General features: G+C 71.2%; 53 protein-coding genes (2 of these 53 running past the window's edge). 25 read left to right on the top strand and 28 right to left on the bottom strand.

What is annotated here, in order from left to right:
- Window positions 1-489, bottom strand: partial view of a Crp/Fnr family transcriptional regulator gene (locus LOK46_RS28930; protein WP_273561730.1) — the 5' portion only. It extends 285 nt beyond the left edge of the window; 489 of the gene's 774 nt are visible here — the first part of the coding sequence; the start codon lies at window positions 487-489; the stop codon falls past the left edge of the window.
- Between the two features lie 133 nt (window positions 490-622).
- Window positions 623-1,507, bottom strand: coding sequence for a glycoside hydrolase family 25 protein (locus tag LOK46_RS28925; RefSeq protein ID WP_273561729.1), 885 nt, complete (start codon window positions 1,505-1,507; stop codon window positions 623-625).
- 202 nt (window positions 1,508-1,709) lie between these two features.
- Here LOK46_RS28925 and LOK46_RS28920 point away from each other — a divergent pair, with 202 nt between their 5' ends.
- A complete protein-coding gene (locus tag LOK46_RS28920; RefSeq protein ID WP_020092959.1) occupies window positions 1,710-2,153 on the top strand; it encodes a DUF488 domain-containing protein in 444 nt (147 codons plus the stop codon).
- 7 nt (window positions 2,154-2,160) lie between these two features.
- Here the strand turns inward: LOK46_RS28920 and LOK46_RS28915 are convergent, their stop codons facing one another.
- The 4 genes from LOK46_RS28915 to LOK46_RS28900 form a co-directional block, all read right to left on the bottom strand.
- A complete protein-coding gene (locus LOK46_RS28915) occupies window positions 2,161-2,538 on the bottom strand; it encodes a DUF6894 family protein (protein ID WP_273561728.1) in 378 nt (125 codons plus the stop codon).
- A gap of 47 nt (window positions 2,539-2,585) precedes the next feature.
- Window positions 2,586-2,819: a hypothetical protein gene (locus LOK46_RS28910; protein ID WP_273561727.1), complete on the bottom strand. Its 234-nt coding sequence runs from the start codon at window positions 2,817-2,819 to the stop codon at window positions 2,586-2,588.
- 146 nt (window positions 2,820-2,965) lie between these two features.
- Window positions 2,966-3,883 carry a response regulator transcription factor gene (locus LOK46_RS28905; protein WP_273561726.1) on the bottom strand — a complete coding sequence of 306 codons (918 nt, stop codon included), beginning with the start codon at window positions 3,881-3,883 and terminating at the stop codon, window positions 2,966-2,968.
- Window positions 3,876-7,250, bottom strand: coding sequence for an ATP-binding protein (locus tag LOK46_RS28900; RefSeq protein ID WP_273561725.1), 3,375 nt, complete (start codon window positions 7,248-7,250; stop codon window positions 3,876-3,878). Before LOK46_RS28900 ends, LOK46_RS28905 begins: the two co-directional genes overlap by 8 nt.
- A gap of 307 nt (window positions 7,251-7,557) precedes the next feature.
- Between LOK46_RS28900 and urtA the strand changes: the two genes are divergently transcribed.
- The 9 genes from urtA (at window position 7,558) to LOK46_RS28855 (ending at window position 16,363) form a co-directional block, all read left to right on the top strand.
- Window positions 7,558-8,826, top strand: coding sequence for an urea ABC transporter substrate-binding protein (gene urtA, locus LOK46_RS28895; RefSeq protein WP_273561724.1), 1,269 nt, complete (start codon window positions 7,558-7,560; stop codon window positions 8,824-8,826).
- 234 nt (window positions 8,827-9,060) lie between these two features.
- Window positions 9,061-9,987, top strand: a complete 927-nt coding sequence (gene urtB, locus LOK46_RS28890; RefSeq protein WP_273561723.1) for an urea ABC transporter permease subunit UrtB — start codon at window positions 9,061-9,063, stop codon at window positions 9,985-9,987.
- Window positions 9,988-10,000: 13 nt separating this feature from the next.
- On the top strand, window positions 10,001-11,173 hold the full coding sequence (gene urtC, locus LOK46_RS28885; protein WP_273561722.1) for an urea ABC transporter permease subunit UrtC: 1,173 nt from the start codon (window positions 10,001-10,003) through the stop codon (window positions 11,171-11,173).
- 7 nt (window positions 11,174-11,180) lie between these two features.
- Window positions 11,181-11,966, top strand: a complete 786-nt coding sequence (urtD, locus tag LOK46_RS28880; RefSeq protein WP_273561721.1) for an urea ABC transporter ATP-binding protein UrtD — start codon at window positions 11,181-11,183, stop codon at window positions 11,964-11,966.
- Between the two features lie 2 nt (window positions 11,967-11,968).
- Window positions 11,969-12,733: an urea ABC transporter ATP-binding subunit UrtE gene (gene urtE, locus LOK46_RS28875; protein WP_273561720.1), complete on the top strand. Its 765-nt coding sequence runs from the start codon at window positions 11,969-11,971 to the stop codon at window positions 12,731-12,733.
- A 161-nt stretch (window positions 12,734-12,894) separates the two neighbouring features.
- A complete protein-coding gene (gene fmdA, locus LOK46_RS28870) occupies window positions 12,895-14,124 on the top strand; it encodes a formamidase (RefSeq protein ID WP_103984884.1) in 1,230 nt (409 codons plus the stop codon).
- A gap of 192 nt (window positions 14,125-14,316) precedes the next feature.
- A complete protein-coding gene (locus tag LOK46_RS28865) occupies window positions 14,317-14,634 on the top strand; it encodes an FmdB family zinc ribbon protein (RefSeq protein WP_273561719.1) in 318 nt (105 codons plus the stop codon).
- A gap of 46 nt (window positions 14,635-14,680) precedes the next feature.
- Entirely contained in the window at window positions 14,681-15,736 is a 1,056-nt protein-coding gene (locus tag LOK46_RS28860; RefSeq protein WP_273561718.1) for an aliphatic amidase, read from the top strand.
- Window positions 15,737-15,793: 57 nt separating this feature from the next.
- Window positions 15,794-16,363: a ClpP family protease gene (locus LOK46_RS28855; protein WP_273561717.1), complete on the top strand. Its 570-nt coding sequence runs from the start codon at window positions 15,794-15,796 to the stop codon at window positions 16,361-16,363.
- Between the two features lie 102 nt (window positions 16,364-16,465).
- On the opposite strand, the gene LOK46_RS28850 is transcribed toward LOK46_RS28855, so the two are convergent.
- The 3 genes from LOK46_RS28850 to LOK46_RS28840 all read right to left on the bottom strand — a co-directional run bounded on the left by LOK46_RS28850 (window position 16,466) and on the right by LOK46_RS28840 (window position 20,190).
- On the bottom strand, window positions 16,466-17,314 hold the full coding sequence (locus tag LOK46_RS28850; RefSeq protein ID WP_273561716.1) for an oxidoreductase: 849 nt from the start codon (window positions 17,312-17,314) through the stop codon (window positions 16,466-16,468).
- Window positions 17,315-17,341: 27 nt separating this feature from the next.
- The gene (locus LOK46_RS28845) at window positions 17,342-19,303 is read right to left on the bottom strand and encodes a cytochrome C oxidase Cbb3 (protein ID WP_273561715.1); all 1,962 of its coding nucleotides are present in this window, start codon (window positions 19,301-19,303) and stop codon (window positions 17,342-17,344) included.
- A gap of 134 nt (window positions 19,304-19,437) precedes the next feature.
- Entirely contained in the window at window positions 19,438-20,190 is a 753-nt protein-coding gene (locus LOK46_RS28840; protein ID WP_273561714.1) for an SDR family NAD(P)-dependent oxidoreductase, read from the bottom strand.
- A gap of 111 nt (window positions 20,191-20,301) precedes the next feature.
- Here LOK46_RS28840 and LOK46_RS28835 point away from each other — a divergent pair, with 111 nt between their 5' ends.
- Window positions 20,302-21,195: a LysR substrate-binding domain-containing protein gene (locus tag LOK46_RS28835; RefSeq protein WP_273561713.1), complete on the top strand. Its 894-nt coding sequence runs from the start codon at window positions 20,302-20,304 to the stop codon at window positions 21,193-21,195.
- 10 nt (window positions 21,196-21,205) lie between these two features.
- On the opposite strand, the gene LOK46_RS28830 is transcribed toward LOK46_RS28835, so the two are convergent.
- The gene (locus tag LOK46_RS28830; RefSeq protein ID WP_273561712.1) at window positions 21,206-22,147 is read right to left on the bottom strand and encodes a 2-hydroxyacid dehydrogenase; all 942 of its coding nucleotides are present in this window, start codon (window positions 22,145-22,147) and stop codon (window positions 21,206-21,208) included.
- 104 nt (window positions 22,148-22,251) lie between these two features.
- A complete protein-coding gene (locus tag LOK46_RS28825; RefSeq protein ID WP_273561711.1) occupies window positions 22,252-22,539 on the bottom strand; it encodes a hypothetical protein in 288 nt (95 codons plus the stop codon).
- 159 nt (window positions 22,540-22,698) lie between these two features.
- On the opposite strand from LOK46_RS28825, the gene LOK46_RS28820 reads away from it, so the two are divergent.
- The gene (locus tag LOK46_RS28820) at window positions 22,699-24,171 is read left to right on the top strand and encodes an MFS transporter (RefSeq protein ID WP_273561710.1); all 1,473 of its coding nucleotides are present in this window, start codon (window positions 22,699-22,701) and stop codon (window positions 24,169-24,171) included.
- Window positions 24,172-24,259: 88 nt separating this feature from the next.
- Here the strand turns inward: LOK46_RS28820 and LOK46_RS28815 are convergent, their stop codons facing one another.
- From LOK46_RS28815 to otsB, 3 genes are all read right to left on the bottom strand, one after another.
- Window positions 24,260-25,261: a glucokinase gene (locus tag LOK46_RS28815; protein ID WP_273561709.1), complete on the bottom strand. Its 1,002-nt coding sequence runs from the start codon at window positions 25,259-25,261 to the stop codon at window positions 24,260-24,262.
- 117 nt (window positions 25,262-25,378) lie between these two features.
- Window positions 25,379-25,783 carry a DUF4260 domain-containing protein gene (locus LOK46_RS28810; RefSeq protein ID WP_273561708.1) on the bottom strand — a complete coding sequence of 135 codons (405 nt, stop codon included), beginning with the start codon at window positions 25,781-25,783 and terminating at the stop codon, window positions 25,379-25,381.
- Window positions 25,784-25,826: 43 nt separating this feature from the next.
- Window positions 25,827-26,570: a trehalose-phosphatase gene (gene otsB, locus LOK46_RS28805; RefSeq protein ID WP_273561707.1), complete on the bottom strand. Its 744-nt coding sequence runs from the start codon at window positions 26,568-26,570 to the stop codon at window positions 25,827-25,829.
- A 113-nt stretch (window positions 26,571-26,683) separates the two neighbouring features.
- On the opposite strand from otsB, the gene LOK46_RS28800 reads away from it, so the two are divergent.
- Together LOK46_RS28800 and LOK46_RS28795 are read left to right on the top strand one after the other, a co-directional pair.
- Window positions 26,684-27,193: a DUF427 domain-containing protein gene (locus LOK46_RS28800; protein ID WP_273561706.1), complete on the top strand. Its 510-nt coding sequence runs from the start codon at window positions 26,684-26,686 to the stop codon at window positions 27,191-27,193.
- 52 nt (window positions 27,194-27,245) lie between these two features.
- Window positions 27,246-28,469: a serine hydrolase domain-containing protein gene (locus tag LOK46_RS28795; RefSeq protein WP_273561705.1), complete on the top strand. Its 1,224-nt coding sequence runs from the start codon at window positions 27,246-27,248 to the stop codon at window positions 28,467-28,469.
- A 25-nt stretch (window positions 28,470-28,494) separates the two neighbouring features.
- Here the strand turns inward: LOK46_RS28795 and LOK46_RS28790 are convergent, their stop codons facing one another.
- The 5 genes from LOK46_RS28790 to LOK46_RS28770 form a co-directional block, all read right to left on the bottom strand.
- The gene (locus tag LOK46_RS28790) at window positions 28,495-29,109 is read right to left on the bottom strand and encodes a DUF2147 domain-containing protein (RefSeq protein WP_273561704.1); all 615 of its coding nucleotides are present in this window, start codon (window positions 29,107-29,109) and stop codon (window positions 28,495-28,497) included.
- 243 nt (window positions 29,110-29,352) lie between these two features.
- Window positions 29,353-29,883, bottom strand: coding sequence for a GNAT family N-acetyltransferase (locus LOK46_RS28785; RefSeq protein ID WP_273561703.1), 531 nt, complete (start codon window positions 29,881-29,883; stop codon window positions 29,353-29,355).
- A gap of 142 nt (window positions 29,884-30,025) precedes the next feature.
- Complete coding sequence (locus LOK46_RS28780) at window positions 30,026-30,235, bottom strand: hypothetical protein (RefSeq protein ID WP_012322376.1); 210 nt, start codon at window positions 30,233-30,235, stop codon at window positions 30,026-30,028.
- Window positions 30,236-30,664: 429 nt separating this feature from the next.
- Window positions 30,665-30,865: a hypothetical protein gene (locus LOK46_RS28775; RefSeq protein WP_273561702.1), complete on the bottom strand. Its 201-nt coding sequence runs from the start codon at window positions 30,863-30,865 to the stop codon at window positions 30,665-30,667.
- 95 nt (window positions 30,866-30,960) lie between these two features.
- Window positions 30,961-32,064: a helix-turn-helix transcriptional regulator gene (locus LOK46_RS28770; RefSeq protein ID WP_273561701.1), complete on the bottom strand. Its 1,104-nt coding sequence runs from the start codon at window positions 32,062-32,064 to the stop codon at window positions 30,961-30,963.
- Between the two features lie 457 nt (window positions 32,065-32,521).
- Here LOK46_RS28770 and LOK46_RS28765 point away from each other — a divergent pair, with 457 nt between their 5' ends.
- Genes LOK46_RS28765 through LOK46_RS28745 form a run of 5 tightly spaced genes read left to right on the top strand, consistent with a single transcriptional unit; the run spans window position 32,522 to window position 38,397 of the window.
- Window positions 32,522-33,676, top strand: a complete 1,155-nt coding sequence (locus tag LOK46_RS28765) for a polysaccharide biosynthesis/export family protein (protein ID WP_273561700.1) — start codon at window positions 32,522-32,524, stop codon at window positions 33,674-33,676.
- Window positions 33,673-35,205, top strand: a complete 1,533-nt coding sequence (locus tag LOK46_RS28760; protein ID WP_273561699.1) for a GumC family protein — start codon at window positions 33,673-33,675, stop codon at window positions 35,203-35,205. Before LOK46_RS28765 ends, LOK46_RS28760 begins: the two co-directional genes overlap by 4 nt.
- On the top strand, window positions 35,202-35,843 hold the full coding sequence (locus tag LOK46_RS28755) for a CpsD/CapB family tyrosine-protein kinase (RefSeq protein ID WP_273561698.1): 642 nt from the start codon (window positions 35,202-35,204) through the stop codon (window positions 35,841-35,843). Before LOK46_RS28760 ends, LOK46_RS28755 begins: the two co-directional genes overlap by 4 nt.
- A complete protein-coding gene (locus LOK46_RS28750; protein WP_273561697.1) occupies window positions 35,840-37,468 on the top strand; it encodes an O-antigen ligase family protein in 1,629 nt (542 codons plus the stop codon). Before LOK46_RS28755 ends, LOK46_RS28750 begins: the two co-directional genes overlap by 4 nt.
- Window positions 37,465-38,397 carry a glycosyltransferase family 2 protein gene (locus LOK46_RS28745; RefSeq protein ID WP_273561696.1) on the top strand — a complete coding sequence of 311 codons (933 nt, stop codon included), beginning with the start codon at window positions 37,465-37,467 and terminating at the stop codon, window positions 38,395-38,397. Before LOK46_RS28750 ends, LOK46_RS28745 begins: the two co-directional genes overlap by 4 nt.
- Window positions 38,398-38,409: 12 nt before the next feature.
- On the opposite strand, the gene LOK46_RS28740 is transcribed toward LOK46_RS28745, so the two are convergent.
- Window positions 38,410-39,147 carry a class I SAM-dependent methyltransferase gene (locus tag LOK46_RS28740; protein ID WP_273561695.1) on the bottom strand — a complete coding sequence of 246 codons (738 nt, stop codon included), beginning with the start codon at window positions 39,145-39,147 and terminating at the stop codon, window positions 38,410-38,412.
- Window positions 39,148-39,219: 72 nt separating this feature from the next.
- Here LOK46_RS28740 and LOK46_RS28735 point away from each other — a divergent pair, with 72 nt between their 5' ends.
- Window positions 39,220-40,362: a DUF1972 domain-containing protein gene (locus tag LOK46_RS28735; protein WP_273561694.1), complete on the top strand. Its 1,143-nt coding sequence runs from the start codon at window positions 39,220-39,222 to the stop codon at window positions 40,360-40,362.
- Window positions 40,363-40,390: 28 nt separating this feature from the next.
- On the opposite strand, the gene LOK46_RS28730 is transcribed toward LOK46_RS28735, so the two are convergent.
- Both LOK46_RS28730 and LOK46_RS28725 read right to left on the bottom strand, forming a co-directional pair.
- Window positions 40,391-40,981: a serine acetyltransferase gene (locus LOK46_RS28730; RefSeq protein WP_273561693.1), complete on the bottom strand. Its 591-nt coding sequence runs from the start codon at window positions 40,979-40,981 to the stop codon at window positions 40,391-40,393.
- Window positions 40,982-40,989: 8 nt separating this feature from the next.
- Complete coding sequence (locus tag LOK46_RS28725) at window positions 40,990-41,595, bottom strand: serine acetyltransferase (RefSeq protein WP_273561692.1); 606 nt, start codon at window positions 41,593-41,595, stop codon at window positions 40,990-40,992.
- A 148-nt stretch (window positions 41,596-41,743) separates the two neighbouring features.
- Here LOK46_RS28725 and LOK46_RS28720 point away from each other — a divergent pair, with 148 nt between their 5' ends.
- From LOK46_RS28720 to LOK46_RS28705, 4 genes are read left to right on the top strand one after another with little or no spacing between them, the layout of a single operon-like run.
- A complete protein-coding gene (locus LOK46_RS28720; protein WP_273561691.1) occupies window positions 41,744-43,201 on the top strand; it encodes a lipopolysaccharide biosynthesis protein in 1,458 nt (485 codons plus the stop codon).
- The gene (locus LOK46_RS28715) at window positions 43,198-44,139 is read left to right on the top strand and encodes a glycosyltransferase family 2 protein (protein WP_273561690.1); all 942 of its coding nucleotides are present in this window, start codon (window positions 43,198-43,200) and stop codon (window positions 44,137-44,139) included. Before LOK46_RS28720 ends, LOK46_RS28715 begins: the two co-directional genes overlap by 4 nt.
- Window positions 44,136-45,518, top strand: a complete 1,383-nt coding sequence (locus LOK46_RS28710) for a right-handed parallel beta-helix repeat-containing protein (RefSeq protein ID WP_273561689.1) — start codon at window positions 44,136-44,138, stop codon at window positions 45,516-45,518. The genes LOK46_RS28715 and LOK46_RS28710 overlap by 4 nt, the downstream gene beginning before the upstream one ends.
- 1 nt (window position 45,519) lies before the next feature.
- A complete protein-coding gene (locus LOK46_RS28705) occupies window positions 45,520-46,647 on the top strand; it encodes a glycosyltransferase family 4 protein (RefSeq protein WP_273561688.1) in 1,128 nt (375 codons plus the stop codon).
- Between the two features lie 24 nt (window positions 46,648-46,671).
- Here the strand turns inward: LOK46_RS28705 and LOK46_RS28700 are convergent, their stop codons facing one another.
- A complete protein-coding gene (locus LOK46_RS28700; protein ID WP_273561687.1) occupies window positions 46,672-47,985 on the bottom strand; it encodes an MFS transporter in 1,314 nt (437 codons plus the stop codon).
- 179 nt (window positions 47,986-48,164) lie between these two features.
- Between LOK46_RS28700 and LOK46_RS28695 the strand changes: the two genes are divergently transcribed.
- Complete coding sequence (locus LOK46_RS28695) at window positions 48,165-49,316, top strand: dimethylmenaquinone methyltransferase (RefSeq protein ID WP_273561686.1); 1,152 nt, start codon at window positions 48,165-48,167, stop codon at window positions 49,314-49,316.
- Between the two features lie 40 nt (window positions 49,317-49,356).
- On the opposite strand, the gene lptB is transcribed toward LOK46_RS28695, so the two are convergent.
- The 5 genes from lptB to LOK46_RS28670 form a co-directional block, all read right to left on the bottom strand.
- Window positions 49,357-50,208, bottom strand: coding sequence for an LPS export ABC transporter ATP-binding protein (gene lptB / locus LOK46_RS28690; protein ID WP_273561685.1), 852 nt, complete (start codon window positions 50,206-50,208; stop codon window positions 49,357-49,359).
- Between the two features lie 8 nt (window positions 50,209-50,216).
- The gene (locus LOK46_RS28685; RefSeq protein WP_273561684.1) at window positions 50,217-50,888 is read right to left on the bottom strand and encodes an LptA/OstA family protein; all 672 of its coding nucleotides are present in this window, start codon (window positions 50,886-50,888) and stop codon (window positions 50,217-50,219) included.
- Window positions 50,885-51,604 (bottom strand): LPS export ABC transporter periplasmic protein LptC, encoded by a 720-nt coding sequence (gene lptC / locus LOK46_RS28680; protein WP_273561683.1) that lies wholly within the window; start codon window positions 51,602-51,604, stop codon window positions 50,885-50,887. The genes LOK46_RS28685 and lptC overlap by 4 nt, the downstream gene beginning before the upstream one ends.
- A gap of 229 nt (window positions 51,605-51,833) precedes the next feature.
- Window positions 51,834-53,666: a molecular chaperone HtpG gene (htpG, locus tag LOK46_RS28675; RefSeq protein ID WP_273561682.1), complete on the bottom strand. Its 1,833-nt coding sequence runs from the start codon at window positions 53,664-53,666 to the stop codon at window positions 51,834-51,836.
- A 132-nt stretch (window positions 53,667-53,798) separates the two neighbouring features.
- Window positions 53,799-55,625: the 3' portion of a potassium transporter Kup gene (locus LOK46_RS28670; protein ID WP_273564712.1), read on the bottom strand. 57 nt of this gene lie beyond the right edge of the window; 1,827 of the gene's 1,884 nt are visible here — the last part of the coding sequence; its start codon lies off the right edge, out of view; its stop codon occupies window positions 53,799-53,801.

Below are 55,625 nucleotides of genomic sequence, written 5' to 3'. Positions count from 1 at the left end.
GTCCTGCAGCGACAGCAGCCAGCGCAGGCAGCGCTGCTCGATCGGGTGCAGGGCGTTGCAGGCCGCGATCTGGAACAGCTGGGCCAGGAAGCAGTCGGCGTATCGGGCGAAGAGGTCGCGGAGCGTCGCGGATCCGAGCTCGGCCTGCCGGAGCCGCTCCGCGTCGAGGCGCAGCGCAGCCCCGCCGACCTGCACGAGCCCGCTGACCGCGGGCGGCAGCCGCCCCTGCCCGATGATCCCGCCGATCGCGCCCTCGTGCCCGACACTCGCGATCTCGGCCGTCCTCCGGTCCCGCGTGGCGACGATCAGCGCCACGACAGTCAGGTCGCCGGGGAAGATCACGTGGCTCGCCGCGGCGCCCGCCGTCAGCGCCGTGTCCCCCTTGGCGAAGGTCACCGGCTCCAGGTGGGGCGCGATCAGGGCGCGGTCCGAACCCGGCAGCGCGTCGAGGAGCAGGTTGCCGGTGGAGGCGGCAGAGTCGATCGGCATGGGGACGGGGAGGTGCGGGAGGAGAGTCTCCCGTCAGGATCCTCTCGGGCTCGCCCGCCGATGCGCGGGCCCGCCAGCCATACCCCGCGCTCTACGTCCTTGAACTAACCTAGGTTTCGCCGGAGGCGTTCATCTACTTGTCCGTGCATAGACCCTGCTCGGAGAGCCGCTTGTGCTCGCGCGGGTCGCAGTCGGTCGTCAGGAACGAGGCCCAATCGGACGGGGTGCCGTAGAAGGCGTTCCGGTCGACGTCGCCGCGCACGCCCGGTACCCGGCCCGTGGAGGTGAACTGCCACAGCATCCACTTGCGGTTGACGAAGCGCTGCTCCGGTTCGGCCGCGGTGGAGCGCAGCCAGTGCGGGTAGTCGGGGAGCTCGCCCTCCAGGACGTCCTTGTGGAAGGTGATGTCGGTGTAGATGATCGGGCGCTTGCCGGTGTAGCGCTCCATCTCCTCCAGCATCTCGGTGACCATCGCCAGGGCCTGCGCCTTGGGCAGCTTCTTCGGGCAGGTCTGCGAGTGGCCGTTCCACTCGACGTCGAGGACCGGCGGCAGGGCGGTGGGGTCGTTCGGGACGTTCTTCTTGAACCAGTCCATCTGCTCCCGGGCGGAGCGGCACCAGAACACGAAGTGGTAGGCCCCGCGCGGCACGCCGGCCCGGGCCGCGCCGTCCCAGTTGGTCCGGAAGCGTTCGTCGACGTGGTCGCCGCCCTCGGTGGCCTTGATGAAGGCGAACTGGGTCCCGGCGGCGCGGACCGAGGCCCAGTCGACGTTGCCCTGCCACTTCGAGATGTCGATGCCCTGGATCGGGTGAAGCTTGGCCTTGGCCACGCCCGGATGGGGCTTGGCGTCGCCCTTCGTCGGGTAGAAGTCGTTGTTCGACGCGCAGGCCGCGAGGCCGGCCAGTATCACGGCGGCGGCGAACCGCCCGGCGAGGCGCCGGGCCGGCTTCAGGCGTCCGGTCAGGCCCCGAGCGAGATCTTCGATCGGTGACCGCGAAGGCGTGTAGATCCGCGACATCAGTGTTTAGCCCGCCACCGAAGATGCGCCACAGACAGGCGTATTCGATGGCCCTGGCGCGGTTAACGGAGCTTTGCGATCATTGCGGCGGAATTCCGGGACGCGTTGCATCCCCGCGACATACGGCGCCCATCCCCGGCTGGTTCACAGGGCCGCGTAGGGCTAAGTCGCGGTCCCGCAACGCGAGTCCGGACGGGGCACCGTGAGTAAGCAACTCTTTACCATAGGCTACGAAGGCCTCGACTCGGAGCGCCTCGTCGGCGTCCTGCGCTCGGCCGGGGTCGCGGTGCTGGCGGATGTCCGGGCGGTGGCGAACTCGCGCAAGCGCGGCTTCTCGAAGGGGGCGCTCGGCACGTCCCTGCGCGAGGCCGGGCTCGGCTACGCGCATCTGCGCAGCCTCGGCACTCCGAAATCCGGCCGGCAGGCGGCGCGGGCCGGGGACGCGGCGCTGATGCGCCGGATCTACTGCGAGGAGGTGCTGGATACCGCCGCCGGGATCGCGGCGCTCGACGAGCTCGCCGCGCTCGCCGAGGCGTCGCCGATCTGCCTGCTCTGCTTCGAGCGCGATCCGGCCGGCTGCCACCGGCGCGTGCTCGCCGAACGCCTCGCGCCGCGGGGCTTCGTGGTCAGCGATCTCTACGGCTGAGCCGGTCTCAGCGCCCGGGCAGGGGCTGCTGCGCGCGCATGCCCAGCGCGCCCGCGAGGCGCCGGACCGGGCCGAGGGCGGCCGTCAGTGCCGGCGGCGCGGCCCTGCGCGGGGCGCGCGGCCGGCGCCGGTCGGCGTCCGGGACCGGCTCGACCGGCAGATACAGCGTGTCGAAGAAGGACATCTCTAGGAGCACGGCGCCGCCGTCGTCGGTGATCACCATCGCGGCCTCCATGAGGCGCGGGTCGCCGCCGTGCTGACGCATCAGCCCCTGCACGATCGTGCGCGCGGTCGACCGGGCGGCCTCGACATCCTCGACCCACTGGGCCGCCGAGGCCGGGAGCGAGGCGTTGCCGAGGCGGATGGTGAAGTGGGCGCGGACCATGGAGCGCTCCTGGGAGGGGACCGGCGGGACACCGCCCGCAACGGGTGTCAGGCGGCCTGGGCGTCGTCGACCGCATCGGCGACGCTCGCGCCGTCGGCCTCGGATCTCTCGACCGCGGATTTCGGATCGAAGGCGTCCGCCAGCAGGCCGAGGCGCCGCGCCATGTCGCGCACCTCGTTGAGGGCGATCGACTTCTGACCTTCCTTCACCGCCCGCGTGATGTCGCTGACCTGGGTGGTGGCGATCCGCTTCAGTTCGTCGGCGAGCTGCTGGCTGGTCATCATCGCATCCGGACTCGGCTTGTCGGGCTGAGCCGGGACCGTGGGGCGGCGGGGCTTACCAAGGCGTTTCGCCGAGGGCCGAGGCCTGTGGACAAGCTTGGGGATTCGCGGCCGGCGCATCCCTGCCGGCCGATTTTCGCGCGGGCTCAATCCTGCAGGTGCCGCGCCGCGATGATCGAGGCCGCCGTGCGGTTCTCCACGCCGAGCTTCGCGTAGATGCCCTCGAGGTGCTTCGTCACGGTCCGGTGGCTGAGCCCGAGGATCTCGCCGATGTCGCGGCTCGACTTGCCCCGGGACAGCCAGAGGAGAACCTCCGCCTCGCGCGCGGTGACCGGCAGGCGCGCCCGCAGCCGCTCGACCCCCGCCGACAGCGCGTCGCGCGACAGGCGGAGCAGGATCTCGTCCGGGGTGCGGCCGATGAAGCTCAGGGCGTAGGCGACGCCGTCGGGATCGGTCAGCGCGAGGGGCTGGGCGGCGCCGGCGAGGCACCCGCGCAGCCACTCGCGGGCTCTGGCGGGCAGCGCGCCGGCGCCGGAGGGTTGCGCACCGAGCCCGGCGAGCAGGCGCCCGGCCTGCGGCGTCGTCCACAGGACGGTGCCGTCCTCGGCGACCGCGAACAGCGTCCGGCCGGCGGTGTCGAGGGCGGCTCGGGCGCTCTGCGCGGCGCGGGCGCTCGCGAGGTGCACGCGGATCCGGGCCAGGATCTCGTCGGGGGCGATCGGCTTGGTGACGTAGTCGATCCCGCCGGCGGAGAGTCCCTTCACGATGTGCTCGGTCTCGCTCAGCCCGGTCATGAAGATCACCGGCACGCCGGCGAGTTGCGGCTTGGCCTTGAGCCGCCGGCAGGTCTCGAACCCGTCGAGGCCGGGCATCACCGCGTCGAGGAGGATCACGTCGGGCGTGATCTCGTCCACCAGGGTCAGGGCGAGGTCGCCGCCGACCGCGACCAGCACGGTCGCGCCGGACCGCTCGATCGCCTCGGTGAGGAAGCTCAGCGTGTCGGGTGAATCGTCGATCACCAAGACGATGTCCCGGTGCGGCTGAACCGTCGGCGCCTCAGTCATGGCGGGCGAGTTCCTGCAGGACGGCGAGGTAGCGGCGCAGGTCGTACCCCTCGACCAGCCCGCGCATCCGGGCGACGAAGGCGGGCGGCACGGTCGCGTCCGCCTCCATCTGGGTCAGCTTGGCCTCGATGGCGCGGATATGCCCGATCCGGCCGAGGCGCAGGAGCTCGCCGACATGCTCGGGCCCCGGCCCCGGGATGTCCGCTGTGGCCGCGGCCGCCTCGGACCGCGCCGGCGCGGCGCTCTCGGTCCATTCGAGGTGCAGGAGCTTGCCGATCCGCTCCATCACGTCGCGCAGGTCGAAGGGCTTGGCGAAGATCGCGTCGTGGGGGGCGTCGTCGCCGCGGGTCGGGCTGATCTCGTGGACGTTGGCGGACATCATGGCGATCGGGCCGGTATGCCCGGCCTGCCGCAGGGCCGCCGCCGCCGCCCAGCCGCTCATCCCGGGCATCGCGATGTCGAGGAGGACGAGGTCGACGCCGCCTTGCGCGACCGTCGCGAGGCACTCGGGTCCGGAGCCGGCCTCCCGCACGGAGATGCCCTGCGGCTCCAGGATCGCCCGCATCAAGGCGCGATGGGCGCTGTCGTCGTCGGCCACTAGGACGGTGCGGCGCGCGCCCGCATAGGCCCGCTCCGGGGCCGGCACCGGCGCGGGCGCGACGATCGGCGCGGGCTGGGCCACGGAGGCCAGCATCAGGCGCAGCCGCGCCTGCGTGCCGCCGCCCGGAGCGGCCGTCACGGTGATCTCGCCGCCCAGTAGCTGCGCCAGCAGGTTGGCGATGGTGAGCCCGAGCCCCGTCCCCGGCGTGCTCCGGGCGGCCGGGGTCGAGCCGCGCTCGAAGGGCTCGAAGACCCGCGCGAGGTCAGCCTCCGGGATGCCCGGGCCGGTGTCGCGGATCGTGAACACCGCGATCTGGCTCCGGTAGCTCAGGTCCAGCGAGACGGTGCCGGCTTCCGTGAACTTGAGGGCGTTCGACAGCAGGTTGAGCAGCACCTGCCGCAGGCGCTTCTCGTCGGTGGCGACCACCGCCGGCAGGATCTCGGGCCGCGCGAAACGGAACTCGAGCCCGGCCTCCCGCGCCTGGAGACGGACCATGTCGACCAGCTGGTCGAGGAAGTCGGTCAGCCGAACCTCGTCGCGGTGGATCTGGAGGCGCCCGGCCTCCATGCGCGAGATGTCGAGGAGGCCGTCGATCAGGCCCGAGAGGTGCTGGGCGCTGCGCCGGATCACCCGCAGGCCGTTGACGCGGTGCGCCGGGATCGCGGGGTCGGATTCGAGCAGCTGGGCGTAGCCGAGCACGGTCGAGAGCGGCGTGCGCAGCTCGTGGCTGATCCCGACCACGTAGCGGCTCTTGGCCTGGTTTGCGGCCTCGGCCCGCTCCTTGGCCTCCTGGAGCTTGGCGTCGGTGACCTTATGGGCGGCGATCTCGGCCTGGTAGAGCGCGGTCTGGCGCATCGTCTCGGCCTGGGCGACGCGCCGGCTCTCCTGGGCGAGCACGAACAGCCACGCCACGACGCCGAGGATCACCACCAGCGTGAAGAACACGCTGGTCAGCGCCGCGCGCAGGAACGCGCGATTCTCCGGGTGGGCGATGGTCGCGCCGGCGTGCACGATGCCGAGGATCAGGCCGATCACCGCGCACAGCGTCAGCATCACCGCGATGTAGCGGCCGAGCGGCGCGCCGATCCAGGCGGCGGTGCGGCCCGGCAGGATCCGCGCGACGGCGGCCTGCGCCTGCACCTCCAGGCGGCCGTGGGGCTTGCACAGGTCGCCGCAGCGGGCGTCGAGCGAGCAGCAGAGCGAGCAGATCGGCGCGTCGTAGGCCGGGCAATGGGCCATGTCCTCGCCCTCGAAGGGCAGCTCGCAGACCCGGCAGACCACCTCGGCCGCGCCCCAATCCCGCTTCGGGATCCGCGCCAGGTACCAGCGCCCCGCCGTCGCCCAGGCGATCGCCGGCGCGGCGCAGAACGCGATCGCCAGGGTCAGCAGCGGCGCGAAGGGCTGCAGGGTCGCGCCGAGCCAGCCGACATAGGCCGCGCCCCCGGCCGCGAGGGCCAGCGCCATGGCGCCGGTCCCTACCGGATTTACCGCGTAGAGATGGGCGCGCTTGAACTCGATGCCCGGCGGCGAGAGGCCGAGCGGCTTGTTGACCGCGAGGTCGGCGGCGAGCGCCCCGACCCAGGCCGAGACCACGGAGGCGTAGAGCGGCAGCGTGCTCTCGATGGTCTTGTCGATGCCGAGCTCCATCAGGAGCACCGCGATGGCGACGTTGAACACGAGCCAGACCACCCGCCCCGGATGGCTGTGGGTCAGGCGCGAGAAGAAGTTCGACCACGCGATCGAGCCGGCATAGGCGTTGGTCAGGTTGATCTTGAGCTGCGACACGACGACGAACAGCCCGGTCAGCAGCAGCGCCGCCCGGCTCCCCTCCCCTGTCAGGTAGCCGAAGGCCACCGCGTACATGCGGGTGGGCTCGGCGGCGTGCTCGGCCGGAACGCCGTGGCCCAGCGCCAGGACTGCCAGCGCAGCGCCGAGCAGGATCTTCAGCATCCCGGGCAGGATCCAGCCGGCGCCCCCCGACAGGACAGCGAGCCACCAGCGGCGGTCGCGCGGGCCCTCGGGCTCCGGCACAAAGCGCAGGAAGTCGACCTGCTCACCGACCTGGGCGAGCAGCGCCAGCAGGACGCCGGTGGCGAGACCGAACCGGGCGAGATCGAAGCCGGTCCCACCGCCGTCGAGGCCGGGGAACCCGGCGAGCGCCCGCAGCGGCCCCGCGCCCTGCGCCGCCACGAAGATCAGCGGCAGCAGGCTCAAGGCGATCCAGATCGGCTGCGTCCAGATCTGGAACCGGCTGATCAGCCGGATCCCGTAGACGACGAGGGGTATCACCGCCCCGGCGCAGAGCAGGTAGCCGATGCCGAGCGGCATCCCGAAGCAGAGCTGCAGCGCCAGCGCCATGATCGCCGCCTCGATGGCGAAGAACAGGAACGTGAAGCTCGCGTAGATCAGCGACGTGACGGTCGAACCGAGATAGCCGAAGCCGGCGCCCCGGGTCAGGAGGTCCATATCGACCCCGTGCCGGGCGGCGTAGACGGTGATCGGCGCCGCCGTGGCGAAGATGATCAGGCCGACGACCAGCACGGCCGCCACCGTGTTGGGAAAGCCCGCCGTCAGCGCCAGCGTCCCGCCGATGGCCTCCAGCGCCAGGAACGAGATCGAGCCGAGGGCGGTCTGCGCCACTTCGAGGCTCGACCAGCGTCGCGCCTTCTTGGCGGTGAAGCGGAGGGCGTAATCCTCCAGCGTCTCGTCGGCGACGAAGCGGTTGTAGTCCCGGCGGATGGGGATGATGCGCTGCGGACCGCTCATCGGGCGACGGCCGGGGCGATCCGGCCGCCGCGCCCGGGCTGCAACTTCGGCAGCGACACACGCGGCGGCACACACAGGCCATAACGCGACGCGCGCGCGCGCGAAAAAACGGACACCGGAGCGGTGCCCCCACTATTCGCGCTCTCAACCACCCCGACCTCAAAGTATTCCGCCGCGATGGTGCAGCGCATGCAAGACCACGGCCATACGCAAAATCGCGTATAGGCCGCACCGCGACCCAGGACCTAGCCTGCGCTCGTCGATCCGGGCCGCCTCTCAAGGCCCGGACGCGAACAGGGTCAGGCACATGGCAGACGACACCGAGACCGGCGCCGATCACGGCTTGCGCTCCCCGCTGCGGCGCAGGCTGCTCATGGGGTTGGCCGGCGCCCCCGCGCTGGCGCTGTTGCCGCGCACGGCCTGGGCGGCGCCGCCGACATCGGCGGTGAACACCACCGGCCTCGCGGTGACGGACACGGAGGTGACGGTCGGCATCCTGCACTCGATCACCGGCACCATGGCGATCTCCGAGACGGGCGCGCAGGAAGCGGAAAAACTTGCGATCCAGCAGATCAACGAGGCCGGCGGCGTGCTCGGCCGCAAGATCAAGATCATCCAGGAGGACGGCGCGTCCGACTGGCCGACCTTCGCCGAGAAGGCCAAGAAGCTGCTGGTCAACGACCACTGCGCCGCCGTGATGGGTTGCTGGACCTCGGCCTCGCGCAAGGCGGTGCTGCCGGTGTTCGAGCAGTACAACGGCCTCCTGTACTACCCGACCTTCTACGAGGGCCTGGAGCAGTCGAAGAACGTCTTCTACACCGGCCAGGAGGCCACGCAGCAGATCCTCGCCGGGCTCGACTGGGTCCACAAGGAGAAGGGCGGCGACAGCTTCTACTTCATCGGCTCCGACTACATCTGGCCGCGCACCTCCAACAAGATCGCCCGCAAGCACGTCGAGAACGTGCTCAAGGGCAAGGTCGTCGGCGAGGAGTACTTCCCGCTCGGCCACACCCAGTTCAACTCGGTGATCAACAAGATCAAGCTGACCAAGCCGAAGGTGATCTTCGCCGACGTGGTCGGCGGCTCGAACGTGGCGTTCTACAAGCAGCTCAAGGCGGCGGGCATCGACCTGTCGAAGCAGGTGCTGATGACGATCTCGGTCACCGAGGACGAGATCGACGGCATCGGCGGCGAGAACATCGCCGGGGCCTATGCCTGCATGAAGTACTTCGAGTCGATCCAGAACGAGAACAACAAGGCCTTCGTGGCCGCGTTCAAGAAGATGTGGGGCGAGAAGACCGTCATCGGCGACGTGACGCAGGCGGCCTATCTCGGCCCGTTCCTGTGGAAGATGGCCTGCGAGAAGGCCGGATCGTTCGACGTCGACAAGGTGGTGGCGGCCTCCCCGGGCCTCGAGTTCAAGGGCGCGCCGGAAGGCTACGTCAAGATCGACGAGAACCACCATCTCTGGTCGAAGACCCGGGTCGGCCGGGCCAAGCCGGATGGCCAGTTCGAGATCGTCTACACCAGCCCCGAGCTGATCAAGCCGGACCCGTTCCCGAAGGGCTACCAGTAGCTCCACGACAGCAACTGACTCGCGCCGCCGCTCATCCGATCGAGCGCGGGTCCCCTCTCCCGTGCGGGAGAGGGACAGGGTGAGGGATGCGACCTCTCCGGAAGAACCTAGTCCCTCACCCCAACCCTCTCCCGCACGGGAGAGGGGGCGCGTCGCGGACTTCGGTATCGGCACCGAACAATCCGCTCGGAGGACGCTCGCCCTCCGCCCCGATCTGCAGCGGAAGACCAAGACATGCTCGGCGACTACTCCCTCGGCGACCTCGGCGCGATCTTCGCCATGCAGGGCTTCGCCGGCCTGATCCTGTTCTCCGTCTACCTGCTGATGGCGCTCGGGCTCGCGATCATCTTCGGCCAGATGGGCGTGATCAACATGGCCCACGGGGAGTTCATGATCCTCGGCGCCTACGTCACCTATCTCTGCTCGGCCTTCTTCCAGTCCTACCTGCCGGCGCTCTTCCCGATCTACTTCTTCATCGCGATGGGGCTGGCCTTCCTCGCCTCCGGGGCCTTGGGCATGCTGGTGGAGTGGGGCCTGATCCGGTTCCTCTACAAGCGCCCGCTCGACACGCTCCTCGCCACCTGGGGCCTGTCGCTGATCCTCCAGCAGGCCTACCGGTCGATCTTCGGCGCCCGCGAGGTCGGCGTCGAGCTGCCGTCCTGGCTGATCGGCTCGGTGCAGGTCACCGACACGATCGAGATCCCGATCAACGGCCTGTTCGTCATGGCCGTCACCATCCTGATCACCGTCAGCGTCGCGCTGCTGATCTTCCGCTCGCGATTCGGCCAGCAGGTCCGCGCCGTGATGTCGAACCGCGCCATGGCGGGGGCGGTGGGCATCGATACCGAGAAGGTCGACCGCTACACGTTCGGCCTCGGCTGCGGCATCGCCGGCGTCGCTGGCTCGGCCTTCACGATGATCGGCTCGACCGGGCCGACCTCCGGCCAGCTCTACATCGTCGACACCTTCCTGATCGTCGTATTCGGCGGCGCCGCGAGCCTGCTCGGCACCATCGCGTCGGCCTTCTCGATTTCCCAGACGCAGTCGACCCTGGAGTTCTTCCTCTCCGGCTCGATGGCCAAGGTCATCACCCTGCTCGCGGTGGTCGGCATCCTGATGCTGAGGCCCCAGGGCCTCTTCACCCTCAAGGTCCGGCGCTGAGGATGTTTTCCCGATGACGAACCCGGTCCAGACCCTCACCAAATCCGTCACCGTCAACGACAACCCGTTCATGAAGCCGGTGGAGTGGCTCAGCCTGCTCCTCCTGGCCGGAGTGATCCTGGTCGTCCTGCCGCTGATGCTCGACGGCTTCCGCCTCAACCTCGTCGGCAAGTACCTCACCTACGCGTTCGTCGCCCTCGGGCTCGTCATCTGCTGGGGCTACGCAGGCATCCTCTCCCTCGGCCAGGGCGTCTTTTTCGGATTGGGCGGCTACTGCATGGCGATGTACTTGAAGCTGGAAGCTTCGAGCATCGAGAACACCAAGATCCAGTCCACGCCCGGCATCCCGGACTTCATGGACTGGAACCAGATCACGGCGCTGCCCTGGTTCTGGCAGCCGTTCAAGAGCCTGCCGCTGACGCTGCTCCTGGCGGTGGCCGTCCCGGTCCTGTTCGCGATGCTGATCTCCTTCGCGATGTTCAAGCGCCGGGTCGGCGGCACCTACTTCGCGATCATCACCCAGGCGATCGCCGCGATCCTGACCATCCTGATCGTCGGCCAGCAGGGCTACACCGGCGGCATCAACGGCATCACCGACCTGCGCACGCTCCACGGCTGGGACATCCGCACCGACCACGCGAAGGTCATCCTGTACTTCGTGAACGGCGGCCTGCTGATCGCCTGCATCCTGGCGGCGCAGTACGTGAAGAAGTCGAAGCTCGGCCGCATCCTCGTCGCCATGCGCGACAAGGAGGACCGGGTCCGGTTCTCCGGCTACTCGGTGGCGGGCTTCAAGGTCTTCGCCTTCTGCTTCGCCGCCGGACTGGCGGCGATCGGCGGCGCGATGTTCACCCTGCAGGTCGGGTTCATGTCGCCCTCCTTCGTGGGCATTGTCCCGTCGATCGAGATGGTGATCTACGCCGCGGTCGGCGGGCGCCTGTCGCTGTTCGGCGCGGTCTGGGGCACGCTGCTCGTCAACTGGGCCAAGACCAGCTTCTCCGAGAGCTTCCCCGACCTCTGGCTGTTCGGCCTCGGTGCACTGTTCATCGCGGTGGTGCTGGCCTTCCCGAACGGTCTCGCCGGCATCTGGCGCGAGCATATCGAGCCCCGCCTCACCCGCCGGGTGAAGGGGCTGCGCGCCCCGCCGCCCGCCATCGTCCCGCCCCACGGCACTCCGGCCGAGTGAGCAAGCCATGAACGCCGCGATCCTCTCCTCCTCCGTGGTCGGCGCCGAGGCGGCCCCGCCCGACTACCTCCTCGCCGTCGAGGCGCTCACGGTCTCGTTCGACGGGTTCAAGGCGGTGAACGACGTGTCGTTCTACGTCGATCCGGACGAGATCCGGGTGATCATCGGGCCGAATGGCGCCGGCAAGACCACGGTCCTCGACCTGATCTGCGGGCGCACCAAGGCCAGCACCGGCTCGATCAAGTACAAGGGCCAGGAACTGACCCGGCTCTCCGAGAGCGCGATCGTGCAGGCCGGGGTCGGCCGCAAGTTCCAGACGCCGTCGATCTACGACGACCTGACGGTGTTCGAGAACCTGGAGATCTCGTTCCCCCGCGGCCGCTCGGTGTTCGGCGCCCTCACGTTCAAGCGGGACACAGAGGTCCGCGACCGCATCCACGCCATCGCCGAGACGATCTTCCTCAAGGACCAGCTCAAGGAGCGGGCCGAGTTCCTGAGCCACGGCCAGAAGCAGTGGCTGGAGATCGGCATGCTGCTGATCCAGGACCCGGAATTGCTGATGCTCGACGAGCCGGTGGCCGGGATGAGCGTCGGCGAGCGGATCAAGACCGCCGAGCTGCTCAACCAGATCATCAAGGGCCGCTCGGTGCTGGTGATCGAGCACGACATGAAGTTCGTCGAGGACATCGCCCACCGGGTGACGGTCCTGCACCAGGGCAAGGTGCTCTCCGAAGGTTCGATGGAGCGGGTCAAGAACGACCCGAAGGTCATCGAAGTGTACCTGGGACATTGACGATGGGCTCGCTTCAGACTGCGCATCCGCCCCTGATCCAGGCGCCCCGGCTCGCCGCCCTGCCGTCCGCGACGCCGGCGCTCGCCGTCGAGGACCTGCACGCCGCCTACGGCCAGAGCGAGGTCCTGCACGGGCTGACCTTCTCGGTGGCGCCCGGCGAGATCGTCGCCGTGATGGGCCGCAACGGCATGGGCAAGACCACGCTGATGAAGACCCTGATGGGCCTCGTGCCCGTCAAGGCCGGCTCGATCCAGGTCGAGGGCGCGGATGTGACCGCCCTCAAGAGCCACGCCCGGGTCGCCAAGGGCCTCGCCTACGTGCCGCAGGGCCGCATGATCTTCTCGACCATGACGGTCCAGGAGAACATCGAGACCGGCCTGACGGTCACCGGCACCCGCAAGGTGCCGCAGGACCTGTACGACATGTTCCCGGTCCTGCTGGAGATGAAGGGCCGGCGCGGCGGCAACCTCTCGGGCGGGCAGCAGCAGCAGCTCGCCATCGCCCGGGCGCTGGCGAGCCGGCCGAAGGTCCTGCTCCTCGACGAGCCGACCGAGGGCATCCAGCCCTCGATCATTCGCGAGATGGGCCGCACCCTGAAGGCGATCCGCGACGCGCGCGGCCTCTCCATCGTCGTGTCCGAGCAGGTCCTGAGCTTCGCCCTCGACGTCGCCGACCGGGTGATCGTGCTGGAGAACGGCGCCATCGTCCACGAGGCCCCGCGCGACGGGATCGACGAGGCTGCCGTCGCCCGGTTCCTGTCGGTCTAGTCGCCGAAAGCCTCGGGAGGGTCGTCATCGCGAGCGCAGCGAAGCGACCCAGGGCAGCGCGAGGCGTCAAGACGGAGTGCCGCTGGATTGCTTCGCACCGCTCGCGAAGACGGCGGCGCCGAAGATTTGACCAGCATAATCGCAGCAGGGAGTCGTAAAAAATGCCCGAGACGCTGATCAAGGTCGATCTCACGCAATCGGCCTATGACAACGACATGGTGCACAACCGCTGGCACCCCGACATCCCGATGGTCGCCTACGTGAAGCCGGGCGCGGACTTCATCGTCGAGACCTACGACTGGACCGGCGGCTTCATCAAGAACAACGATTCCGCCGACGACGTGCGCGACATCGACCTGTCGATCGTGCACTTCCTCTCGGGTCCGATCGGCGTCGAGGGCGCCGAGCCCGGCGACCTGCTGGTGGTCGACCTCCTCGACATCGGCGCCAAGCCCGAGAGCCAGTGGGGCTTCAACGGCTTCTTCTCGAAGAAGAACGGCGGCGGCTTCCTCACCGAGCACTTCCCGCAGGCCCAGAAGTCGATCTGGGACTTCGAGGGCATGTTCACCAAGTCGCGCCACGTCCCGGGCGTGCGCTTCCCCGGCCTGATCCATCCCGGCCTGATCGGCTGCCTGCCCGATCCCAAGATGCTGGAGACCTGGAACACCCGCGAGAAGGCGCTCTACGACACCGACCCGGAACGCGTGCCGGCGCTGGCCACCCTGCCCTTCGGTCCGACCGCCCATATGGGCCGCCTGAAGGGCGACGCGAAGGACGCGGCCGCCGCCACGGGCGCCCGCACGGTCCCGCCGCGCGAGCACGGCGGCAATTGCGACATCAAGGATTTGTCGCGCGGCTCGAAGATCTACTTCCCGGTCTACGTCCCCGGCGCCGGCCTCTCGATGGGCGACCTGCATTTCAGCCAGGGCGACGGCGAGATCACCTTCTGCGGCGCCATCGAGATGGCCGGCTGGGTGCATCTCAAGGTCGAGCTGATCAAGGACGGCATGGCCAAGTACGGGATCAAGAACCCGATCTTCAAGCCGTCGCCGATCACGCCGAAATACGACGATCACCTGATCTTCGAGGGCATCTCGGTCGACGAGAGCGGCGGCCAGCACTACCTGGACGTCCACATCGCCTACCGGCAGGCCTGCCTGAACGCGATCGAGTACCTGAAGAAGTTCGGCTACTCGGGCGCGCAGGCCTACTCGATCCTCGGCACGGCGCCGGTCCAGGGCCACATCTCGGGCGTCGTCGACATTCCGAACGCCTGCGCGACGCTCTGGATACCGACCAAGATCTTCGAGTTCGACATCAACCCGGGCGCCGACGGACCGACCAAGTTCCTCGACGGCTCGGTGCAGATGCCGCTCTCGCCGGATCTTTGATGGATCTTTCGGCACGTCCGGCCTGACCGGACGCGACCTGCCCCCTCTCCCGTTCGGGAGAGGGTTGGGGTGAGGGTCCCGGTCTTTCCGGAGAGGTCGCATCCCTCACCCCGTCCCTCTCCCGCGCGGGAGAGGGGACTCGCGCTTGACCCGCCCAGCGGTCTGATCCGGCAGCCTTCCTGAAAGCACCCAATGCCCGTCTACGACTACGCCTGCGAGGCCTGCGGCCCCTTCACGGTGATGCGGCCGATGGCCGAGTTCCGCGAGCCGCATGCCTGCCCGGATTGCGGGGGCGCGAGCCCACGCGCCTTCCTCACCGCGCCGCGCGTCGCCGGCATGGATGCGGGCCTCAGGACCGCCCACGCCACCAACGAGCGCAGCCGGCACGCGCCGCGGCGCTCGGGCAGTCACGGGGCCGGCTGCGGCTGCTGCTCACCCAAGAAGGCGACCGCCGCCCCGGCCGCCGCCAAGAGCTTCCCGAAGGCGCGGCCCTGGATGATCAGCCACTGAACCAAGCGCATCCGAGGGACGATCACGGTCAGGAGGACATCACGCCATGATGCACGGAGACATCTCGTCCAGCCAGGACAGCGTCGGCGTCGCCGTCGTGAACTACAAGATGCCGCGCCTGCACACCCGCGCGGAGGTGCTGGAGAACGCCAAGGCGATCGGCAAGATGATCGTCGGCATGAAGACCGGCCTGCCCGGCCTCGACCTCGTGATCTTCCCCGAATACTCGACCCACGGCATCATGTACGACGCCGCCGAGATGTACGAGACCGCCTCCACGGTCCCGGGCGCCGAGACGGAGGTCTTCGCCGCCGCCTGTCGGGAGGCCAAGGTCTGGGGCGTGTTCTCGCTCACCGGCGAGCACCACGAGGAGCACCCGCACAAGGCGCCCTACAACACCCTGATCCTGATGAACGACCAGGGCGAGATCGTTCAGAAGTACCGCAAGATCATGCCCTGGACCCCGATCGAGGGCTGGTACCCGGGCGACCGCACCTACGTTTCGGACGGGCCGAAGGGGCTGAAGATCAGCCTGATCATCTGCGACGACGGGAACTATCCCGAGATCTGGCGCGACTGCGCCATGCGGGGCGCCGAGCTGATCATCCGCTGCCAGGGCTACATGTACCCGGCCAAGGAGCAGCAGGTCGTCATCTCGAAGGCGATGGCTTTCGCCAACAACACCTACGTGGCGGTGGCTAACGCGGCCGGCTTCGACGGCGTCTACACCTATTTCGGCCACTCGGCGATCATCGGCTTCGACGGCCGCACGCTCGGCGAGTGCGGCGAGGAGGAGATGGGCATCCAGTACGCCGCCCTCTCCAAGTTCCTGATCCGGGATTTCCGCGCCCACGGCCAGTCGGAGAACCACCTCTTCAAGCTGCTGCACCGCGGCTACACGGGCATGATCAACTCGAAGGAGAACCGGCACGGGCTGTCGGAATGCCCCTACGACTTCTACCGACGCTGGATCGAGGATCCCGACGGAACCCGCGACGCCGTCCGGGCCATTACCCGCCAGAGCGTCGGCACGGAGGAATGCCCGATCGAGGGCATCCCGTTCGTGGGCAAGGGCGCGGGCGCGCCCGACCCGGCGCGCTGATCGCCGGCCAGGCGCCGCGGGGGGCGGCTCTGGGCCGGACATTGGACCAGGAGAACCATGGACACGACTCCCCTCGGCCCCACCGCCTTCCGGGCCCCCGCGGTGCTGCTCTCCGGCCCGGTCGATTACGACATGTACCGGGATTTCCGCCGCCAGCTCGGCGCGGCGGGTGATCGCGAGATCGTCGTGATCGAGTTGACGACGCTCGGCGGCGATCCGGAAGTCGCCCGGATGATGGGCGAGGATATCCGCTTCAACAGCGCGATGGATCCCAACCGGCGGTTCGTGTTCCTCGGCAAGGCGGCGATCTACTCGGCCGGCACCACCTTCATGAGCTTCTTCGCGAGGCCGAACCGCTACCTGACCTGCGGCACGCGGCTGATGATCCACGAGCGCAAGATGAACAAGCAGCTCCAGATCCAGGGCCCGCTCACCACCTGCATCGCCTCCGTGAAGGCGACGCTCAACGAGATCCTGTGCTCGATCGAGATCCAGAACGAGGGCTTCGCCAACCTGATCCAGGGCTCGGACGTGCCCCTCGACGAGGTGCTCGAGAAGGCGCCGTCGAACTGGTACCTCGAAGCCGAGGAGGCCAAGAGACGTGGCCTGATCGAGGCGGTCATCTGAGCCGCGTCTTCGCGAACGCAGTGAAGCAACCCCGGGCAGCGCGACACTGGCGAGCGTGGCGCTGCTGGCTCGCTTCGCTCCGCTCGCAAAGACGGCGGATCCTCACGTCTGCGGGTAATCGGCGCCCAGGCTGGTCTCGCGCCACGCCTCGATCTCGGCCAGACGCTGCCTCAGCCGGGTCGTCACCGCGTCGTACCCCCAGGCGCCCAACACGAGGTGGCGCGGCGGGTCCGCCATCTCGGTCACCCGGATCATCGCCTCGCCGGCCCGCACCGGGTCGCCTGCCTGGGTGCCGCTCTTCTCCGAGGTCGCCTTGAGGCGCGCGCCGGCGGTCTCGGCGTAGTCGGGAATCGCGTTCGGCGTCTGGATCAGGGAGCGCCCGGCCCAGTCGGTGCGAAACGGCCCCGGCTCGATGCAGGTCACGCGGATCCCGAGCGGCCCGACCTCGGCGGCGAGCGAGTCCGAGAACCCTTCGACGGCGTGCTTGGTGGCGGCGTAGTAGCCGGAGGCCGGAAAGCCCACGAAGCCCGCCACCGAGGTGACGTTGAGGATGTGACCCGACTTCTGCGCCCGCATCACCGGCAGCGCGGCACGGGTCAGCGCGAACAGGCCGAACACGTTGGCGTCGAACTGGGCGCGGATCTTGTCATCCTCGCCCTCCTCGATCGAGGATTGATAGCCGTAGCCGGCATTGTTCACGAGCACGTCGATCCGGCCGAACTTGTCCGTCGCGGCGAGCACGGATTCGGCGATCTGACCGGTCTCGGTCACGTCCAGGGACAGGGCCAGGACCCAGTCCTCGGCGCCCCGCGCGAGGTCGGCGACCTTGGCGCGGTCCCGCGCGGTCACGACGGCCCTCCAGCCGCGACCGATGACGAGCTTGGCGAGCTCCAGGCCGAAGCCGGTGGAGCAGCCGGTGATGAACCAGACCGGATCGCTGTTCTGCGTCATGGCATGTCCTGAGCTCGGGCGGCGGGGTCAGGGCGTAGCGGCCGGCTCCGTCAGGCGATCGACCGAGAGCAGGTAGGCGATCAGCGCCGTCTGCTCCTCCGCCGTCACGCCGGAGCCGGCATCCGCCCAGAAGGTGTGCCCCTTGCCGGTAACGCGGGCGATCCGCGCCGTATCCGAGCCGGCGTTGGCGGCGATCACCTCGGCCCGGCGATCCCGGTCGACCAGGGCGCGCAGGCTGTTGGTGGGATCGGGGGCGACACCCCTGTACAGCGTGCCCGGGACGCCGAGCTGGCCCTCGGCATCGGGCCCGACCGCGACGCCGGAATCGTGCAGGTACGGCGCCGTCCAGGCGAGGCCCACGAGGTTCGGCACCTTGTAGCCGCCCTCGGTACCCCCCTGCCCCCAGGCGAGCTGCATCTGGGCGAGCGCCGCGCCCGCGAGCGGCACCGGGACGATGACCGGATCGGCCGGGGTCGGGAACGGCGTGTCGGTGGCGAACAGCGCCGGTGGCGACAGGCGCGCCTCCATCTTGGCGCCCGCCCGCGCCCGGGTCGGCTCGGTCCCGATCTCGGCCGCCGGGACGACCCGGTGGTTGGTCAGCGCCGGCCCGGAATGGCAGCTGCCGCAGCCGGCCTTCTCGAACACCGCGCGGCCCGCGCGGACCCGGTCCGGATCCTGCCCGGCGGCCGGCGGGCGCAGCAGGTTCTGGAAGGCCGACATGGCGTTGTTGGCGTGATTGACCGGCTCCCCGGGGACCGAGGTGAACAGGCCGTTGTCGGTGACGTAGTTGGTCGCCGGATAGGTCGGCAGCACCGCGTAGCTGTTCAGGCCCGGCGAGGCCGGGGTCGGATCGACGCTGCGCAGCACCTCCGACGGGCTCCGGCCGCTGTCCTGCCTGTAGCGGAACGCCTCCGTGGCCGACCCGCGCAGCACGATCCCGAGATACGTGTCCGGATCCATGCAGAACAGCCAGGGCGCGGCGGCGGCGAGCTGGGTCGTGTCGGAATTGGCCGCGTGGACGTTGTTGTTGAGCGAGGACAGGCCCGCGAAGGGCCCGATCGCCTCGCGCCCGCTCCAGCTGTAGGGCTCGCCGTGGGCGGAGAAGCTCGACGGGATCGAGGTCGGGTTGGTGACCCGGTCGGCGGACGAATCGAAGCTCCCCGGCGGCCAGCTCGCCACCTGCACCTTCGTGGCCGCCTCGACGGCCGCGGCGTCCGGGAGCGCCGGCCCCGTGCCGGTCGAGCCGGTGTGCTGCGGGTCGGCGGAGGGCCGGGCATCGGCCTCCGGCACGCTGGCGTGCATGAAGTAGGCCGAGGAGTTCTTGGCGAGCGCCATCAGCAGCCCGGCATTGAGGTCGGTGTTGGGCGCGCCCTCAACCACCTTGCCGGTGCCGGGATCGACCGCCGAGTGGCACAGGGCGCAGGTGATCCCCATGCGCAGGTGGCCGCGATCGGAGAAGGTCTTGATCCCGATGATGAAGGCGCCGCCCTTCGGTACGTCGAGCCCGGTCGGGACCAGCTCGCCCGCCCGGTAGACGCGGTCGCCGACGCGCACGTCCTTCGCCATGGCGACCTGGAGGTCGGTGGTGCCCTGCCCGCCGAGCTTCGCCACCGCCAGGGCGACGGCGCCTGGCGTCAGGCCGCCGTCGAGCATGCCCATGACGTCGGTGAGGAAGACCTCGTTGCCGAACGTCTCCTGATAGAAGGCTTGCCGACCGCGCTCGACCATGACGGGATCGATCGCGACCGCGCCGCTCGTCGGCGCGAGCGCCTTCCGTCCGGCCTCGGTGCCGTTGAGCCCGTTGGCCTCCGCCCGTGAGACGCGGCGGCCGAGGACGTCGAAGGCGGTCTGGATCGGGTAGCGGTCCGGGTTGAGCAGGTCCGCCCGGTCGGGCATCGGCGCGTAGCTGAAGCGGCCGAGGCTCAGCGTCGCGCCGGCCGCGGCGGTCACGAGCCCGGCGGTGATCAGGATGCGGCGCGGCCAACCCATGAGACGCGAGTGTCCTTCCCGGCGCCCGCCCGCGAGGAAGCGGGACCGGAGGGCCGGGCCTTTAACCGCCGCACACTGCCAGGGTTCATCCCGCCGGCCGGGACGGGGTGTCGCGTCCCGGCCGGCGCGGATCGTCAGATCTGGACCTGCCCGCCGTCGGCGAACAGCTCGACGCCGTTGACGAAGCTCGCCGCGTCCGAGGCGAGGAACAGCACCGCCTGGGCGATCTCCTCGGGCCGGCCGACGCGGCCGGCCGGGATCTGGGCCGCGAGGAAATCCTTGGTGGCCGCCGCCTGATCGCCGCCGCCGAAGAGTTCGTCGAGGCCGGCGGTCTCGGTCACGCCCGGACTGATCGTGTTCACCCGGATGCGCCGGTCCTTCAGGTCGAGGATCCAGTTCCGGGCGAAGTTGCGCACCGCCGCCTTGGTGGCCGAGTAGACGCTGAAGGCCGGCGTGCCCGCGCTGCCGGTGGTCGAGCCTGTGAGCACGATGGCGGCCCCGTCCCGCAGCAGCGGCAGCGCCTTCTGTACGGTGAAGAGCACGCCCTTCACGTTGGTGTCGAAGGTGCTCTGGTAGTGCGCCTCGGTGATGGCGCCCAGCGGCGCGAAGGTGCCGCCGCCGGCATTGGCGAAGACCACGTCGATCTGCGCGTGCTTCTGCTGGACCGCGTCGTACAGGCGGTCGATGTCGGCGAGGTTCGCCATGTCGCCGCGCACGCCGGTGATCCGGCCGCCGATCCGCTTCACCGCCGCGTCGAGCGCCTCCTGACGGCGGCCGGTGATGAACACCGAGGCACCCTCGGCCACGAAGGCTTGGGCGGTCGCGAGGCCGATGCCGCTCGTCCCTCCGGTCACCACCACAACCTTGTCCTGAAACCTGCCAGTCATCGTCGTTCTCCGTTGTTCGGCACCGTGTGCGCCGCTGTCCAGAGAGATGCTGCCGGAACGATGATGCGGGTAGTCGGCGAATGTGGCACTCAGCGTTCCACGGGAGGAACGATGGTCCGTGCCGATCTCAACGACTACGTCTACTTCGCCGAGGTCGTCGCGCACGGCGGCTTCGCTGCGGCGAGCCGGGCGCTGCACCAGCCGAAATCGAAGCTGAGCCGCCGCGTCGCGGCCCTGGAGGCGCGCCTGGGCGCTCGCCTGATCGAGCGGTCGAGCCGGCGCTTCCGCGTGACCGAGGTCGGCCAGGGCTTCTACGAGCGCTGCCGGGCGATGATGCTGGAGGCGGAGCGGGCCGAGGCGCTGGTCGCGGAGGCGCAGACCGAGCCGCACGGGCGGATCCGCATGAGCTGTCCCACGGGCCTCACCGACATCGTCGCCGCGCGCGTCCGCGGATTCCTCGTCCGCTACCCCAAGGTGAGGCTGCAGCTGGTCGTGACCGACCGGCCCGTCGACCTGATCGAGGAGCGGATCGACGTGGCGCTGCGGGTGCGGCGGGACCTGACGAGCGACGCGTCGCTGACCATGCGCACGCTCGGAACCTCGCGCTGGATCCTGGTCTCTGCCCCCCAGGTCGCGCACGGTCTCGGCCCCGACATCGCCGCGCTCGGCGCGGTCCCGACCCTCGGCACCCGCGACGATCCGGGCGAGGCGGAGTGGCGGCTGGAGCACCGTGACGGCGCGGTCTTCACCCTGCGCCACGAGCCGCGTTTGACCTGCGGCGACTTCGCCGCGCTGTGCGACGCGGCGGCCGACGGCCTCGGAGTCGCGTTCCTGCCCGACCACGCCTGCACCGACGCCGTCGCGGCGGGCCGGCTCGTGCCGGTCTATCCGGACTGGCAGGGTCAGCCCGGGATCGTGCACATCGTCTTCACGACCCGGCGCGGGCTGCCGCCGGCCGTGCGCGTTCTGATCGACCACCTCGCGGCGACATTCCCGAGGCTGTGAGGCGCGCGGCCTAGTACCCCCGCGCCGCGTCGACGCCGTCCGGCACCCGGCCGGTCCGCCGATAGGCCCGCAGGTTGGCCGCCACCGTGGCGGCCGCCGAATCCATGTCGGTCGGCCCCGAGACGTGCGGCAGCACCGTCACGCCGGGATGGGACCACAGCGGCGACTCCGCCGGCAGAGGCTCGACCTCGAAGACGTCGAGCACCGCGTGGGCGAGGTGGCCCTTGTCCAGGGCGGCGATCAGATCCTCGGTGACGACGATCGGACCGCGGGCGAAGTTGATCAGCGCGGCGCCTGGCTTCAGGGCGGCGAGGCGCTCGGCGTTCACGAGACCCCGCGTCTCCGGCGTCAGCGGCACGAGGCAGATGAGGATGTCGCACCGGCCGAGCATCGCCGGGAGGCTGTCGGCGCCGTGGAACGCCTCGAGGCCCGGCACCGCCTTGGGGCTGCGGCTCCAGCCGACGACGCGGAAGCCCGCGCCGGTGAGCCGCTCCGCCGACGCGGTCCCGAGCGCCCCGAGGCCGAGCAGGCCCACCGTCGTGTCGGACGGCTTGCGGTAGGCGTGCGGGCGCCAGACCCGGTCGCGCTGCTGGCGGGCGTAGGCCGGCATGTCGCGCTGGAGATAGTAGGTCCAGGCCAGCACGGCCTCGGCCATGGTGCGGGCCATCTCGCGGTCGACCAGGCGGACGATCGGCAGCGGCCGGTCGAAGGCGCCGACGAGCTTCTCGACCCCGGCCCAGAGGCTCTGCACCCAGACGAGCCCCGGCAGCGCCGCGACCTCGGCCGGATCGGGGTTGGCCACGACGGCGACCCGTGCGGCCGTCCGGGCCGCGTCGTCCATCGTCCTGAACGGGATCAGGCGCTCCTCGGGCATGGCCGCCGACAGGATCCGCAGATACTCCGCCTCCTGATCCGGCCCCTTGCACCCGACCAGGGCGATTGCCTCCGCCATCCGCGTCCTCCGCACCGTACCGTTGAGCCCGTCCACACGCGGACGAAGCAGGCGCTGTGCCTGACGGGATCCGGATCGTCGAGACGGGTCGGGCGCCGGCGCCGTCAGCGCGCCTCGATCAGCGCCGGGTAGACGAGGCGGACGTTGCGACGGTCCTCGGGAATCGCGGTCTCGGCGCGCCTGCGGATGCTGCCGGTCGTCGCTGCGACTACGGGCTCGGTCGGCCGCAGGCGCCAGCGCTCGGCCGCCTGCATCGCGACGCGGGGCTTGGGTCGTTCGAGGTGCCGGTCCGCCCCCTCGGTGGGGACCGTGGCGAGCCCGCCGAGCGTCATGGCGGCCAGCAGGGCGTAGCGGAGCTGGGATCGGCGGGAACGGGCGGAGCAGGAGGACATGGGACGGGCACCGAAGAGACCTCCCTGTTCTGCGCGGCGCACGTGAAGACGAAATCGAACCGAATCGATTTCCAACCCTTTCCCAACACCTGCCTACGGTCGCGGTAAATGCCCGCTGTCCAGGCACGGTAAACACTTGGAACTGGAGGACACGCGGACATGGCGAGCAAGGTCGAGGGGGGATCCGGGACGCCGGAGCGCGCGGAGATCGGCCGCGTGATCGACACCGACATCTCCGCGCGTCTGGACCGGCTGCCCTGGGGCCGCTTCCACGTCCTGGTGATCGTGGCGCTCGGCATCACCTGGGTGCTGGACGGCCTCGAGGTGACGCTCGCCGGCTCGCTGGTGGGCGCCCTGCGCCAGCCCCCCATGTCGTTCTCGGAATTCGACGTCGGGCTGGCGGCCTCCTGCTACCTCGTGGGTGCCGTCACCGGCGCGATCGGCTTCGGCTGGCTCACGGACAGGATCGGTCGGAAGAAGCTGTTCTTCATCACACTCGCCCTCTACCTCGTCGCCACGGCCGCCACCGGCCTGTCGTGGAACATCTGGAGCTTCTGCTTCTTCCGCTTCCTCACGGGCGCGGGGATCGGCGGCGAGTACACGGCGATCAACTCGACCATCCAGGAGCTGGTCCCGGCCCGGGTCCGCGGCTGGACCAACCTCGTCATCAACGGCTCGTTCTGGATCGGCGCGGCGCTCGGCTCGTTCATGTCGATCGTGCTCCTGAAGCCCGAGGTGATCGATCCGGCCTGGGGCTGGCGCGTCGCCTTCTTCACCGGCGGCGCCATCGGCCTCGTGATCCTGCTCCTGCGCACCTGGATTCCCGAGAGCCCGCGCTGGCTCGCGACCCACGGCTACGCGGCGGAGGCCGACCGCGTCGTCACCGGCATCGAGAAGCGCTTCACCGACGAGGGCGTCACCCTGCCGCCGGTGGACGAGAGCAAGCGCATGAAGGTCCGCACCCGCGACCACACCCCGCTCTCCGAGGTGTTCAAGGCGCTGTTCGTGACGAGCCGCAAGGAGACCATGGTCGGTCTCGCGCTGATGATCGCGCAGGCCTTCTTCTACAACGCGCTGTTCTTCACCTACGCGCTGGTGCTGGAGCGCTTCTATCAGGTGCCCGGCAACCATGTCGGCTGGTACCTGCTGCCCTTCGCGCTCGGCTCGTTCCTCGGCCCGCTGCTCCTCGGGCGGCTGTTCGACACGATCGGCCGGCGCAAGATGATCGCCTTCACGTACGGCATCTCCGCGCTGCTCCTCGCCGGCGTCGGCATGCTGTTCCGTCTCGACGTGCTCGGGCCGGTCGGCCAGACCGCGGCCTGGATGGTGGTCTTCTTCTTCGCCTCGGCGGCGGCGAGCTCGGCCTATCTCACGGTCTCCGAGACCTTCCCGCTGGAGATCCGGGCCCTGGCGATCGCGGCCTTCTACGCGGTCGGCACCGGCATCGGCGGCGTCTCGGGCCCGCTCCTGTTCGGCTCCCTGGTCGAGACCGGCTCGCGCGACTGGGTACTGTTCGGCTACGGCATCGGGGCCGTGCTGATGTTGGTCGCCGCGGTGGTCGGAGGCATCTGGGGCACGGCCGCGGAGGGCAAGTCCCTGGAGGAGGTGTCGAAGCCGCTGGCGGCGGCCTGAGGGCCAGTCCGCGGAAACAACCGCCCTCGGGCGCGGGGCGGGGCCGCCGGGCCTCGCTCCGCATCGCGCCCGGCGCGGTCGCGGTCTGTCACGCCTCTTTGCGCCACACCTGCCCGTGGTAGACGAACTTGGCGCCCTCGTTCGCCAGCGCCGCCAAGCCCCGGAAGGCGGGGTCGTGGACGGTGATCACGCTGGTCGGGATCCGGCGCATCATCTCGGCGAAGGGCGCCTTCTTCTCGAAGGCGGTGCGGAAGCCGCTCTCCTCGAGCACCTTGAGGATCCGGGGCGCGATGCCCCCGCCGATATAGACGCCGCTCGTCGCCAGGAAGGTCAGCGCGAGGTCGCCGCAGACGCGTCCGAGCACCCGGCCGAACAGCTCGAGCGTCTCGGCGGCGTGCGGATCGGTGGCGTTGAGACCGGCCTCGGTGACCGCGGCCGGCTCGATCTTCTCGTGCGGCTGCCCGGTCCGGACATGGGCGACGGCCGCGTGGAGCCGCGAGAGGCCCGGCCCCGACAGCACCGTCTCCACGGTGATCCGGTCCTCGACCCGCTCCAGCGCGTGCCAGACCTTCTCCTCGAAAGCGTCGGCCGGGCCGATATCGGTGTGGCCGATCTCGGTGGACACGATGGCGAGATGCGCCGCGTAGGGGACCAGAGCCGCCGCGCCGAAGCCGGTCCCGGGGCCCAGCACCACCCGGGCGCCGCCGGGCACGGGCGGACATGGCCCGACCGGCGTGAGGTCGTGCGGCTCGATATCGGCGGCGCCGGCCGCCACCGGCACATAGTCGTTGACGACCGTCGCGGAGGAGAGACCGAAATCCTCGGCGATGCGCTGGCCCGCGATCTTCCAGTGCGCGTTCGTCAGCTGGATCTCCGGCCCGTCGACCCGGCCGGCGATCGCCAGGATGGCCGAGCGCGGCGCCGGGCCGCCGCCCTTGGCGAGCGACGCCTTGATGGCGCTCGACGGGTCGGGATGGTCGGCGGTGGCCTCGTGCGCGAGGAGGCGGGGCTGGTCGCCGGCCTTCTCGATCAGACCGAACCGCGCGTTCGTCCCGCCGATGTCGCCGACCAGAACCGGAAACTCGAACATCGCAACTAGCCCCTGCTCTCTGGTCCGCCGCGACGGGACTCGCGCCCGGCACGGCTCCGGCGATTCATCGGCCGCGCGACCCCGCGCGGGCAAGTCCCAATCGGCGGCGTCCGCCGCTCAGGACGGCGCGATCGTCTTGTCACGCGGCCGGCCGATCGCGCCGAGATGGGTATCGCCGAAGCCGCTGCCGTATTTGAGACCGTAACCGAGGGCGCGGTCGAGGCCGATATGGGCCAGCCAGATGAGGACCGGCCCAACGGCCTCGGGACGGCCTGAAGCGATCGCCAGGGACAGGCCGACGAGCGGCAGCGCGAGCGTGTGGGCCGCGTTGTAGAGCACGGCGCCGACCAGGGGTCCTGCCGCGTAGCCCAGCATGCTCAGGTCGGGGACGAAGAGCAGCGCTGCGAACAGCCACCAGGAATGCCCGAGCCAGGCGTAGCCGGTCAGCGCGCCGGCCAGGATACAGGCGCCTTCCAGCCGCAGCAGCAGGCGCGGCCAGCCCGCGACGGAACGACCCGACATCGCGATCTCCCTTGAGCGGCGCCCGCGGCGACGGCGCGGCGGGTCAGGCCGGCGGCAGCGCGTCCGGGTCGATCGCCCCTCCTGCGGCCCAGTTGCTCAGCAGGGCGCGGACGGCGGCGGGGTCGGGCAGGCGTCGCCGGGCGACGGTCTCGCCGTCCCCGACGCGCACCGCGACGCCGCCGTCCTCGTTGACCGACGCGAAGGCGATCTCGTCGGTGCGGTCGTCGCCGAAGAAGACGGGAATCCGTCCGGCATAGGGCGCCTGCGCCATGAAGGCCCGGATCGCGTGGGCTTTGGTGGCCTGCGCGGGGACGATCTCGCCGACCGCCTTGCCGAGCTGCAGCCGGTAACCGGCGCCGAGCGCCTCCGCGGCGCCCTTCACCAGCGTCTCGGCCCGAAGGGCATCGTCCGGGCTCGCGAGCCGCCAGTGGACGGCCACCGAGGCGCCCTTGTCCTCGATCAGGACCTGCGCCAGCGCGGCGGTCTCGGCCTGCAGGCGCGCGACCTGCCTGCGCAGGTCGGGGTGGTCCTCCGCGCGGCCGCCCGTGAGCGCGCCGTCCACCCGGCGCTCCACGCCGTGGAGACCGGCCGCGTCGAGGCGCGCGGGCGCCAGGAAGCCGTCGATCACCGTGACGGGTCGGCCGGTGACGATGGCGAGGGCGCCGTCGAGGCGCGCCCGGAGCCGCTCCAGATCTTCCACGAGGCCGGGCTCGACCCGCACGGCGTCCGGACGCGGCGCGATCTCGGCGAGCGTGCCGTCGAAGTCGAGGAAGAGGGCGATGTCCATCGCGGGCGATCCCGGGCTCGAGTGTCGGCGACGGGCTAGCACGGGCGCGCCGGACGACAAACGCCGGCAGCAGTGCCCTATCTGGATCCGCACTGGCACGTCACGAGGTTTCCATGCGGGGATCGCCCCTCCGACCCGTTCCCGATCCGGTCAGCCCGGGCGAGGAGAGCGTCTGGAACTATCCGCGGCCGCCGCGGCTGGAATCCGTCCCGGACCGGCTGAGGGTCGTGCTCGGCGGCCGCGTCATCGCCGAGACGGGCTCCGGGTTCCGGGTGCTCGAGACCTCGCACCCACCGACCTACTACCTGCCGCCCGCCGACATCGCGGACGGGACGCTCGTGAACCGGCGGCGCGGCGGAATCTGCGAGTGGAAGGGTCAGGCGGTCCTGTTCGACGTGCGCGGCGGCGACCGTCTCGTGCCCGGTGCGGCCTGGACATACCCGGATCCGACCCCGGATTTCCGCGCGATCGCCGGCTACGTCGCGTTCTACGCCGGCCCGATGGACGCCTGCTTCGTCGGGGCCGACTCGGTGACGCCGCAACCGGGAACCTTCTACGGCGGCTGGATCACGCCCGGCATCGTCGGCCCGTTCAAGGGCGGCCCCGGGTCGATGGGCTGGTGATTTCGTCCCCCGCCCCTTCTACGCTTCCGGAAAACCACGACGAGGAGACCGCATGAGCGCGCTGACCGAGACCGATCCGACGGGCGCCGGATTCAGCCCGGAGGGGCTCGCCCGGATCGTGCCGTGGATGGACCGGCTCGTCGGCGAGGGCCGGCTGGCCGGCCTGTCGGTCACCGTGTCGCGGCGCGGGCGCGTCGCCTTCGCGCGCGCCTGCGGGCAGGCCGACCTCGCCCGGGCGACGCCGTTCACCCTCGACACGGTGACCCGGATCTACTCGATGACCAAGCCGCTGACGTCGGTCGCGGTGATGCAGCTCTACGATCAGGGCCTGTTCCAGCTCGACGATGCGATTTCCCGGGTCCTGCCCGAATTCGCCGAGATGCGCGTCGCTGTGGGCGGCAACCGGGCGAAGCTCGAGACCGAGCCGGCCCGCCGGGCGATCACCGTGCGGGACCTGCTGACCCACACAGCCGGGCTGACCTACGGCTTCATGGAAGCGACCCTGGTCGACGCCCAGTACCGCGAGCAGGGCGTGGACTTCCTGGCGCGCGAGGGCACGCTCGCCGAGATGACCGCGCGAGTGGCGAAGCTGCCGCTCCTCGCCCAGCCGGGCAGCGCCTGGAACTACAGCGTCGCCACCGACGTGCTCGGCCAGTACGTGGCGGCCCTGACCGGCCGCCCGTTCGCAGACCACCTCCGCGAGGCGGTGATCGGCCCCCTCGGCATGGTCGATACCGACTTCCACGTGCGGCCCGAGCTGATGCCGCGCTTCTGCGCCACCTACGCGTACGATCGCGCGCGGCAGTTGCGCCTGTTCGACGATTCCGTGGAGACCGCCTTCGCGCGCCCGCCCGCCATCGCGTCGGGCGGCGGCGGCCTGGTCTCGACGGCGGCGGACTATCAGCGCTTCTGCCGGATGATCCTCAACCGGGGCACCCTCGACGGCGCGCGCCTCCTGGGCCGCAAGACGGTCGACCTGATGCTGGCGAACCACCTGCCGGGCGATCTCGCAGCGATGGGCACGCCGCGCTTCGCCGAGACCTCCTACACCGGCATCGGGTTCGGCCTGGGCTTCTCGGTGATGCTCGACCCCGCCCGGGCCCAGATCCTCGGCACGCCCGGCGAGGTCGCCTGGGGCGGCCTCGCCTCCACGGCGTTCTGGATCGACCCCGCCGAGGACCTGTCGGTGGTGCTCATGACGCAGCTCGTTCCGTCCTCGGCGCTGCCGATCCGGCGCGAGCTGCGCGTCCTGACCTACGCGGCCCTGGCCGATTGACGGCCGACCGCGCGGGTGGTGCCGCTCACTCCTCCTTGGGGCCCTCGGAGGCGGCGGGCTTCTGAGCCGGCTTCGCGCCGGCCTTGGCGGTCGGCTTCGGGGCGGCGGTGGCGTACTCGGGATCGCTGCGCGGGCCGTTCGCGCCGTTGGTCGGGCCGGGAAGCTGGCCCGGCGCGAGATCGGTCACCTTGGTCCAGGTCTGCGACTTGCACAGGAACGCGATCAGGCAGCCGCGCACCGTCAGCTCGCCGGGCGTCTCGGTCCAGATCGTGACGTCGTAGGACTTGCCGTCCTCGGAATTGTAGATCTTGCCCTCGTAATGGGCGTCGGCATTCGGCTTCAGGCCCAGGATCAGCTGGTGACCGAGGGACGGCCGAGCCTGCTTCTTGGGATCGGGGTTCTTGAAGTCGATCCGCGCCTCGCCCTTGTCGTTCAGCGGAACCTTCAGCCACACCACGTAGCCGCAGAGCCGGTCACCCGCGGTCCCGCACTTCTCGAGGCGCACGCGCGCGCGGCCGTCCTCGGTGAGATAGGTCCCGCTGGGATCGGTCGGCGTCTTGGCCTGGGCCGTGCCCGCCAGCGCCGAGAGCGCCAGGATCGCGAGCGGAGCAACCCGGCGACCGATCGATGTAAACCGCATACCCGAACTCCCATCCCTCGCGAGTCGTGATGGAGCCTTGACCGCCCGCCCTCGCGTAAACCGCTTCCGCGCGCGGAAAGATCGCTCCCTCCGCGTCATCGCGCCCGCGCCGCACCGAGAACCGGACAGCGTGCGCGTCATACCCGCCCTCTCCCGCGCGAAGTTGTCCGCATCATGACAACTCAGCCGGGGCTCCTGACCAGAATCGATCGCGCGATACTGGGACTGGCAAGCGATTGACCGTCAGATCCGCGTCGGCGGAAGGCTGCGGCCGGGTCCGAGAGCGCGCTGCATCAGCGTCACGTCGAGCCAGCGCCCGTGCTTGTGGCCGACACCCGCGAGGGTTCCGACGGGCGTGAAGCCGAGACTCGCGTGCAGCGCGATCGAGGCGGGAGAGCCGCTGTCGGCGATGATGGCGACCAGGGTCCGGCAGTCGATCTGCTCGCTCGCCGCGATCAGGGCCGTGAGCAGCCGCCGGCCGACTCCGCCGCCGCGGGCCGTCCGGGCGACGTAGATCGAATCCTCCAGGGTCGAGCGATAGGCGGCGCGCTGGTGATAGGGCCCCGCATAGGCGTAGCCCGCGACCGTGCCGCCCCGGTCGGCCACGAGATAGGGGAAGCCGCCGGCGCGCAGCACCTCGAAGCGGCGAGTCATCTCTGCCAGTGTCGGCGGCTCCGTCTCGAAGCTGGCCGTGCTGCTGGTGATGGCGTCGCCGTAGATCGTCGCGATGGCGGGAAGGTCGGCCTCCGTGGCCGGGCGTATCACGTCTGTCACGGACGCAAATTAGGCGAAGCCGCGTGGCTCCGGCAATGCTCTCTGCACGGGCCGGGCGAGGCCTGGTCCCGCGGATGGTGCTCGAGCCGCGGCGGGATCGGCGCCTCGGCGCAGATCCCGCACGACTGGAGCGCGCGACGCCTTACTCGGCCGCCGACATCTCGGCCGTGAAGTGGCCGCACCAGTCCTTCGAGGCGACGACCGGCCACAGACCCTTCGACTCGGGGGCCGGCTGGCTGACCGGAGGATTGAAGCGGCAGAGGCCCTCGTCACCCTTCGCCTGGGCGCCGTTGAGCTTGTGATCGTCGAAGAAGCGGCAGCTTTCGCAAGCGGCGTTCGCGGAACCGGCCATCGGGTCTCTCCATCGGGTGTCTCGGGTGGTGGGATCGCGTCGGCAGCTCGCCCTCCACAGTTCTTAATTAGAATAGCTCGAAAGTGAGGTCAACGGTCGGCTCGCGGAGCCTGCGATGGCCGGACCGGGCGGGGCTGGGCCGAGCGGACGCGGTGCGACAGGCTGAAACGCGCCGACGAGGGCGACGAGGAGGCGCAGGTCGCCCGGGTCGGCTGCCGCTGCGACGGCGATTCGTCATCACGGTGAGGACGTCGAGCATCCCGCGCTCGACCTCAGCGCCCTGCGATCCGGCATAGTCCAGCACCGTGGCCCAGAACGCAGCGAAGCCGGATTCCCGTCGGGAATCCGGCTTCGGAGAAGCGGCGATGATCCGGTCATCGCCGTCGTGGGCTGATCCAAGCGCCGTCGACGGAGACGGCTTCGGATCGGTCAGCCCTGCTTGGCCTTCTTGTTGGCGTTGTGGTGACCGATCGCGCAGCCCGCAGCGGCGCCCATCTTGCCGTGCCCGGCCACATGTCCGGCGACGCCGCCGACCACGGCGCCCTTGAGGCAGCCCTTCGCCTGGGCGGGCGCGCCGGTGACCAGGCCCGCGATGGCCAGGGCAGAAACGAGTGCGATCCGATTCGTCATCGAGAGTTCTCCTGTCGTTCGTGCGGCAACGGCCGGGCGGGCCGACCCGTTCCGCCGCCGGGACGGTGCCGCGCACCCTTGGGGACCGAGCTTCGTCAGCGCGCGAGCCCGGCCACGAGCCGCACGAGATCCGACTGGCGCGTCGCTCCGGTCTTGGCGAAGATCGCCTTGAGCTGCGAGCGCGCCGTCGCCGCGGTGATCGCGAACCGCGACGCGGCCTCCGCCAGGGAGGTTCCGCCCGACAGCGCCTGCGCGAGTCGCGCCTCCGCCGGCGTCAGACGGTAGGCCGCCTGGAGGATCGCGGTCGCGGGTGCGGCCGGGGTCCCGGGAACGCTCCCGAGGAGCAGCGTGCTCGCACCGGCGAACAGGCCGCGGCTCGGCCCGACCAGCGGCACGACGTGGATCACGATCGGCGGCCCGTCCCGTCGCGCCGCGACGACGGCGGAGATCGGCGGCCGACCGAAGGGCCGCGCGAGCGCTTCGAGCTGCCGCGCGACGTCCGGGTCCTCCGCGGTGAGGCGGCCGCCCGCGAGCTTCAGGTCGCGACCCAGGAGGGCGCCGAACGCGTCGTTCCAGCGAAGTGCCCGACCCTCGGCGTCGAGGATCAGGGCGGCGCGGTCGATCAGCTCGAAGGCCTGCGTCAGCCCCGCGAGCCGGGCCCGCTCGACCATCGACGTCAGCAGGCCCGCGCGCTGCAGGAGGGGCGACAGGGTCGCGAGGCGCCGCTGCTCGTGCGGCTCGTACGGCCCCTGCTCCACGGTCCGCTGCAGCGAGAGACACCACAGGCGCCCCTTCACGGCGAAGCCGATGCCGGCGAACCAGCGCAGGCCGCGGGAGGCCAGCAGGTCCTGGTAGAAGGGCAGTCGCGCGATCTCCTCCGGGGTGGTGAAGTCCTGATCGACCGCGATCCCGCGCGTCCGCATGAGCGGGATGCCGCGGAGGCGATGGTCGTCGCGGTGCCAGCCCTCGTCGAAGTAGCGGCGCGAGGCGTCCGCGAGCGAGGCGGTGCAGAGCGATTCGAGGCCGGTCCGGTCGGAGCGCAGCAGCAGGGCGCCCTCGCTGCCGGATGCTCGCACAACGCGCTCTGCCAGGTCCGGCCAGCGCGCGGGGTCGACCACCGCCTCCTCGAGATCCTCCCGGAAAACGGACTCAAGGTCATCGTGCAGGCGGGCGAAGAGATCCGGTCTCACGCCCGACATGTCGCCCGCCTCCCCCGTGACGGATACTGCCGCGCGACCGCGGCCCGCCGAACTTTCACCCTCGATCCGTACGGCTCCATACCGTCGAACTATAGATCAGGTTTTTAAATCCGAGCAAGCAGCCGGCTATTTACAGCTTTCGGCCGGCAGCCGGCGCGGGACTTGTCGGAACAGGCCCCCGCCGCGAGGGCAGCCGCGCGCCGGGCCGCCGACGATAGGTCGGCCGACACACATGGCGCGGTCCGTGGGTGAGCCTCGATCCGGGGCGGGCACGCCCCCGCCGACCCGGCCACGGCTCAGCACTTTGCCACGGCTTGCCAGACACAACTTCTGATAGAGTTGCCGTGAGCCGGGTTCAAGCCTCGTTAACCAAGCTTGGCGATTGTATCGCGGTGCGCGGTTCGATCACGAGTTGTGATGGGGCGAGCGCAGTCGAGCAGGATGCGGCTGAAGGTCGATGGCGTTTTCCCTGTCTGCGTTCCTCGGCGCGTCGCGCCGGCGTGCCGGCCGACCATCCGGCCCCGCGGGGGCCGCGCTCGCGCTCCTCGCCTGCGCGCCGCTGCTCGCCGGCTGCATGTCGGGCCGTCCGCAGAGCGCGGCGCGCTCCGGAGTCGACGTGACGCAGACCGGCTCGGTCACCGAGGGCCTGCCGGCCACGCTGGTCGCGGCCGCGCAGGAGGAGGTCGGGCGCACCATGCGGCTCGGGCTCGCGAATTACCGGCTCAACGTCGGCGACAACCTCGAAGTCTCGTTCCTGATCGACTCCAGCGTGGTCCAGCCGACCTACCGGCTGAACCCGAACGACGAGTTCGACGTCGATTTCCGGACGCACCCGGAATACAACCGTACGGTGATCGTCCGGCCGGATGGCCGGATCTCGCTGCCGGGCAAGAACGGCATCAAGGTCGCGGGCCTGTCGCCGGAGGCGGCCGCCGCGCTGATCAAGAGCACCTACGACGACGTGCTGATCGACCCGGTCGTCACCGTGATGCTGCGCCGGTTCCGCACCGTGACCGACGATTTCCGCGACCTCACCCAGCGGGCCGACATGGGCCGCGTGAAGGTCCTGGCGATCGAGCCGGACGGCAAAATCAACCTGCCGATGGTGCCTCCCGTCCAGGCGGCGGGCCGGACCGTGCACGAGGTCATGGGCAGCCTGAACGTCGCCTACAAGCACCAGCTGGCCTCGGTGACGACCAGCGTCCGGCTCGCGAGCCTCGTCCCGGCCAACACCATGGTGTTCGGCGAGGTCCGCGCCCCGGGCCCCGTCACCCTGCAGGGACCGCGGACCCTCGCGCAGGTCTTGGGCTCGGCCGGCGGCGTCCTGCCGACGGCGGCCGGCGAGGCCGTGCGGATCATCCGCTTCGACGCCGAGGCGGCCGGCAGCGTGCGCATCGTCGACATCAGCCAGCCGGGCCTCGCGGATTCGATCGTGGTGCCGCCCAACGCCACCGTCTACGTGCCGCCCTCGCTGCTGGCCAAGACCGCCCGCGCGGTGGACCTGGTGGTGCGCCAGATCCTGCTCTTCAACGGGACCGGCTTCGGCGTGAACTACATCACCGGCCCGTCCGCCAGCACGTCCACCAGCGCCACCGTGAGGTCCGGCACGTGAGGCAGACTGACCTGACCGCCGCCGACGCGGTCGAGGGCCCGGCCTTCGACCTCCGCGACGCCCTCGCGGCCCTGTTCCGGCACATCCGGCCGGCGCTGCTGATCCTGGTCGCGGCAATCCTCGGCGCCGGGATCTACCTCCTGCTGACGCCGGCCGAGTACACGGCCGACGCCAAGCTGATCATCCGTCTCGGCCGCGAGAAGGCGGGCGCCCCGCTGCAGGGCGGCGCGAACCAGAACTACATGTTCTCCGAGCGCGCGCAGAACGTGAACAACGAGATCGAGATCCTGCGCGACCCCAGCATCGTGCGCGACGAGTTCGCGTCGCTGAAGGCGATCACCCCGACCGGCGACCTCGGTCCGCCCCCGGCGGACTGGATGGACTGGCTGATCTACCAGGGTCGTCAGGCCGTGCGCGGCGCCAAGGCGGTCAAGACCTGGATCGTCGACACGGTGCGGATCCCGTTCGAGGCGGTGGGCCTGCTGCGCCACCTGACCCCGGACGAGAAGCTCTACGAGGCCTATCTCGCGGCGTTCAAGGTCGTCTTCGTCAAGGAGACGGACGTGATCCTCACGGGCTTCACCTGGACGGACCCGCACTTCGCCGCCCAGGCGCTGAACCGGCTGCTCGACGCCTACAAGCGCCGCCACGTCGAGGTCTACGCCGACGAGACCCCGGCCTCGTTCTACCAGAGCAAGCTGGAGCGCGCGCGGGCCGACCTCGCCGCCATCGACGCGCAGCTCTCGACCTACCTCAAGGGCAACAATACCGCGAGCTTCGAGATCGAGCAGCAGAACGACCTCGGCACCCTGGCCGACCTCGCCAAGCAGAAATCGGCGGCGCAGATCGAGCGCGTGGTGGTCGAGACCCGGCTCAAGCGCACCCGCGAGGCCGGCCCCGACCGCTGGCAGCCGACGCCGCCCGACGCCGACCCGACGGTCACGGCCTTCGACCAGCGCTGGGCGGACCTGCGGACGAAGCGGGCCGAACTGGCGGTGCGGTTCCGGCCGACCGCCCCCGAATTCGTCAGCCTCGATCGGGACCTGGCCGCCCTGGCGCGGCAGAAGTACCAGGCGCTCCTCGCCGCCGACACGGCGAAGCTCGCCGTCCTCGCCGAGAAGATCCAGAGCATCACGGGGATCGAGCAGACCCGCCGCCGGGCCGCCATCGGCCAGAGCGACGCGGCGCTGGCCTACGGCCGGCTGACCCAGCAGAAGGGCCTGCTGACCGACGAGATCACCGAGACCCAGAAGCGGATCGACGCGCTGAAGACCGGCACCGGTCTCGACGCGCAGGCCGTCACCTCCTCGGCCCTGGTGGCGCGCGCCGTGCCGCCGCGGCTGCCCTCCGGCCCGAACCGACCGCTGATCCTCGGCCTCGCGGCCGGTCTCGGTCTGCTCGCCGCCCTGGCCTACGTCGCCCTCGCGGAGATCCTGGCCCAGACTTACCGTAGCGCGTCGGAGGTCGCCCGCTCGCTGCGGGTGCCCGTGCTGGCCGCGGTGCCGTTGCAGACAGGAGCCGCCGGATGATCGCCGCCGCCATCGCGCCGAAGATCGATCGGGCGATCCTCGAACCGGCGCTCGTCCAGCTCACCCGGCACGAGTCGCGCGTGCGCCGGGTCGGGGTCACCGCGGTCCAGCCCGGCGAGGGCGTGAGCACCCTCGCCCGCGAACTCGCCGGCGCCTACGCCAGGCGGGGCCGCAGCGCGGTGCTTGTCGAGGCGAACTGGTCCCGCCCGTCGCTGGCGGAGGCCTTCGGCCTGACCGGCCAGCCCGGTTTTGCCGACATCGTCGCCGGCGCGGTGGCCCCGAGCCGCGGCGTCCACGCGATCGACGACAACCTCAGCGTGGTGCCTGCGGGCAGCCCGTCGGCCATCCGCAAGGCGACCCTGGATGACGGGCGCGTCGAGGACTTCCTGGCGCTCGTCGACGACCGCTTCGACCTCGCCATCGTGGATTGCGAGCCGATCACCGAGATCGGCGACGCCGCCGCGCTCTCTCCCTTCGTGGACGGCTTCATCGTGGTGATCGGCGCCGAGCGCACCCGCAGGGCCGTGGCACAGCGCGCCCTCGCCGACCTCAAGGCCGCGGGCGGGGCGCCGCTCGGCGTCGTCCTCAACCGCACCCGGCGGCCGATCCCGAAATGGCTCTACCGGTGGCTCGGGTGAGCGCGGCCCCCGTCCGCGCGCTGCGGGTCCTGCCGCTCGCCGGGATCGGCCTCGCGGCGGCGGCGGGCGCGATCGCCCTGAGCGCGGCGCCGCTGAAATTCGCCGTCGTCGGCCTCGCGGCGGCCTTCGGCGGTGTCGGCGCCCTGATCGTCGGGCGGCTCTATCGCCTGACGCCGCTCCTGCTCGTGGCCCTCGCGGTCGGGCTGACGGTCAAGCTCGACGTCAGCTTCCTCCAGCATTTCGAGGCCGTCGGGCAGTACCTGCCGAGCATCGGCGGCGGCGCCGGCCTGACGGTGAGCGTCGCCCTGCTGGTGGCCGTGGCCCTGATCGTCGCCAAGCTCACGGGCCTCGGTGAGGACGCCCCGAGCCTGCGGCTCGACCGGCCCCTCGTGCTGACGCAACTCGGCTTCCTGGTCGCGGGGCTGCTCTCGCTCTCCAACGCCACCGACCCGGCCTATCTCTGGTTCGACACGTGGCGCTTCGCCGGCCTGCTCCTGGTCTCGGTCGCAGTCTCCAACCTGTCCGAGTCCGACATCCGGACCCTGGCGCTGGCGATCTGCGCCCTCTGCCTCGTCCAGACCGCGGTGGCGGGCCTGCAATTCGTCTCGGGCTCGGAGCTCGGGCTCTCGGTACTGGGCGAGGAGCAGATCGTCGAGGAGAACATCAACTTCTCGGCTCAGCGCCGCGCCGGTGGCCTGAAGGTTCACCCGAACATCCTCGGCTACTACTACGAGTTCGTCTGGCCGCTCGCCCTGGCGCTGGCCCTCTCGCGCGGCCCGCTGCTCCTGCGCCTCGCGGGCGCGGCGGGCGCTGCCTCGGCCCTGGTCGGCGTGGTCCTGACCCTGTCGCGCGCGTCCTGGCTGACCTTCCCGGTCTCGGCCGCCTTCCTGATCCTGCTGGTCTATCGCGACCGTCTGTTCTCCCGGACGAGCCTGATCGTCTTCGGCCTGCTGGCGATCGTCGGCGCCGTCGCCGCGCTCTACGCCGGCCCGCTGATCTGGGAGCGGCTCACCGCCGACGACGGCGGCTCGGCCGCCCAGCGCGGCCCGCTGAACGCCGCGGCCCTCGCGCTGTTCGAGCAGTTCCCGATCTTCGGCGTCGGCCTGAACAACTTCGGCAACCAGTTCGCGGTCCTCGACAAGACCGGCCTGTCCCGGCTCGCCGGATTGTTCGACCGGTCGAACCACGTGGTGCACAACCTGCACATCCTGATCCTCACCGAGGTCGGGATCGTCGGCTACGCGGCCTTCGCGCTGGTCTTCGGCATCGGCATCGCCCGGGGCTTCCGGGCGGCCCGCCGCGCTCCGGTGGGCGATCCGCTCGCGGCGATCGCGGCCGCCTGCGCCGTCGGCCTGATCGCGCACCTGCTGCACGGGCTGGTCGATCCGGGCTTCCGCCTGAACCTCGGCATCGCCGAGCTGCTCTACACCGGCCTCGGGCTGATCGCCGGGGTGCGGGCGGCGCAGCGGCGCAGGGCTGTCGAAGCGTCCCGGGCGGTCGCGTCCACGGGCCTGAATGGCGCGGCGCGCGCTCGACCGGAGCGGAACCCGGCGCCGCGCGGCCCTTCGCGCGCGGCGCCGTCCGGGCGTGACACATCCTTCGCAGCGTACGGAGACCGTCCGTGAGCGCCGTCAGCCTCAGCGTCCTGATCGTCACCTACAATGCCGGCCGGGACATCGAGACCTGCCTGGAACTGCTGGCGGCGAGCCGGGTCGGACGTCCCTACGAGGTGATCCTCGTCGACAACGCCTCGACGGACGGCACACCGGAGCGCGTCGCGAGCGCCTTTCCCTGGGTGCGCGTGGTCGCCGAGCGGACCAATCACGGCTTCGCGGGCGGCAATGCCGTCGCGCTGGAGCACGCGCGCGGCGCCGCGATCCTCCTCCTCAACCCCGACGCGTTCCTGCACGACCCGGACGCGCTCTCGGGCCTCCTGGACCATCTCGACGCGCGCCCGGATGTGGGGGCGGTCGGCCCGCGCCTGACCTTCCCGGACGGGGCGCATCAGGTCGGCGACGCCGGCTACGAGCCGCGCCCGCTCTCGATCCTGGTGCACGCCGCCGGCCTGTCGGGCCGCTTCGGGCTGCGCGGCCTCTACCTCGCCAGCCGCCAGGCCAGGGGTGCGCGGGCCCTCGACGTGGACTGGATCTGCGGGGCCTGCCTGCTCCTGCGCCGCCCGGCGATCGCCGCGATCGGCGGGCTGCAGAGCCCGATGTTCCTCTACGGCGAGGACGTGGATTGGGGCTGCCGCCTGCGCGACGCCGGCTGGCGCGTCGCCTACCGCCCGGACATCGCCGTCACCCATCTCCAGGGCGGCTCGGGAAGCACCCGCTCGGCCCGCTGGCTCGACGGGCTGGCCGCCATCTACAGCCTGCGGAATGCCGGCCGGCCGCTGTCGTCGCCCGCCTTCTTCTCGGGCCCGCTCCGGCTCGGCTTCACCCTGCGGGCCCTGGCCTACGGTCTCGCGGCCCGGCTGCGCGGGCAGCCGGACCTCGCCCGCAAGGCCGAGGACATGCGCAGGTTTGCCGGACACCTGCGCAGTCTTCGTCTCTGACCGCGTGAACCGTCACGGCCGCTTGCGGATGAACACCATGTGGTAGCCCTTGAACGGGCCCGGCGTGAGCCGGAACAGCAGCTCCCAGAACTTGCCCAGGACGATGTTCTCGCCATGATAGAACGGCTGCCCGTCGAAACTGTAGGTGAAGTGCTCGAACCGGTCAGTTGGGAAAAGCCGCTTCCGCGCCGCCTCCGTGTTCATCGTGTAGAGCGGCACGAACGAGTCGATCTCGACGCGCCGCGGCTCGACGAGGCGGAGCACCCGGGCGTGCAGCCGCTTCGGCACGAGCCGCGCCCCGATCCCGACATAGCCCCAGCGGTTCGGCGTCCAGGCGCAGAGCCAGCCGCCGGGGGCCAGCACCCGGCCGAGCTCCGCCGCGGTGACCTCGGGATGCTCGATATGTTCGAGGACCGAGAAGGCCGAGATCAGGTCGAAGCTCCCGTCCGGGAATGGCAGCACCCCGTCGTGACCGATCAGCCGGACCTCGTCGGCCGACTTGTTGCCGAGGACCGCCTCGTCGACGTCGCAGGCGACGACCTGGGCGCAGCGTCCCCGGAAGTCGCCGAGGTGCCGCCGCAATGGGACCGGGTCATCGCTCCACTTGCCGCGCCCCGCGCCGAACTCCATCACCCGCATGTCCGACCGGAGCAGCGCGTTGACGCGCACGATGTACTCCATCCGGTGGTCGTGCCGGGAATAGCCCCCGGCTCCCATCTCCCGGAACAGACGCTGTTCGACCGTGACCATGCTTCAGGCTCCTCTGAACGTGCCGCGCCGGCGGCGCGTGTGAAAGCGGGGGGATCGGGCGGGCGCCCGGCGGTGGCGATCCTCGGCACCCGCGGGGTGCCGGCGGCGCACGGGGGGTTCGAGACCCTGGCGGAGCGCCTCGCGCTGGAGCTCGTGGCGCGGGGCTGGCGGGTCGAGGTCTACTGTCAGGTGCGCGAGCCGGCGCCGCCGACGGTCTGGCGCGGGATCCTGCTGATCCCGGTCGCGGTCCGGGGCGACGGCGCGGTCTCGACGATCGTGTTCGACCTGAAATGCACCCTGCGGGCGGCGTTCCGACCGGCCCTGCCCCTCGTGCTCGGCTACAACACCGCGGCGTTCTCGCTGCTCTACCGGCTGACGGCCAAGCGCAGCGTCATGAACATGGACGGCATCGAGTGGAAGCGCGACCGCTGGTCGAAGCCCGCCAAGGCGTGGTTCTGGCTGAACGAGCGTCTCGGCAGCCTGTTCTCGACCCACCTCGTGGCGGACCACCCGGAGATCGCCAAGCACCTCGCCCGCAGGACGTCGGCCGCCCGCATCACCACCATCGCGTACGGCGCCGACCCGGTGCTGGAGGCCCCGACCGAGCCGCTGGCGAAGTTCGGGCTGCGCCCGCGCGATTTCGGCCTGCTGATCGCCCGGGTGGTGCCCGAGAACCTCGTGCTCCAGATCGTCCGGGCCTGGAGCGAGGTCCGGCCGGGCCTGCCGCTGCTCGTGCTGGGCAAGCTCGCGGAGTCCGACCCGTATCACCGCGCCGTCCGCGCGGCGGGCGGGCCGGACGTGATCTTCGCCGGCGCGATCTACGAGGCCGAGCGCGTGGCCGCGTTCCGCTTCCACGCCCGCTTCCACATCCACGGCCACACGGTGGGCGGGACCAACCCGTCGCTGGTCGAGGCGCTCGGGGCGGGCTCGCCGATCCTCGCCCACGACAACCCGTTCAACCGGTGGGTGGCGGGGCCGCAGGCCCTGTACTTCGGCGACGAGACCGAGCTGCGGCGGGGCATCCTCGGCCTCGTACGGGCCGGGCCGCGCCGCCTCGAGGTCATGGGCGAGGCGTCCCGTCGCCGCCACGCCGAGGCGTTCACGTGGCGCGACATCTTCGACGCCTACGAGCGCGCCCTGCGCCGCCAGCTCGCGCCCAGACGCGAGAGGCGCGAGGCGCGGCCGGCCGTCCGCCGGGAACACGGGCGCGCGTGAGACGGGCATCGGCCGGGCGCGACCAATCCTAGCGGCCACGGCCCGCCTCCGCGCCCCGCCCCCCGCTGCGGAGCTGCCGCTGGGCCAGCATCGTCACGGTGCCGGCCGGGACATCCCGGAGGCTGCAGACCCCGATCCCGACCGTCGCGCCCGCGCCGATGGCGACCGCCCCCTGCACGGCGGCGTGCGCGCCGACCACCGCGCCGTCGCCGAGGCTGGGGCCGTCGGCGGGGAACGGCTGGCTCGGGAAGACCCAGTCCCGCGGCCCGACCAGGGTGCCGGGCAGGAGCGTCAGGTCGGCGCCCCCGGTGCCGCAGAAGGCGACCCGCGCCGGATGCGGCACGAACAGCCCGGGTCCCAGGCGCGAGCCCGGATGCAGGCAGGCGCCCGTGAGCCGCAGGGACAGGTCCGCCACCAGGGCGGCGCAGCGGCGCCAGCCCCGGCCGTGCAGCAGGTGCGCGGTCCGGTGAAGGATCGCCACCTGCATGGCCGGCAGCGTGAGGTGCATCGCGCGCCGCAGACGGGAGGTCGGCTTGCCGCCCGTGGTCTGGCGCAGGACGCGGGCGAAGTCGGCCGCCAGGAGGCGCCTCAGCCCCGACAGCGTGACGTGATCCGTCATCGGGTCGCTCACGCCGCGACGCCCCGGCCGGGAAGCGGCCGCCAGGGCTGCGGCATCACCTCCTCGTCGGCCTGGACGGGCTTGAGGATGGTGGTCCGCGGACCGATCCGGGCCCGGTCGCCGATCGGCACCGCGCCGAGCACGATGGCGCCGGCCTCCAGGACGACGTCGTCGCCCAGCACCGGCAGGCCGGGGCCGCCGCCGATGTCCTGATCGGGCTCCTTCAGCAGGCCGCCGATGGAAGCCTGGATCCCGAAGGCGGCGTCGCGGCCCACGGCGCCGGCGATGACCGTCCCGTAGGGCTGCGGCAGGAACAGGCCGCCGGCGATGCGGCTGGAGGGCGGGATGTCGGCGCCCGTCCACCAGCCGTTCACCAGCCACAGCAGCCACGCCGCCATCCGCCAGCCGCGCTCGTGGGCGTAGCGGGACAGGCGGTAGAGCCAGACCGCGTGGTAGCCCCGGCGCAAGACAGCCGGCCCGCCGCCGCGGCGGCGCCAGTGATCCCGGTCCGCGGCGAGGGCGGCCCGCACCTCGCCCCACCGGAGGCGCCGCCCCGGCTCGGCTTCCGATCCGCGCGAGAGACACAGCTCCGGCCCAGCGGCTGTCTCGGACATACGCAGTCCTCCGGTTTTGCCAACGCGATAACTCTGCAACCATAAATTGAGACTGCGGTTGCAAGCCATACGCAGCCTGCCACGATGCAATCGTAGGTCGCAGTTTTCAGTCAGGCTTCACCGAGAGATGCTTCGCTTGGTAAACCGATTGTCGGGACGGAGGCGCGCCGGCGGGCTGCGCTACGGCGCGAACCTGCTCGGGCAGGCGGCGGGACGCGGAGTCTATCTCGCGGCGGGCTTCGCGGCCTTCGTGATGGTCGGCCATTTCGCCGGCCCGGCGGCGCTGGGCCGCTACGGCCTCGCCCTGGCGATCCTCGCGGTGACGCTGATCGCGGCGGATTTCGGCACCACCCTGACCTTCGGGGCGCGGCTCGGCGCGATCGGGCCGGAGATGCGGGCGGCCGAGTTCGGCCGGATGCTGTCGGCGCGACTCGTCCTCGGTCTCGGAACCGGTGCCGTCCTCCTCTGCGTCCTGCCGATGCTGCCGGACGAGATCCGGCCCGCGCTGGCCCTGGCAGCCCTGCTGATGCCGCTCGCGGCCGCACGCTTCCTCGACGCCCTGTTCCAGGTCTGCGGGCGGCCGGCGTGGTCCGTCTGGCCGTCGCTCGCCAACGCGGCCCTGCTGATCGGCGGGACGGCACTCGCACTCTGGTTGCAGCTTCCGGAGGCGGCGCTCGGTCTCGTGGCGGTCGCCGCCGGCATTGCGTACGGCGCCGTCGGCTTGGCGCTGGCGCTGCGCCTCGTGCCCGCGCGCCCCGCCTCGCTGCCGCACGCCCTGGCGACGATCCGGGCCGCGGCGGGAGTGGGCGTCTCGAACGCCCTCGGCTCGCTCAACGGCCGGATCAGCCTGATGATGCTGGCCGCCTTCGTCGGCGCGGCCGAGCTCGGCCAGTTCACGGCCGGATTCCGGTTCTTCGAACTGGGGGCCGCGGTGGCGATCACCCTCTGCGCGCCGCTGGTGCCGGTCTTCGGGCGCGCGGTCGGCCCGACCGTCGAGGGACGATCGCAGGCCGGCACGGCCGCCCTGCGCGCCCGGGTGCGCGGCGCCCTGGTGCCGATCCTGGCCGCGTCCTGCGCCGGAGCGGTGGCGGCCTGCGCCCTCGCGGACCCGCTCGTGCACCTCGCCTTCGGCCCGGATTTCGGCGGCGCCGTCCCGGTCCTGCGCATCGCCACCGGGATGAGCGTGCTGCTGATCGCCGCCACGATCCTGTTCGCGGGCCTCGTCCCACTGGGCCGGACCGGTTTCGCGGTGCGCGGGAGCGCGGCCGCCTGCGCCACCAACCTCATCGCCTGCACGCTGCTGATCCCCTGGGATCCGCTCCTCGGCGCGGGCCTCGCCGCGCTGCTCGCCGAGGCCGCGATGCTCCTCGTCCTGGCCCACGCCTTCTGGCGGGAGGCCGGACCGCCGCTCGCCCTGGCCGACGTGCCGACCCTCGCCGCGCCGGCCCTCCTCACCGCCCTCGCCTGGGCGGCCGGTCCCGCCGCCCTGGCGTACGTCGCGGTGCCCACCGTCGCAGCCCTCTCGACCGCCCTCGCGGGGTGGCTGTGCCTGCGCCGCGCCCCGACCGATCCCCTCACCCTCCCGCTTCCGGAAGCCTCGTCATGAGCGATCGACCCGTGCTCTCGGTCATCATCCCGACCTACAACCGCGCCGAGACGCTGCGCCTGTGCCTGCGGGCCTTCGACCGGCAGGAGACGGAGGCACCCTTCGAGATCGTCGTCTGCGACGACGGCTCGACCGACCACACCGGGACGGTCGTCAGCCGCGCCGTCGCCACGGCCCGCATCCCCGTTGTGCACCTGCGCCAGGAGAATGCCGGGGCCAACGCCGCCCGCAACCGCGCCATCGCGGCGGCCCGGGGCGACCGCCTCCTCATCGTCAACGACGACACCATCCCGGTGCCGAGCCTCGTCGAGGCGCACCGGCTCGCCCACGCCCGGCGGGGCGGACGGGAGACCGCGATCCTCGGCCGGATGACCATCGATCCGGCCCTGCCGTTCTCGCCGTTCTCCGCGCTGCACCACGACGCCTCCTACGACGCCCTCGCGGGCCGCGACGAGGTCGGCTGGGACGCGTTCCTGACCTGCAACGTCAGCGTCGACCGGCACTTCCTGGAGGCGGCCGGGGGCTTCGACCCGAAGCTGTTCTGGCACGAGGACATCGAGCTGGGCGAGCGGCTGGCCCGGCGCGGCATGCGCCTGTTCTACGCGCCCGAGGCGCTGGGCTACCATCACCACCTCCTCGACGAGGCGGCCTATCTGCGCATCGCCGAGCGCGAGGGTGCGGCCCTGGTGCTGTGGTACCGCAAGCGCCCGGATCTCGTGGCCGATCTCGGCCGGCTCGGCCTGGTCGGACCGCCGCCGCTCGGTGCCGCGGCGCGGCACCGGGTCGCCGACCTCGCGATGCCGCAGGCCCTCCTGCCCGGCTGGCAGATGGCGGCCCGCGCGCTGACGCGGATCAGCCCCGAGGCCGGTCGCAGCGTGTGGCGCCGGCTGTTCCAGCGGCGCAAGCGGCTCGCCATCGCCCGGGCGCTCGCGGCATGAGGCGGCCCCGCACGATCCTCGGCGGCGCCCTGTCGGCGCTGGTCCTGCCGGTCCTGGCCGCCTGCGGCCCGGCCGACGCGCAGGTGCAGCGGAACATCCTGGTGGATCCGGCCGGCAGCGCGAAGCCCGGCTACACCACGGTGGCGCGGCTCGCCGACGTGCCCTTCGCCACCCTCGGTCCCGGCTCGAGCGTGCTGGTCCGGGGCGGCAGCTACGGCGACGTCGTGGTCGTCGGGTCCCGCGGGACCGCGGCGGCGCCGGTGACGGTGGCGGCCGAACCCGGCACGCAGCCGCGCCTGTCCAACTCGGTGGTGTTCGAGAACGCCGCCTACGTCACGGTCACGGGCCTGACCGTGCAGGGCGCGGTGAATTCCGGCTTCATCATCCGCCGGGGATCGAGCCACGTCACGGTCGCGGGCTCGACCGTGTCCCGTTCCGGTCTCGGGATCTGGATCGGCGACGGCGCGGGCGCGGGTCACCGCATCAGCGGGAACACGCTCGCCGACAACCAGACCCACGGCGTGGCCGTCGACGTGATCAACGCGCCCCAGGAGGACCCGAGCTACATCCTCGACAACACCGTGACCGGCAACGGCATCCACGGGATGGAGATCAACGGCTCCGGCTACGTCGTGGAGGGCAACCGGGTCTCGGGCAACGGCGTCGGGATGTCGGGCACCTCCGGCATCCACGTCTACGCCAAGGACGCCGCCCAGGACGCGGGCGACCGCAACACCATCCGGTACAACATCGTCACCGGCCAGAAGGAAACGACCGGCCAGGACGGCAACGGCATCCAGATCGACCAGTGGTGCGACGGCAACATCGTCGCGTTCAACGTCGCGGCCGACAATGACGGCGCCGGGATCAACCTGTTCGACGCCGGGTCCAACACGGTGGTGAACAACACCACCACCGGCAACATGCGCGATTCCGGCGGCAAGCACGTCTATCGCGGCGAGATCGTGCTCGCCTCCGACTACACCAAGCAGGTCGACCGCACGTCGAACAACCGGGTGCTCAACAACATCGCCTACGCGACCCGGCCGAACGTGGCCGCGATCGTGGTCGAGGCGACCACCACCGACAACAACAACGCGATCGGGCCGAACTTCGTCGGCAGCGCCGTCGGCGCCCCGCTCTACCGCTGGGGCACGCAGGCTACCAGCGACGGGGCGAGCCTGCCGCTCAACGGCCAGGGTCCCGACCTCACCGGCGCGCCCGCCTTCCGCGATCCCGCGAGCCCGCTGACCGGCGGCCTCGCGCTGACCGCGCCCCCCGCCCGCGCCGGCATCCCGCTCGGCGCCACCCGCGACATCGCCGGCCGGGCCTACGCCCCCGGCGAGGCCCCGACCTTCGGCGCCTACAGGAGCCCGTAACATGCTTCGCATCGGCATCGACGCGCACGTGCTCACCGGCAAGCCGCAGGGCAGCCGGACCTGGCTCGTGAACATCATCGGGCGAGCCGCGGCCCGACACCCGGACGCCACCTACGTGGTCTATTCCGGCGATCCGGAGGCTTGCGCCCGCATCGTCTCGGGCAACAACATCGAGCATCAGAGGCTGCCCCGCGTGCCCGCGACCGTGCGGCTGACGCTGGTCTGGCCATGGCTGTTCCTGCGCGACCGGCTGGACACGCTGCTGACCACCTACATCGCCCCGCCGTTTGTTCCGGGCGACCGGCAGGTGGTGGTGGTCCACGACATCCTGTTCGAGACGCACCCGGAGTTCTTCCCGTGGTCGATGCGCTGGCGGAACAAGATCCTGACCCGGCTCTCGGCGCGGCGCGCCAAGCTGGTCCTGACCATCTCCGACTACAGCCGCGACTCCATCGCCAACGTCTACGGCATCGCGCGGGAGCGCATCGCCGAGGTGCGCTGCGGCTCCACGCCGCCGCAGGCGGTCACGGAGCGGACGCCGCTCGCCGACGGGCGCCCCTACCTGCTGATGGTCGGCCGGCTGGAGCCGCGGAAGAATCTCGGCCTCGTCCTCGACGCCTTCGCGCGGCTGCCGCAGGGCGCGGCCCGGCTGATCGTGGTCGGCAAGGGCGACGGCGAGCGGCCCGAGACCCTCGACCGCCTCGCCCGGACGCCGGACGCGGTGCACATCGCCGGCATCGACGACCGGGGCCTGTCCGACCTCTACGCCCGGGCCGCCGCCCTGGTCTTCCCGAGCCGCGGCGAGGGCTGGGGCATCCCGGTGCTCGACAGCCTCGCCCGGGGAACCCCCGTCATCGCCTCGAGCCTGACGGCCATCCCGGAAGCCGGCGGCAGCGCGGCGAGCTACTTCGACCCGGACGCGCCCGACCGGGTCGACCGTCTCGCGGAGCTGATGGGCGCGGCGATCGAGGGGCGGCTGCCCTTCGACGCCAGCGCCGCGCGGGCCCACGCGGCGCGCCACGACTGGGACGGGCCGGCCGCTACCTTCGTCGACCTGATGCGCCGCAGCTTCACGGCCCGCACGCATCTCCGCGACCTGATCCTGGCCGCGCCGAACTTGCGGGGCTGACGCGATCCGAGGTCGTCCGTCTGCCTACCGCGCGGCCCCGAGCGCGCCGACGGGAGGATCGACGGGCGCCTCGTCGGCAATGGGATCCTGGATCAGGGTCCAGTAGCCCAGGGCCGCCACCAGGGCGATCACCGCTCCGGTGATGAAGGCCATGGAGAAGTGGCCCGTGCCGCCGACGATGAAGCCAGTCACGGTCGGCGCCAGGGCGCCGCCGATGTAGCCGCCGAAATTCTGCATGGCGCCGAGCGACGCCGTGCAGCTGGCCGGCGCCGCCACGGACGCCATCGCCCAGGCCGCCGACGAGCTCATGTAGACCAGGAACAGCGAGGCCGAGATGCAGGCGATCGCGAGGGTGTCGCTCGGCGTCAGGGCTGCCACCACCGTGAAGGCGGCGGTCGCCACCAGGGAGCCGACCATCGGGATCTTGCGGCTGCGGATCGGGTCGACGCCGCGGCGGGCGAGGACATCGACGACGCGACCGCCCAGGACGCCGCCCAGCACGCCGAAGGCGAAGGGTATCGAGCCGACGAGGCCGGTCTTCTGCAGGGTGAAGTGCCGCTCGATCTCGAGGTAGCTCGGCAGCCACGCCGTGTAGAGCCACGTCATGTAGATGCAGCCGAAATAGCCGACGATCATCCCCCAGCTGGTGCGGAACCCGAAGAGCCGCCGCCACGCGCTCCAGGTGACCGCGCGGCCGGCGTTCGGGGCATCGCCCTCCTCCAGGAAGGCGCGTTCCCCCGGCGTCAGGTCGGTCTCGCGCGGGTTGCGGAAGACCAGGTAGACGATCGCGGCGAGCGCGAGGCCGGCCGCGCCCATGATGACGAACATCGCCCGCCAGCCGAAGCTCACCATGAGGAAGGTGAGCAGCGGCAGGGCCAGGAAGGTCCCGAGCGAGGAGGCGCAGTTCCAGATCCCCGTAGCGGTGCCGCGCTGACGGATGTTGAACCAGTCGCGGGAGACCCGGACGCAGGTCGGGAAATGCGGCGCCTCCCCGACCCCGAGCACGATCCGGGCGCTCACGAACTGCCAGAACGACGTCACCGCGCCGCCGAGCATCTGGCCGAACGACCAGCACGTCAGGCCGAGCGTCAGCGTCAGGCGCGGCCCGAGCCGGTCGGCGAGCGCCCCGGCCGGCAGCTGCGCGAAGGCGTAGGCCCAGAGGAAGGCCGAGAGCAGCAGGCCCATGTCGGGGATCGAGAGGCCGAGATCCTCGCGGATCAGCGGGTTGGCCACCGCCAGGGTGGCCCGGTCGACGTAGTTGACGACGCCCGCGGTCACCAGCAGGGCGAGCGAGATCGTCTGGATGCGGCGCACGCGCGGCGTTGCGGCCAGGGCCATCGTGTCCTCCCCGAATGACGGGCCCCTTCAGGGTCTCCGCGGCCGGCCGGTCCTTCGCGACTCGTGGCGGCCTCGGACCATTCTGCACCGAACGCCGACGGACGGAAGGGCCGCCGCCCCTCGCCTCGCGGCGCCGGGCGTCGTAGACGGGCCGCTCCGTCACCCTTCGAGTCCGCCCGTTGCGCCTGATCCAGATCACCCACCACGACCTCGACGGCTACGGCGCCTCCACGGTCGCCGCCGCCTGCGCCACGGTCGAGCGCGTCGTCCACGTGCCCCGCTACAGCGATGTCGGCCCGGTCTTCGAGGACGAGATCAAGCGTCTCGGCCGCGCGGCGGAGCGCGAGGTCCTGCTGATGACCGACCTCGGCCTGGAGGAGCAGACCATCGCGGGCCTGAAGAAGTTCGCCGCGATGAACCGGCGCCGCGAGGACGGCCAGAAGCACCGCCTCGTGGTCCTCGACCACCACGCCTCCTCCCTCGACCAGCTGCGGCGCCTGGGCCTCGACGCGGCGCCCGACGCCGCGCGGCCGGCGCTCCACCGGATCGACCTGGGCGACCCCGAGATCGCCGTGCTGATCGAGGACGACATCTGCGCCACGCGGATGACCTTCGAGCACCGCGCCCTGTTCGCCGCGCACGAGCCCGCGACCGACCTGTCGAGCCTGCTCGCCGCGGTCGATGCCCTCGACCTCTGGCGCAAGGAGAGCCCCGCCTTCCGGGGCGGCCTCGCCCTGGACGAGCTGTTCTGGGAGGTCGTGTCGAGCTACGTGCCGGTCGGGCATCCCTGGCACGACCGGTTCGTGTCCGAGATCCTGCTCGCGGCCGCCGCCGCCCTCCGGGACGGGGCGAGCCCGGCCGAGCTGGAGCGCCGCGCCTCGGCGATCCGCACCGGCGCGGTCGACACCCTGCTGCACGACGCGCCGGACGACGATCCGGCGCTGACGACGCGCATGCGGCTCGCCCGGGCGCTCGCCCGCTCGGATTCCCTGTTCCGCCCGCTGAAGGACGGCACGCTCCTGTCCTTCGCCCTCGATTCGGGCACCTTCCAGCGGGTCTCCGACCTGATCATGGATGCGGGCCGCGCCAAGCGCGTGGTCAACGTCCAGCGGATGGGCACGCTGTCGTTCCGGTCGAACGACGGCACGGCGCTCGACGGAGCCCGCCTGTTCCGGGGCGGCGGCCACCGCGACGCGGCGGGCGGCCGTCTCCAGAGCGGCTCGGCCTTCTCGATGACGGACGCGATCGCCCAGGTGGAGCCGGTGCTGAACCCGGAGAAGCCGGCCGGCTCGGACAGCCCGTTCGCGGCGCTGAAGAACTGGAAAGGGTGAGTCGACGCCCTGTCCCGACGAACGCGGCGGCAGGGTGTCTCTAGAGCCGGAAATCCTCGCCCAGATAGAGCCGGCGCGCGTCCGGGTTCGCCACGATCTCCTCGGGCGTGCCCTCGGTGAGGATGCGGCCGGAATGGGCGATGTAGGCGCGGTCGATCAGGCCCAGCGTCTCACGGACGTTGTGGTCGGTTATCAGCACGCCGATGCCGCGCTGCTTCAGGTGCTTCACGAGGTCCTGGATGTCGCCCACCGCGATCGGGTCGATGCCCGCGAAGGGCTCGTCCAGCAGCATGAAGGTCGGCGAGGAGGCGAGCGCCCGGGCGATCTCGCAGCGCCGCCGCTCGCCGCCCGAGAGGGCGATCGAGGGCGACTTGCGCAGGCGCGCGATGTCGAACTCCTCGAGCAGCGAATCGAGCTTGCGCGCGCGCGCCTTGCGGTCGGGCTCGACCACTTCCAGCACCGCGCGGATGTTGTCCTCCACGGTGAGTCCGCGGAAGATCGAGGCTTCCTGCGGCAGGTAGCCGATCCCGAGTCTAGCCCGCTGGTACATGGGCAGGTGCGTGATCGGCAGGCCGTCCAGGGTGATGTGGCCGCGATCGGCCGCCACCAGGCCGGTGATCATGTAGAAGATCGTGGTCTTGCCGGCGCCGTTCGGCCCGAGCAGCCCCACGGCCTCGCCGGTGCGGACCGTCAGCCCCGCCTCGTGGACGACCGTGCGGGCGCCGTAGCTCTTGCGCAGGCCGCGCACGCTGAGGATGCCGAGGCCGCCCTCCTCGGCCGCGGACCAGCCGTCGGACCCGGCAGCCTCAGGCGGCCGCGCGCGCCGGCCGAAAAGCCGGCCGAGCCAGCCCGTATGGCCCGGCGCGTCCTGCGGGCCAGCCTGAAATGCCACGGCGCCGCTCAATCGACCTGCGCCTTCGGCTTGGGCGACGGCTGCGTGCAGCCCTTCGCCTTGCCGTCCTTGGCGTCCGACTTCTCGCCCGGAACGAACAGGGCCGAGACCCGGCCGCCCGCCACCGGGTCCATGTTGGCCCGGCCGGTATTCATGTCGTAGACGAGCCGCTGCCCGCGGGTGACGTTCTGGCACTGGCTCAGGACGACGTTGCCGGTCAGCACGATCCGCTTGGCGTCCTGGTCGAACACCGCGTGGTCGCCCGTGGCGACCTGGTCCTTCTGCACCACCGTCACCGGGCCGGCGCAGTCGACCTTCTGGATGCCGTTCTCGGCCGGGTTGCGCGGCGCCGCGTCGGCGCCCTCGTCCTTCGCCTCACCCTTGGCGTCGCCCTTGGCGCCCTTGCCGGGCGCGTCCTTGCCGCGCTTGTAGGTCACCGTCATGGTCGAGCAGCGGATGGTGCTGTCGCCCTGCACGGCCACGACGTTGCCGGCGAAGATCGCCTTGTTCTCCCGGTCGAACACGTCGAGCCGGTCCGCGTCGATCTTGATCGGGTCCTTGCCGCCGCCGCCGATATTGCCGAACGGCGAGTCCTTGCGCGCCGGCTTCTCGGCCAGTGCCGGGCCGGCGAGGACCAGCCCGGCCGCCAGGGCGGCCCAGAGGATGCGGGCGGCGCTCATCGGGCACCGTCCGCGGCTTCGGCGTCCGAGGTCAGGATGCGGGCCTGCGGCTTCTCCCCCGGATCCGCATTCGCGATGACCACGTGGACGTTGCCCACGAAGGAGATCCGCTTGCCGTTCTCGACGACGTCGAGGGTGTCGGCCGTCACGTTGGCCCGCGGGCTCGAGACCGTCACGGGTTCCTGCGAGCTGATGGAGCCGGTCTTGAACGCGACGGCGGCGGAGCGCAGGCGCGCCTCCTCCCCCTTGTCGGTCCAGATGCGGATGTCGTCCTTCAGGTCGAGCGCCTCGCGGGCGGTGTCGAACAGGCCCGACGTCGCCGACAGGCGGGCGATGCCGCCCTGATCGTCGGTGGCGATGTGGCCGCGCATCTGCTGCAGCTCGATCTGGCTCGGCTTGCGCACGTCCTGAAGCGCGGCGTCGGCCGTCACCTCGTAGCCGCGCGTGCCCTGACGGAAGCCCGAGAGCCGCGGATTCTCCATGCGGACCTTCGTGCCGGCGAGCGTCACCGGCCCGACCGAGACGCCGGGCAGCTGCGCCGCGAAGGGGTTGAACAGGTAGCCCAGCAGCAGCGCCACCGCGCCGCCGGCGACCACCGGGATCAGCCGGCGCATGGTGCGCACGCGTCCGCTGTGGCGATACGCCCGAGCGTGGGCCCGGGTCCGCGCCGCCGCGACCGCCTGTCCGTTGCCGGCTTCAGCCTCGACCGGGTTCATGCAGCGTCCGTGAGGCGCGCCCGAGGCGCGCGAGAGGGTTCGGCTCTGACGCCTGCGGCCCCCACCGCGCCCGCGCCATCGGCCGGGCAATGATCCCGACCGGTGGCGAAGTTATGGCTTGACCATTTCCGAATGATCAACCGAACCCGCAATCATCCCGAACGGATGTGTGTGGAGACACACGCCGCGCGCCGATTCCCGGCAGCGCGCGGCGCGGGTCTCCGTAGTCCTACGCGCCCCGCGCGGCCGCCAGGGCCGCCGCCACCGTGCGGGCGAAGGCCGCCGGGTCGCGGGGGCTGTCGCCGTCCTGGATGCGGGCGAGGTCGAGGAGCGTCCCGGCAGCCTGCGGCACCTCCGATTCGGGTGCCGCGGCCAGCGCCCGAATCAGCGGGTGGCGCGGGTTGATCTCCAGAACCGGCTGCCCGGCACCGGCCCGTCCTGCCCGGCGCATGAGCCGCTGCATCTGCAGGTCGGGCCCGCCGGTGCCGGCCGAGAGCACCACGGCCGAATCGACGAGCCGGTCGGTGGTGCGCACGTCCGAGACCTCGGCGCCGAGGGCCGTCTTCACGGCGGCGACGAAGGCGTCGATGCCCTCCGGCGCCTCCGGCTGATCGCCCTCCGGCGCGAACTTCGACAGGTCGAGGCCGCCCTTGGTGATCGAGCGGAGCGGCTTCTCGTCGAAGGTGCCGAGCTGATCGGGCCAGAAGGCGTCGACGTGGTCGGAGAGGAGCAGCACCTCGAGGCCGCGGGCCCGGAAGCCCTCCAGCTGCGGCGACGACTTGAGCGCCTCGGCATCGTCGGCGACGAGGTAGTAGATCGCCTCCTGGCCGTCCTTCATGCGCGACACGTAGTCGGGCAGCGAGGTCCAGCCCTCCACGGCCGAGGAGCGGAAGCGCAGGAGCGGCGCGATCTCGCCCCGGCGCTCGAAATCCTCGTAGATGCCCTCCTTGAGGACGGGGCCGAAATTCTCCCAGAAGGACTGGTAGCCCTCCGCGTCCTTGGCGCGGGTGGTGAGTTCGGAGACGACGCGCCCGGTGACCGCGCGGCGGATCCGGGCGAGCGCCGGGGTCGACTGCAGCATCTCGCGGGAGACGTTCAGCGGCAGGTCCTCGGTGTCGACCACGCCCTGGACGAAGCGCAGCCACGGCGGCAGCAGCTCGGCCTCGTCGGTGATGAACATCCGCCGGACATGCAGCCGGACCTTGCTCTGCCGCTCGTTCTCGAGGGCCTGGAACGGCTTCGAGCCGGGGATGAAGAGCAGGGCGGCGAATTCGAGCTGGCCCTCGGCGCGCCAGTGGAGCGTCGCCCACGGCTTGTCGAAGTTCATGCCGATGGAGTGGTAGAATTCCTCGTACTGCTCCTCGGTGACCTCGGACTTCGCCTTGCGCCAGAGCGCGGTGCCCTGGTTGGCCGCCTCGTCCTTGCCGTCGCGCACGACGGCGATCGGCACGGTGATGAAGTCGGCCCATTTCCGCACGAGATGGTCGAGGCGGTAGGGCTCGAGGTACTCGTCGGCGTCCTCCTTGAGGTGCAGGACGATGTCGGTGCCGGGCTCGGCGCGCGTCGCCGGCTCCAGCGTGTAGCTGCCCTGCCCCTCCGAGGCCCAGGTCCAGGCCTCGTCGCTGCCGGCGCGGCGCGACGTGACGGTGACGCGGTCGGCCACCATGAAGGCCGAGTAGAAGCCGACACCGAACTGGCCGATCAGGCTCGGCCGGTCCTCGGCCTTGGCGGATTCGAGCGTCTGCGAGAAGGCCCGCGTGCCGGAGCGCGCGATGGTGCCGAGGTTGGTGGCGAGATCCTCCTTGGTCATGCCGATGCCGGCATCCGACACCGTTAGGGTCCGCGCCTCCTTGTCGGGCGCGATCCGAACCTTGGCGTCCGGCGGCAGGGCGCTCGCCGCCGAGGTCAGCGCCTCGAACCGCCGCCGATCCATGGCGTCGGCCGCGTTGGCGACGAGCTCGCGCAGGAAGATCTCGCGGTCGGAGTAGAGCGCGTGCACGACGAGGTCGAGGAGGCGTCCCACCTCCGCCCCGAATTCGTGCCGCTCGATCGTCTCGCTCACGGGTGATGCCTCCGCTGTGGGGGAAATTGCGGTGGCGATATGCTGGCGAACGGGGCCGTTTTCAATGCGAAAGACGGCCGGCCCCGGCCTGCGACGCGCGCTTCGGGCAGTGCCCCCGCGCGCCGCGGTCGGTCAGATCTCGATCTCGGTGCCCACCTCCACGATCTGCCGCGTCGGCAGGCCGAAATGGGCGCCGGTGCGCTCGGCGTTCCGCTTCATGAAGGCGAACAGGCCCTCCCGCCACGGCGCCATGCCGGGATGGGTCGGCGACGAGATCACCACCTCGTGGCCCACGAAATACGTCATGTCCTCCAGATATTCCGGCGGCAGCAGCCCGCTCGCCACCGCGCATTGCAGGCCCTCGGGGATCGAGGCGGTCTGCATGAAGCCGTAGCGCAGCACGACGCGCTCCATGCCGGGCGTGTACTTCGAGATCGCCTTGCGGATCCCCTGCGCCACCAGCGTGACCTGCGCCCGCTCGCTCGCCGGGATCACCGGCTCCTCCTCGTAGACGACGGTGATCAGCAGGATCCGCTCGTGCAGGCAGCGGCTGCGCTCGAGCAGGCGGCCGAGCGCCATCGGGATGCCCTCGGTGGCGGCGGTCAGGAAGGCCGCGGTGCCGGGCAGCGTCACCGGCGGCTGCGAGCTGAGGCTGGAGAGGAAGGAAGCCTCGGACATGCGCATGGTCTGGCGGACGGATTCGAGGACGTGGTTGCCCTTCATCCAGGTCAGCATCAGGAAGGCGACCACGCCGGCGAGCAGCAGCGGAAACCAGCCGCCCTCGAACAGCTTCACGCTGTTGGCGGAGAAGAACACGAGGTCGATGCCGAGGAAGAAGCCGTTGACCGCGAAGACCAGGATCGGGTTGTAGCCCCAGCGGAGCGCGATCAGCGCGGCGAGCAGCGTGGTGATGCCCATGAGGGCCGAGACCGCGATGCCGTAGGCGCCGGCCAGGGCGTCGGAGGAGCCGAACACGATGACGGCCGTGAGGGTCGCGACGGCGAGCAGCCAGTTCACCGCCGGCACGTAGATCTGGCCGCGCTCGTCCTCATCGGTGTGCACCACCCGCATCATCGGCATGAAGCCGAGCTGGATCGACTGCTGGGTGAGCGAGTAGACGCCCGAGATCACCGCCTGCGAGGCGATGACGGTCGCCATCGTGGCGAGCGCCACCAGCGGGTAATGCGCCCAGTCCGGCGCGAGCCGGTAGAACGGGTTCTCGATCGCGCTCGGGTCGGCGATGATCAGCGCGCCCTGGCCGCAATAGTGGATCAGCAGCGCCGGCAGGACGAGGCCGAACCACGCGATGCGGATCGCCGGGGCGCCGAAATGGCCGAGATCGGCGTACATCGCCTCGCCGCCGGTCACCGCCAGGAAGGCCGCGCCGAGCATCAGGAAGCTGACGTGCCAGCCCGCATGGATCAGGAAGTCCACCGCCCGGAACGGGTTGGCCGCCGCCAGGATCTCCGGCGCGTGCAGGATGCTCGGGATCGCGAGCAGGACCAGGACGACGAACCAGACGAGCATGACCGGTCCGAACACCCGCCCGATGGCGGCGACGCCCTTGTGCTGGACCAGGAACAGCCCGACCAGGATCACCAGCGTGATCGGCACGACGTACGGCCCGAGCGCCGGCGCGTCGATCTTCAACCCCTCGATCGCCGAGAGCACCGAGATCGCCGGCGTGATCGCGCCGTCGCCGTACAGCAGGGCCGCGCCGACCAGCCCGACCACCAGCAGCAGCGCCTTCCACGTCCCCGGCCGCGCGTGCCGCGCGCCGAGCAGCGCCAGCATGGCGACGATGCCGCCCTCGCCGCGATTGTCGGCGCGCAGGATCAGCACCGCGTATTTCAGCGACACGATCAGGATCAGCGACCACAGGATCAGCGAGACCGCGCCGGTGGCCGCCGCCGGCACCGAGGCGCCGCCGCTGGTCGCCGCCTTCACCGCCTCCTTGAA

Origin of the sequence: Methylobacterium sp. NMS14P (assembly GCF_028583545.1) — a bacterium.
In the GTDB taxonomy this organism is placed as follows: Bacteria; Pseudomonadota; Alphaproteobacteria; order Rhizobiales; family Beijerinckiaceae; genus Methylobacterium.
This window is presented reverse-complemented; position numbering and strand designations above follow the sequence as displayed.

Coding starts and splice junctions, on each gene's coding strand:
- LOK46_RS28925 (WP_273561729.1), bottom strand. CDS start 1,507: ATGTCGCGGATCTACACGCCTTCGCGGTCACCGATCGAAGATCTCGCT.
- LOK46_RS28915 (WP_273561728.1), bottom strand. CDS start 2,538: ATGGTCCGCGCCCACTTCACCATCCGCCTCGGCAACGCCTCGCTCCCG.
- LOK46_RS28910 (WP_273561727.1), bottom strand. CDS start 2,819: ATGACCAGCCAGCAGCTCGCCGACGAACTGAAGCGGATCGCCACCACC.
- LOK46_RS28905 (WP_273561726.1), bottom strand. CDS start 3,883: ATGACTGAGGCGCCGACGGTTCAGCCGCACCGGGACATCGTCTTGGTG.
- LOK46_RS28900 (WP_273561725.1), bottom strand. CDS start 7,250: ATGAGCGGTCCGCAGCGCATCATCCCCATCCGCCGGGACTACAACCGC.
- urtA (WP_273561724.1), top strand. CDS start 7,558: ATGGCAGACGACACCGAGACCGGCGCCGATCACGGCTTGCGCTCCCCG.
- urtB (WP_273561723.1), top strand. CDS start 9,061: ATGCTCGGCGACTACTCCCTCGGCGACCTCGGCGCGATCTTCGCCATG.
- urtC (WP_273561722.1), top strand. CDS start 10,001: ATGACGAACCCGGTCCAGACCCTCACCAAATCCGTCACCGTCAACGAC.
- urtD (WP_273561721.1), top strand. CDS start 11,181: ATGAACGCCGCGATCCTCTCCTCCTCCGTGGTCGGCGCCGAGGCGGCC.
- urtE (WP_273561720.1), top strand. CDS start 11,969: ATGGGCTCGCTTCAGACTGCGCATCCGCCCCTGATCCAGGCGCCCCGG.
- fmdA (WP_103984884.1), top strand. CDS start 12,895: ATGCCCGAGACGCTGATCAAGGTCGATCTCACGCAATCGGCCTATGAC.
- LOK46_RS28865 (WP_273561719.1), top strand. CDS start 14,317: ATGCCCGTCTACGACTACGCCTGCGAGGCCTGCGGCCCCTTCACGGTG.
- LOK46_RS28860 (WP_273561718.1), top strand. CDS start 14,681: ATGATGCACGGAGACATCTCGTCCAGCCAGGACAGCGTCGGCGTCGCC.
- LOK46_RS28855 (WP_273561717.1), top strand. CDS start 15,794: ATGGACACGACTCCCCTCGGCCCCACCGCCTTCCGGGCCCCCGCGGTG.
- LOK46_RS28850 (WP_273561716.1), bottom strand. CDS start 17,314: ATGACGCAGAACAGCGATCCGGTCTGGTTCATCACCGGCTGCTCCACC.
- LOK46_RS28845 (WP_273561715.1), bottom strand. CDS start 19,303: ATGGGTTGGCCGCGCCGCATCCTGATCACCGCCGGGCTCGTGACCGCC.
- LOK46_RS28840 (WP_273561714.1), bottom strand. CDS start 20,190: ATGACTGGCAGGTTTCAGGACAAGGTTGTGGTGGTGACCGGAGGGACG.
- LOK46_RS28835 (WP_273561713.1), top strand. CDS start 20,302: ATGGTCCGTGCCGATCTCAACGACTACGTCTACTTCGCCGAGGTCGTC.
- LOK46_RS28830 (WP_273561712.1), bottom strand. CDS start 22,147: ATGGCGGAGGCAATCGCCCTGGTCGGGTGCAAGGGGCCGGATCAGGAG.
- LOK46_RS28825 (WP_273561711.1), bottom strand. CDS start 22,539: ATGTCCTCCTGCTCCGCCCGTTCCCGCCGATCCCAGCTCCGCTACGCC.
- LOK46_RS28820 (WP_273561710.1), top strand. CDS start 22,699: ATGGCGAGCAAGGTCGAGGGGGGATCCGGGACGCCGGAGCGCGCGGAG.
- LOK46_RS28815 (WP_273561709.1), bottom strand. CDS start 25,261: ATGTTCGAGTTTCCGGTTCTGGTCGGCGACATCGGCGGGACGAACGCG.
- LOK46_RS28810 (WP_273561708.1), bottom strand. CDS start 25,783: ATGTCGGGTCGTTCCGTCGCGGGCTGGCCGCGCCTGCTGCTGCGGCTG.
- otsB (WP_273561707.1), bottom strand. CDS start 26,570: ATGGACATCGCCCTCTTCCTCGACTTCGACGGCACGCTCGCCGAGATC.
- LOK46_RS28800 (WP_273561706.1), top strand. CDS start 26,684: ATGCGGGGATCGCCCCTCCGACCCGTTCCCGATCCGGTCAGCCCGGGC.
- LOK46_RS28795 (WP_273561705.1), top strand. CDS start 27,246: ATGAGCGCGCTGACCGAGACCGATCCGACGGGCGCCGGATTCAGCCCG.
- LOK46_RS28790 (WP_273561704.1), bottom strand. CDS start 29,109: ATGCGGTTTACATCGATCGGTCGCCGGGTTGCTCCGCTCGCGATCCTG.
- LOK46_RS28780 (WP_012322376.1), bottom strand. CDS start 30,235: ATGGCCGGTTCCGCGAACGCCGCTTGCGAAAGCTGCCGCTTCTTCGAC.
- LOK46_RS28775 (WP_273561702.1), bottom strand. CDS start 30,865: ATGACGAATCGGATCGCACTCGTTTCTGCCCTGGCCATCGCGGGCCTG.
- LOK46_RS28770 (WP_273561701.1), bottom strand. CDS start 32,064: ATGTCGGGCGTGAGACCGGATCTCTTCGCCCGCCTGCACGATGACCTT.
- LOK46_RS28765 (WP_273561700.1), top strand. CDS start 32,522: ATGGCGTTTTCCCTGTCTGCGTTCCTCGGCGCGTCGCGCCGGCGTGCC.
- LOK46_RS28755 (WP_273561698.1), top strand. CDS start 35,202: ATGATCGCCGCCGCCATCGCGCCGAAGATCGATCGGGCGATCCTCGAA.
- LOK46_RS28740 (WP_273561695.1), bottom strand. CDS start 39,147: ATGGTCACGGTCGAACAGCGTCTGTTCCGGGAGATGGGAGCCGGGGGC.
- LOK46_RS28730 (WP_273561693.1), bottom strand. CDS start 40,981: ATGACGGATCACGTCACGCTGTCGGGGCTGAGGCGCCTCCTGGCGGCC.
- LOK46_RS28725 (WP_273561692.1), bottom strand. CDS start 41,595: ATGTCCGAGACAGCCGCTGGGCCGGAGCTGTGTCTCTCGCGCGGATCG.
- LOK46_RS28715 (WP_273561690.1), top strand. CDS start 43,198: ATGAGCGATCGACCCGTGCTCTCGGTCATCATCCCGACCTACAACCGC.
- LOK46_RS28710 (WP_273561689.1), top strand. CDS start 44,136: ATGAGGCGGCCCCGCACGATCCTCGGCGGCGCCCTGTCGGCGCTGGTC.
- LOK46_RS28705 (WP_273561688.1), top strand. CDS start 45,520: ATGCTTCGCATCGGCATCGACGCGCACGTGCTCACCGGCAAGCCGCAG.
- LOK46_RS28700 (WP_273561687.1), bottom strand. CDS start 47,985: ATGGCCCTGGCCGCAACGCCGCGCGTGCGCCGCATCCAGACGATCTCG.
- LOK46_RS28685 (WP_273561684.1), bottom strand. CDS start 50,888: ATGAGCGCCGCCCGCATCCTCTGGGCCGCCCTGGCGGCCGGGCTGGTC.
- lptC (WP_273561683.1), bottom strand. CDS start 51,604: ATGAACCCGGTCGAGGCTGAAGCCGGCAACGGACAGGCGGTCGCGGCG.